This is a genomic window from Amycolatopsis sp. WAC 04169 (assembly GCF_003947535.1).
GTDB lineage: Bacteria > Actinomycetota > Actinomycetes > Mycobacteriales > Pseudonocardiaceae > Amycolatopsis > Amycolatopsis keratiniphila.
In genome coordinates this window covers 1-57,013 of record NZ_QHJI01000013.1, presented here as the reverse complement: position 1 = coordinate 57,013, position 57,013 = coordinate 1, and the positions used below count along the sequence as shown (strand labels likewise).

The following is a 57,013-nucleotide window of genomic DNA, read 5'->3' as shown; positions in this document are numbered from 1 at the left end:
GGATGCCGAAGATCATCGGCAGGCTCAGCAATCCGGCCACCGTCGGCGACTTGCCGAGCGACAGCTGGAAGTACTGCGACAGGAACACCGTCCCGCCGAACATCGCGACACCGACGAGGAAGCTCGCGAGGGTGGTCAGGGTGACCGTGTGGTTGCGGAACAGGGTCAGCGGCAGGATCGGCTCGGCCACCTTCGACTCGACGTAGACCGCGAGGGCGAGGATGACCACGCCCGCGGTCACCAGGCCGACCGTCCACCACGAGCCCCACGCGAACTGGTGCCCGGCCAGCGACGACCAGACCAGCAGCGTCGAGACACCGGCCATGATCAGGAACGCGCCGAGGTAGTCGACCTTGACGTCACGCCGGATCGTCGGCAGGTTCAGCGTGCGCTGCAGCAGCAGGATCGCCGCGATCGCGAACGGGACCCCGAGGAAGAAGCACCAGCGCCAGCCGAGCCACGACGTGTCCACCATGACCCCGCCGATCAGCGGGCCCGCGATGGTCCCGACGGCGAACACGGCACCGAAGATCCCCGAGTACTTCCCGAGTTCACGCGGCGACACGATGGCCGCCATGATCACCTGGGCGAGCGCGGTGAGCCCGCCCGCGCCGATGCCCTGGGCGACCCGGCTGCCGATCAGGAGCTCGATGTTGCCGGCGAACCCGGCGACCAGCGAACCGACCACGAACAACCCGAGCGAGAGCTGGATCAGCAGTTTCTTGTTGTACAGATCGGAAAGCTTGCCCCAGAGCGGCACCGTCGCGGTCATCGCGAGCAGTTCGGTGGTGACCACCCAGGTGTAGGAGGCCTGCGAGCCGCCGAGCTCGGAGACGATACGGGGCAACGCGTTCGCGACCACGGTCGAGGCGAGGATGGCGACGAACATGCCCATCATCAGCCCCGACATCGCTTCGAGGACCTGTTTGCGGCCCATCGAGCCCGCCGGGGCCTCCGGTTCTCGTGGTTCGGTCATGGATACGGACATGGTGGTCCCCCTTCGTGTTCCTGTGGTGCCGGGCGCGTCAGCGCGCGCGGCCGCCGGGCTCGGGGAGCCCGGCGAGAAGCAGTTCGACGGCGTCGTCCAGCAGGTCGAGCGCGGACATCCGGCCGTCGTGCTGGTACCAGAGCATCAGCACGGCGTTGACCGCGCCGCCGAGCACGGACAGCAGCAGCGTCGGGTACAGCTCGGCCTTGGGATCCGCGTCCGTACGGCGGGCGATCGCCTCGATCAGCGGCGCGATGGTGTCGTGGTTCATGGCCACCGCGCGCGAATGCAGGGTGGCGTTCTCCTGGATGGCCTTCATCCGGCCGAGCCACTCTTCGCGGTTCTCGTCGACTTGGGCGAAGTCTTCCTTCAGCGCGTCCACGAAAGCGCGGGGCGTGCTGACTTCCTTCGGCGTGGCAAGGAACTTCTCGATGGTGCGCTGGGTCCGCTCGGCGGTGTCGGCGTACGCGATGACGACAGCGTCCTCTTTGGACGCGAAGTAGTTGAAGAACGTGCGCGGGGAGACCCCCGCCGCCGCGCTGATGTCCTCGACCGTCACCTGGTCCAGGCCGCGTTCGGCGACGAGCCGGACGGCGGTGGTCGCCAGTGCGCGGTGGGTTTCCAGCCGTTTGCGCTCGCGGAGACCTTTGACGGGTTCGGGCATGGGCACCACGATACGCGCAAAGATGCAGATACTGCAAAATTGCAGTTTGTGAACCGTGCCACTGCCGACCGGCGCCGGGCCGGATGGCAGACTGCGGCGGGTGAGCGGAACGGTGCTGGTACTGGGCGGACGCAGCGAGATCGGCCTCGCGGTCGCGGAACGGCTCGCCAAGGGCGGGGCGCGCCGGGTCGTGCTGGCCGCGCGACGGAGCGCGGACCTCGGTGCGGAGTCCGAACGGCTGCTGGCCGCGGGCGCGGAGACCGTCGACGCCGTCGAGTTCGACGCCGACGACCTAGCCGGGCACGGTCCGCTCCTGGAGAAGGTCGTCGCGGAACACGGGCCGCTCGACGTCGTGGTCACCGCTTTCGGGATCCTCGGCGACCAAGCGCGGGCGGAAGCGGACGCCGGGCACGCCGTCGCGATCGTCCACACCGACTATGTGGCACATGTGAGTGTGCTGACGCATGTGGCCAATGTGCTTCGTGAGCAAGGAAACGGCAGCCTCGTGGTCTTCTCCTCGGTCGCCGGGGTGCGGGTCCGGCGGGCGAACTACGTCTACGGATCGGCGAAGGCGGGCCTCGACGGTTTCGCGAGCGGGCTGGCCGACGCCCTGCACGGCACCGGTGTGCGGCTGCTGCTCGTCCGGCCCGGGTTCGTGATCGGCCGGATGACCGAGGGCATGTCTCCGGCGCCGTTCTCCAGCACTCCCGATCAGGTCGCCGACGCGACGGTCGCCGCGCTCCGGAAGGGCCGGGGAACGGTGTGGGTGCCGGGACTCCTGAGGCCTATGTTCGCGGTGATGCGCGTGGTGCCACGCGCGATCTGGCGCCGGATGCCCCGCTAGGGAAGCGCTGCGCGGTCGGTCCGGCACTCGGTGTCGCGACCGGCTGTCTGCTTGATCACGTCGAATGGTCCGAACGGGCTTTAAGACCCGGTTATGACACTTTTCTCAGGTAATTCCCAGCTAACGCGGTGATCCTCGAATACGGGGGATCATTCACGGAAGCGGGGAGAAGGTCGTGCTGCTCACGTCGCGAGGACGGCGGATCGGCGGCCGCGTCGCACTGGGCCTGGTGTCGACGGCCGTACTGGGGGTCACGGGTTTCGCGTGGACCCAGTTGAGCCGTTTGGACGAAGCGATCGTCACCGCCGACGTGATCGCGCCCTCCGCGCAGGTGCCCGACGGCCCGGCGGGCGAACCGCTGAAGGTGGCGCAGAACATCCTGCTCGTCGGAATCGACTCCCGGACCGACACCAACGGGAACCCGTTGCCGCAGAACGTCCTCGACGCGCTGCACGCCGGAAGCGGCGACGACGGCGGCGACACCACCGACACCATGATCGTGGTCCACATCCCGGCGGGCGGCACGGGCGCGACGGCCATCTCCATCCCGCGTGATTCCTATGTGGACATCGCGGGCGGATTCGGGAAGCACAAGATCAATTCGGCGTACAGCCGCGGCAAGAACGCCGCGATGAACACACTGCGCGCCCAGGGGCTGTCCGGTCCGCAGCTCGAGGTCAAGGCCAACGAGGCGGGCGCCAAACTCACGATCCAGACGATCGAGCAGTTCACCGGCCTGTCCATCAACCACTACGCCGCCGTCAACCTCGCCGGGTTCTCCGCGCTGAGCGAAGCCGTCGGCGGTGTCGAGGTCTGCCTCAACAACCCCGTGCAGGACAAGTTCTCCGGTGCGTCGTTCCCGGCGGGCAAGCAGTTGCTTTCGGGCCCGCAGGCGCTGGCCTTCGTGCGGCAGCGGCACGGCCTGCCCAGCGACCTGGACCGCATCGCGCGGCAGCAGGCGTTCCTGTCGAGCATGGCCAAGACCGTCCTCGACGCCGGGACCTTCACCGACCCCACCAGGCTGAGCTCCCTGATCGGCGCGATCCAGGGCTCGGTCGTACTCGACCGCGGCTGGGACGTGCTCAGCTTCGCGCAGCAGCTGCGGGGGATGAGCTCGGGAGCGCTGAAGTTCCAGACGATCCCGGTGCAGAGCCTCTCCCTGCCGACGCCGTCCGACGGCGACGCGGTGAAGGTCGATCCGGCCGAGGTGAAGGCGTTCGTGAAGTCCGCGCTGAACGCGACGACCGTCGCCGCGGTGGGGGACCCGACGGGCGGGATCGGGATCAAGCCGGTGGCGGCCACTTCTTCGCTCGCCGCTCCGCCTTCGTCGTCCGGTGCTTCGACGCCGCCCGCGATGGCCGGCTGCGTGAACTGAGGCTCGACGACCGGGGACGAGTTTGGAGGATCTCGGCTCGGTCGTTCGATCTTGACCGGACCGTTGGCGATGGACTGTGTGGCTTTTGGGGCGTTGGATGACCTGAAATCCACACAGTCGTGCGTGATCGGTCCGGTCACGGTGGGTCGGCGGTCAGGGATGGATGAGGATGGCTTTGGGGCGTGATGGACTGTGTGGCTTTTGGGACGTCAGATGTCCCGAAACCCACACAGTCACCGACTGCGGGCATGGCGAGGGGCCCGTCGCCGGGTGGCTAACGGGCTCCTCGGGGGTTCAGACGTGATGCAGGGTGTTGCGCCGGGGTTTTCGGAGCGGGTCCCGGTATTGGGGTGGGATGAACTCCGGTAACCCATCGGCGGCCACCCGTACTTCCCAGTCGCCGTGGTGAATCAGCCGATGATGGAAACCGCAGAGCAGCACGAGATTTCGGAGATCGGTCGGTCCGCCGTCTGCCCAGTGCTCAATATGATGAGCGTGGCAATTCTTCGGCCTCCGATGACATCCGGGGAACGCGCAGCCACCGTCGCGGATGTTGAGTGCCCGTCTTTGGCCTGGGGTGACGAACCGTCGTAGTCGTCCTAGGTCGAGGGGTTCCCCGGCGGAGCTCATCACGACTGGCAACATCAAGCAGTCGCAGGCGGCGAGTCGGGCCTCGCGGGCGGTCATCGTGCCGACGAAGTCGAGGCAGGCGGTGCCGAGACCGGATTTGAGTTCCTCGAGTCCGATGGTGACGTGCACCAAGGTCCGGTAGCCGCTGGTGCCGGGCTGGTCCGGGCAGGCGATGGCCAGGTCGAGGAGTTCGGCCCAGGCGTCTCCCATGCGTTCGCACTTCATCCGTAGATCCGCTTGCCCGAACTCGTCGACGGGGCGTGGTTGGGCGTGTGCTTCCAGGGCGGCGGCGGTGCGGGCGCCGGTCTCGTCGTCGAGGAGGCCGGTGAGTTTCCAGAAGCCGTCTTTGCGGCGTTCCAGCGTGATCTCGCGACGTGGTTCCTTGGGCTCTGGATCCTTCGGCTCGTTGCCGTCGGGGTTGAGCCAACCCATCAGTTTCGTCTCGGCGTTGGAGAGTTGCCGGGGTCCGGCGTTCGGGGCAAGCTCGGCCAGGATCTTCTCCGCACTGGCCCGATCTTCAGCGGAGGTGTCGGCAGGGAGCCGTTTCAAAATGTCCAGGATCTGATCGATCCGCTCATCCCCGACCAACCCCTGAGCAGCGACCGCCGCAGTGGCAGGAGCGACAGGCGGAACCTCCGTGCCATCCAAGGCCCGCGTGGGATTCAAGGCGAGAGCCCGCTTCACCACCGCGCCCGCCTCGCCGCGCGACAACCCCGCCATCTCCGCGAACCAGCTAGCCGTACTTCCATGCCCATACAAGTCTTTGACGCCACGATCCTCGATCTCCGCCAGAAACCGCCCCAAACAAGCGGTCGCCACCCTGATCACCTGCAACGACTGCTGCACGCCATGCGCAAGCTCCAGCTTGCCAGCGCGCCACAACTCCTGCGGCAACTCGGGGAGGAAGGTCTCGGACACCCGTCAATAATACCGCATTTCATCGAACACATGTTCGTAATTTTAAGCAACAAATGAAATGCGCGAACAACACTGAAGGGTGATTGGTCGCAGAACGGCGACTACCCTGAAGCAGCAGCCGGCCAAGATTCTTTTGAACCGCATCGCGCCACCGTCCGTGTCCCTGGAGCCGGGGAAGTCACGGACACGGGATGGTGTGATGAAGCGCTGGACGATTCTGGTGAGCCTTTCCCTCTGCCTCGCCGGGTGTGCCGCGACCGTAGGGGGAGCGGCACAACCGGTGGATCCGACCCGCGTCGCGGGGCTCGAGATCACCGACGGCCCCAGTGGTCTCAAACCCGGCGTGCTCGACGCCGGTCTCCCGGTCGTCGGCGGTGACGGCGGCGAGATCGACCGGCTCGCGGCCAACGCCGTCGCCGACGTCCAGCGGTATTGGCGCGAGCATCTGCCCGCGACCTTCAAACGCGACTTCCGGCCGCTGGCCACCCTCGTCTCCTACGACTCGGGTGGCCGCGCCCGCGAGGTGTGCGGCACCTCGACCGCCGGGCTGGTGAACGCCTTCTACTGCTCGGTGGAAGACGTCGTCGCTTGGGACCGCGGCGAGTTGTTGCCGATGCTCAACGATTCCCTCGGCCCGGCCGCGGTGATGACCGTGCTCGCCCACGAGATCGGCCACGCCGTCCAGTTCCGGCTGGGCCTGCCGGGCACGGCGCCGTCGATCGTCAAGGAGCAGCAGGCCGACTGCTACACCGGGGCGTACCTCCGCTGGGTCGCCGAGGGCAGGTCGCCCATGTTCCAGGTCTCCACCGGCCGCGGGCTCAACGAGGTGCTCACCGCCCTGTTCCGGATCCGGGATTCGGCGGGGGTCGCCTTCGACGACGACGGGGCGCACGGCAACGCGTTCGACCGGGTTTCCGCGTTCCAGTTCGGCTTCACCGACGGGCCCGCCCGGTGCGCGAAGATCGACGAGCGGGAAATCGAGGGCCGGAGCACACAAGGCGGATTCGGTTCCGCGGCGGCGAACGTCCGCCTCGACGACCGGCAGGCCTTGGCCGACCTCACCACCAGCCTGCGGCAGGCCTTCCGGCTCGCCGCCACCCCGCCGACGCTCACCACCGGAGCGGCCTGCGGCGTGACGGCGGAGGACGCGCTCGCGTCGTACTGCTCGGAGTCCAACCAGATCAACCTCGACCTCGACGGTCTCGTCCGTATCGGGACCCCGCCGCGCAGGGGGCGGCAGGGCGGCATCGGTGACTTCGCCGCGTTCGCCGAGGTCGCGTCGCGCTACACGCTCGCGGTCCAGCAGGAAGGCGGGTTCCGGCTCGACGGTCCGGTGGCCGCGCAGCGCACCGCGTGCCTCACCGGCTTCTGGGCGTCGACCCTCACAGACGGCGGTGCGCTCACGTTGTCGCCGGGCGACCTCGACGAGGCGATCGCCGAGATGCTGACCCGGAACAGCCTGATCGCCGCGGATGTCCGGGGCCGGACGCTTCCGGCGGGTTTCGCGAGAGTCGCCGCCTTCCGTGACGGTTTCTCCTCCGGCGCCCAGGACATCTGCGGCAAGAAGTACCGGTAGCTTCGCGAGGCTTACACGAAGGCGCTCTGGCCGGTGATCGCCTTCCCGACGATCAGCGTGTTCATCTCCCGCGTGCCTTCGAACGAGTAGATCGCCTCGGCGTCGGTGAAGAACCGCATGATGTCGTTGTCCAGCACGATCCCGTTGCCGCCGAAGATCTCACGGCCCCAGGCGACGACCTCCCGCATCCGCGAGGTCACGAACGCCTTGGCCAGCGACGAGTGCTCGTCCTTGAAGATCCCGGCGTCCTGCAGCCGCGCCAGTTGCACCAGCATGCCCCACGACGCGGTGATGTTGCCGAGGCTCTTCACCAGCAGGTCCTGCACCAGCTGGAACCGCGCGATCGGACGGCCGAACTGCTCGCGTTCCTTGGCGTAGTCCAGCGCGAGTTCGTAGGCGCCGATCATCACGCCCAGCGCCTGCCAGGCCACCCCGCCCCGCGTCGCGCGCAGGATCTCGGCGACGTCGCGGAAGGAGTCGATGCCCTGCAACCGGTTCGCCTCCGGCACCCGGACGTCGGTCAGCGTGATCTCGGCGTTCTCCACGATCCGGAAGGCGAATTTGTTCTCGATCTTGACCGGCACGAATCCCGGCGAATCCTTCTCGACCACGAAACCCTTGACGTGGTTGTCTTCCTCGTCCCGGGCCCACACGACGACCAGATCGGCGAAGGTCGCGTTGCCGATCCATTTCTTGGCGCCGTTGAGGATCCAGGTGTCGCCCTCGCGTCGCGCCGTGGTGCGCATGCCACCCGCGACGTCGGAACCGCCGAGCGGCTCGGTCATCGCGAAGGCGCCGATCTTGTCCATCGCGGCCATCGACGGGAGCCAGCGATCGCGCTGCTCCTGGTCACCCCCGGAGTAGATGCTGTACATCGCGAGTCCGTTGTGGACACCGAAGAACGTCGCCACCGATGGGTCCGTGCGGGTCATCTCCATCGCCATCATGCCGCTGAGCAGGTGGCTGGTGGCCGGAAGGTGCTCGCCGTAGCCCTCGTAAGGCAGCCCGGCGAGGCCGAGTTCGCGGAACTTGCCGACGAGTTCGTGCGGGAACTCGCCCTTGGCCCAGTACTCGTTCACCAGCGGCTTGACCTCGGTGCGCATGAAGTCGCGCGTCTTGAGCAGCAGCTTGCGCTCCTCCTCGGGCAACAGGTCCTCGTAGGCGTAGAAGTCGGCGGTCATTTCAGTTCTCCTCCCTGGCGGCACTGTCCAAAGCGGACAGCACGGCGAGCTGCTTGCGGTCGCGCGTCTCGGCGAGTTCCGAGTACGTGGAGGAGCCGTAAGCGGATTCCACGGCTTCGATGAGCCGTTCCTGGTGTTCGGGGTCTTGCGAGGGCTGCCCGAGGCCCGCCCACATCTTCTTCATCGACTTGCCGATGTGCTCGGCCATGTGCCGGTAGCCGCCGGGGCCGCCGCCCAGATGCGAGCCGAGGAACGGCCCGACGGTCGACCAGCGGATACCGAGCGAGTTCGTCATCACCGCGTCCAGTTCGGACGGGGACACGACACCCTGTTCCACCAGGTAGATCGCCTCGCGGCTCAGCGCGTTCTGCAGCCGGTTGCCGACGAAGCCGGGGATCTCCTTGCGTTCCACCACCGGAGTGCGGCCGACGAAGCGGTAGAACTCCACGGCCCTCTCGACCGACTCGGCACTGGTGCGCTCACCGGGTACGACCTCGACCAGCGGGATCAGGTGCGGTGGGTTGAACGGGTGTCCGATGAGGACTCGCGACGCGTCGTCCAGCTCCGCCGCGAACGCCGTCGAGGGGATCGCGGAAGACGAGCTGAGCAACAGCGCGTGAGACGGTGCTTCGCGGACCAACGTCGCGAACAGGTCCTTTTTGAACTCGACGTTCTCGGGTCCGTTCTCCTGCACCACATCCGCGTTGCGGACGGCCTCCGCGACGTCGGCGGCGAGGTGGACGCGAGGGGCGAGGTCCGTGGCGGTCCGGCCGAGATGCGGGGCGAACGCCTCCAGCGCCTTCGCGACGGCCTCGGCGAGGTCCGGCCGCGGGTCCGAGACGTGGACCTCCATGTCGTGCGCGGCGAACAACGCCGTCCACGACAGGCCGATGGTGCCCGCGCCGATCACGGCGGCGGTGCGGAAAGTCATGACCGTGCTCCCTTCAAGTAGTCGAAGACCGGCTTGACCGGGGCGAGCGTCAGGTCGGTGAGGATGTGGCTCGCGGAGACGACCTCCAGCACCGGGAGATCGGCGAGCGGGGCCAGCACGTGCTGGAACAGTTGCAGCCGCGCCGGCCCGGTCCAGGCCTCCTTGACCACCACGTCGGTGATCTCGGTGCGGACCAGCTCGAACACCCGGGGCGAACCGTCGTAGTCCGGGATGGTCTTGAGCATGAACGTCGGCACGGTGATCTGCGCTTCGGCCTCGGCCACGTCCAGCCGGTGGTGCTTGTAGCCCATGGTCGCGGTGGCGACGCGCTGGCTGCCGTAGTCGAGGGTGCCGACGAGCGCGCCGTTCTCGGCGAACAGCTTCGGCGAGCCGATGGTCTTCGGGTACGCGCTGATCTCGCGGCCGGACGCGGTGGCCGGGAAGTTGTCGAGGTACATCGCGTGCAGATACTCGCCACGTTCGCCCTCGAAGCTCACCGGGATCGCTTGCCCGGACTCGGTATACGGCCCGTAACCGCTGACGTCGCCCATCTTCATCACTTCGAACCGCACCAGCGGCTCGCCGATCTCCAGCGGCTCCGGCACGACGGCACGCAGGGCATCGGCGTCGGTGCGGTAGACGATGTTCAGGTACTCGCGGTTCGTGAACCGGGGCACCACCGGTGCGTACGCGGGGTTCGCGAGCGGGGTGGTGACGTGCCGGAGAACGTCTTGCTGCTTCATCTCACTCTCCAGTCCACTGTGGAGCGCGGCGCTCGGCGAAGGCCTGCATGCCTTCGCGGACGTCGGCCGACTTCATCAGCGCCGGAAGCTCCGAACGCTGGGAGGCAAACGCTTGCGCGTCGGGGACGCCGTCCGCCGCGCGGACGATCTTCTTGACCAGTGCCAGCGCGAGGGGAGCGTTCGCGGCGATCCGCTCGGCCAGTTGCAGCGCGACCGCGGCGGCCTCACCGCTCGGGACGACCCGGTTCACCAGGCCCAGACTTCCGGCGCGTGCCGCGTCGATCGGTTCGCCGGTGAGCAGGAACTCCATCGCCAGGTGATGCGGGATCCGCTTCGGCAGCCGGATCACTCCGCCGCCGGCGGCGATCAGCCCGCGCTTCACTTCCGGCAGGCCGAACTTCGCGTCCTCGGCGGCGACGATCAGGTCGCAGCCCAGCGCCAGTTCGAATCCGCCGCCCATCGCCCAGCCTTCGACGGCCGCGATCAGGGGCTTCGACAGTTCGGTTTCGGTCAGCCCGCCGAACCCGCGGCCGGGGATCTCGGGCGATTCGCCCTTCAGCGCCGCCTTGAGGTCCATCCCGGCGCTGAACGAGCCGTCCGCGCCGGTCAGGACTCCGGCGCGCAGCGCGGGATCGGCTTCCAGCAGGTCGAGTGCTTCGGCCAGACCGGCCGCGACGGCGGCGTTCACCGCGTTGCGCGCCCGCGGCCGGTCGATCGTGATCAGCAGCGTGCCGCCGACCCGTTCCGTGCGTACTTCTTTGGTGCTCATGGTTCTTCCTCAGCGGGTGATGGCGAGTTCACGCAGGACCTCTTCGGTGTCCTGGCCGGGCAGGGGAGCCAGGCGCCGGACCGAACCGGGGGTCGCGGAGAACTTCACCGGGATGCCGATGGTGCGGATCGAGCCCTCGCTCGGGTGCTCGACGACGTCGAGCAGGTGGCCGTCGCGGACGTACTCGTCGTCCTGCGCGTGGTCGAGTTCGAGGACGGGCGCCATCGGGATGCTGTGCTTCGCGCAGACCTCGGTCCATTCCGCGGTGGTCAGCGCCGGGGCGCATTCGGCGATCATCGCGGCCAGCGCCTCGTGGTCGGCGCCGTCGATCGCGTCGCCGTTGACCCGTGGGTCCTCGGCCAGCTCCGGCCGCCCGGCGGCGTGGAAGAAGTCGCGGAAGTTCTGCGGGTTGTACGGGATCACGCAGGCCATGCCGTCCTTGGTGTGCACCGCCTGGTGCCCGGGGTTCATCGACGGGCCGAAACCGGTCGGCCCCTCGGCCGGCTCGAAGACGTGCCCGGCGAGATGCTCGACGAGGTTGAACGCGATCAGCGTGTCCGTCATCGGGATCTCGACCCGCTGGCCCTCGCCGGTCCGGTCGCGGTGCACCAAGGCGGCGAGCACGGTGTAGGCGATGGTCAGGGAGGAGACCTTGTCGCCGATGATCGTCGGCAGGTAGACCGGCTTGCCCAGGGCGCGGTTCGCGACGTCGACCAGGCCGGAAGAGGCCTGCACCGTCTCGTCGTAGGCCGCGTGACCCGCGCGGTCGGAGTCGCCGCGGAAACCCTGCGCGTGGGCGTAGACCAGGCCGGGGTTGCGCGCGGCGAGGTCGGCGTAGTTCATGCCGAGCCTGCTCAGCGCGCCGGGGCGCATGTTGGTGATGAGCACGTCGGCGGTGTCGATCAGCTTGAGCGCCTGCTCGCGTTCCTCTTCGTCCTTGAGGTTGAGGGCGACGCTGCGCTTGTTGCGGTTCACGTTGAGGTTGAGCGCGGTCATGCCCGGCGTCGTACGGAACTTGCCCACTCGCACGGTATCGGCGGGGGACTCGATCTTGATCACGTCGGCGCCCAGGTCGCCGAGGATCTGTGCGGCGTACGGGCCCATGACGACCGTCGAGAGGTCGATCACGCGAACGCCGTCCAGTGGTCCGGTGGCGGTGTGAGTCATTTTGCTTCCCTTCGCCGTTGTTCGCTCTACCACCGAAGTTAGGCGCGAATTGCGGCAAAGGGAATGATCAAGAAAAGCGGAATGGTATGACCGCCGTGGTCATACCATTCTTCAGGTCGAAAGCGGTTCGGCGAAGATCTCGCGTACTCCCGCCACCAGTTCGGCGAGGTCGCCCTCCTCGCCGCGATCACGCCGCCAGACCAGGGCGGTCTCCAGCTGGGGGCGGAAATCGGCGAACGGCAGGATGGTCGCGCCGTCGACCAGGAACAGATGCATCGGGCTCGCCGGATCGAGCATCGTGATCGAGAACGACGAACCGTTCGCCACCAATTCGGAAATGCCCGAATATTCGGTTCCGCCGACCTTGAGCCGTTTCTTGATGCCCGCTTTCGACAGGGTGTGGTCCATATCGTCCGAATAGGCCGGAATGCTCTCCGACGCCGACGGGATATAGGACAGATCACGCAATTCGGCGAGGTCCACCGTTTCCCGGCCGGCGAACCGGGCGGCCGGGACCACCGCGCCGAGCCGCTCCACCTGCACCGGGACGATCTCCAGCGCGGGATCGGTCACCGGCATCCGGACCAGCGACAACGCCAGCTTGCCTTCGTGCACCGCGGCGACCAGATCGGGGGTCGTCCCGGGCCAGCGCTTGAGTTCGAAGCGGTCGTGACAGCGTTCTTCGAGCCGTTTGACCCGCTCACGCAGGGCCGGGTGCACGCCGGCGGGGATGCCGACGAACACGGTGCTCCGGCGCGGTTTCACCGCCTCCTGCAGCCGCCAGGGGATCGCGTTGACCTGTTCGAGGACGTCCCGCGCGATGGGCAGCAGCGCGGAGCCCGCCGCGGTGAGCGTGACGTGGTGCGTGCTGCGGTCGAACAGCTTGTGGCCCAGTTCGTGTTCGAGGTCCTTGATGCGCTGGCTCAGCGGGGAGGCGGCCATGTGCAGTTTGCGGGCCGCCTGGGAGAAGTTCAGTTCCTCGGCGACGGCCACGAAATACCGCAGGTGCAACATCTCCACGTGATCACCCTAACCGGAGCGCCACCGTGAACGCGGCTCCGCCTTCCGGCGCCGGGCCGGCCGTCAGCGTGCCGCCCATGCGGGTGACCAGGCCGTGCGCCAGCGCGAGCCCGATACCCGAGCCGACCGGGCGGCGGTCGCGGTAGCGCCGGTTCAGCACCCCGCGTTCGAACGCGACCGGGTAGTCCTCCGGCGCCAGGCCGGGCCCGCCGTCGCGCACCGCCAGCCGGGCTTGGCCGTCGGTCGCGACCAGCGAGAACACGATCGGCGCGCCCGCCGGGGTCACGCGCAGGGCGTTCTCGGCCAGTCCGTCGACGACCTGGCGGAGCCGCCGCGGATCGGCGATCACCGGCACCTCGCCCGGCGGCCGCTCGACCACCAGCGTGACGTCCTGCCGGGCGCATCGCAGCCGCCAGACGTCCGCGCATTCGTCGACCAGCGCGGCGAGATCGAGCCGTGCCGGGTCGAGGCGGAACTCGTCCGCGCCGAGCCGGGCCAGCTCCAGCAGATCGCTGACCAGGCGTTCCAGCCGTTCCGCCTCGCGATGGATGGTCTGCCCGGCGCGGCGTGCGTCCTCGCCTTCGGCCACGCCGTCCCCGATCGCCTCGGCGAATCCGGTGACGGCGGTCAGCGGCGTCCGCAGTTCGTGCGACACCGAAAGCAGGAACTCGCGCTGCCGCGCCTCGCTGTACTGCAGGGCGTCGGCCAGTTCGTTGACCGATTTCGCCACGTCCGCGACCTCGGACGGGCCTTCCACCGGAACGCGCAGGTCACGACGCCCGGAGCGCATCCCGCTCGCCACGGACGCGACCCGGCGCAGCGGCCGCGACAGCATCCGGCTCAGCACCAGTCCCGCGATCGCGGCGACCGCCAGCCCGGCGCCGAGCGCGAGCACGGTGTTGCGCACCAGCGTCCGGCCGCGTGCCTCGCCGATCTCCGTCGCCTGGACGAGCGCGAACGCGGCCCCCTTGGTGCCCACGGTGCGGACTTCGACGAGGTACTGCTCGCCCTCCACCGACACCGTGCCCGAGCGGGTGAATCCCGTTCGCGCGGCGGCGATCGCCGCCGTCGTCCCCGCGCCGCCGAGTGTCCCGTTCGGACGGCGGACGACGACGTCGATCCCTTGCCCGCGCACGACTTCGGCGACCTTGCCGACGGAGAGCCGGTTCCCGATTCCGGTCTCGTCGAGCTGGCTCGCGACCACGTCGGCCTGCGCCGAAAGCGACTGCCGGAGCACGTCGGTGCCGGTGGTGCGGATGAGCCGGGCCGCGACCAGCCCGGCGACCACCACCGCGACCGCGGCGATCGCGAGGCACACCACGGTGATCCGCAGCGCGAGCGACGTCCGGTTCATCCGGCGTCCGCCGCGTAACCGATGCCGCGGACCGTCCTGATCGGACTGTGCTCGCCCAGTTTCCCGCGCAGCTGGGCGATGTGGACGTCGACGGTCCGCGTGCCCGCCGAAGCCGCGTACCCCCAGACGGAACTGAGCAGCTGCTCGCGGCTGAACACCTGGCCGGGCCGTCGCGCCAGATGGGTCAGCAGATCGAACTCGGTCGACGTCAGCGCGATCTCGGTGCCGCCGGCCCAGACACGCCGCTGGGTGACGTCGACCCGGACGCCGCCCGCGGTGTAGGTCTCGGCGGGCGACGGCGCCCCGGCGGCCCGGCGCAGCACGGTCCGGACCCGCGCGGAGAGCTCACGCGGGCTGAACGGTTTCGTCAGGTAGTCGTCCGCGCCGATCTCCAGGCCCAGCAAGCGGTCCAGTTCGTCGTCGCGCGCGGTCACGAACAGCACGGGCGTCCAGTCGCCGTCCGCGCGCAGGGTCCGGCAGATCTCGATACCGTCCATTCCGGACAGTCCGATGTCGAGCACGATCGCGACCGGGCGCATCCGCCGGATCGTGGCCAGTGCCGCGCCGCCGTCCGCCTCCACGTGCACGCCGAACCCGTCCCGCCGCAGGTACAGCGAGGCGAGTTCGGCGATCGCGGGGTCGTCCTCGACGACCAGCACCAGCCCGCGTCCCGGTTGTGTCGTCACCGGCCGATCCTGTCACGGGGCCGGGTCGCCGGCCATGTCCTGCTCGATCGAGTCGAGGGTGTGCTGGACGTCGCTCAGCTCGCCCGGCGCCGGGCTCGACGCGGGCTCGTCGTCGCCGCACGCGGCCGTGCCGAACAACGCGAGCGCGGTCAAGCCCGCGGCCAGGAGGCGTTTCACTTGCCCGCCTTGCAGTGCGCGGCGGCGAACGCGTCGAGCTTCTGCTTCGCCGCGGTGAGTTCGGGAAGCCGTCCGCTGCGCTTGTCGGCGCGCTTCTGGAGCCTGTCGGCGGTGTCGTTGTGGCCCTTCTTGCGCTGGCCCTCGGCCCGGGCCTTGAGGTTCGCGACCGAACCGCGGACCTCGGGACCACCGTTGATGCGTTCGGTGAGCTTCGTGGTGCGCTGGGTGAGCTTGGGCAGCCATTCGGCGCACAGTGTCTGGGACTCTTCGGGGCTCAGGGTGATCGGTGCCTGGGCCGAGGCGGCGGGGGCGAGCGCGACGAGGCCGGCGGCGGTGAGGCAGACGGCGATGGTGTGTTTCAGCATGCGAAGAGCGTGGCGCGGCCGGATACGAGGAATGTGGGGGAAATGTTCGGGTTTTGTAAGCGATACTCGGACGATGGGGCTCAAAAGCTTGACCGCCACCGTCGTGGCGACGCTGCTGTTCACCGCCGCACCCGCCGTCGCGTCACCCGCGTTCGTCCTGCGTGACGGCGTCAGCGAGCCGGTGTTCTCCTACGAGAAGGCCATCCGGGAGACCGCCTGGGTGGAGACCGGCCAGGACCTCGACCGCGACGGGCAGGTCGACCGCGTCGCCGCCGACATCATCCGCCCGGCGGAACCGGCCGCGCGCGGGCAGCGCGTCCCGGTGATCATGGACGTCAGCCCGTACTTCGAAAAGGTCGGGCGCGGCAACGAGCGCCAGTCGAAGACGTACCTTCCCGACGGCACGCCGTCGCAATTCCCGCTCTTCTACGACAACTACTTCGTCCCGCGCGGATACGCGGTGGTGCTGGTCGACGTCGGCGGCACCAATCGCTCGTCCGGCTGCTTCGACGACGTCGCGTCCGGCAACGGCGTCGTGAACTGGCTCAACGGGCGCGCTCAGGCCTTCCGCACGCCGTTCGGGCCCGAGCGGATCCGCGCGGGCTGGGCGAACGGGTCGGTCGGCGCGATCGGGAAGTCGCAGGACGGAGCGACCGCGATCGGCATGGCGGCGTCCGGGATCGAGGGGTTGAAGACGATCGTGCCGATCGCGGGGGTCAGTTCGTACTACGAGGTCCACAACTCCCACGGCGCCTACTTCGGCTGGGCGGGCGGGCCCGGGTTCTACAACGAGCGCGCCGAGAAGCTGTGCCGTCCGTTCGAGGAGGACAACGCGCGGCGCGCGGGGACGGACGGGAACTTCAACGAGTACTGGCGTGGGCTCGACTACGTCGCGAAGACCGGCAAGGTGCGCGCGAGCGTTTTCGCGTCCATGGGCTTCCACGATCTCAACGTCAACCCGATCCAGTTCGGGCCGTGGTGGGAGGCGCTGAACGCCCACGGTGTGCCGCGCAAGGCGTGGCTGCACCAGGCGGCACACGTCGATCCGTTCGACCTCGACCGGTCACTGTTCGTGCGGACGCTGCACCGCTGGTTCGACCGCTGGCTGCTCGGCGTCCGCAACGGCGTCGAGACCGAACCCGCGATCCGCGTCGAGCACACGCCGGACCGCTGGACCGACGAACGCCGCTGGCCGCCTGTCACGGGGACGCGCGTGGTGTGGCCATCGGTGTCGGGCGGGCTGGGGAATCGCCCGTCGCTGGGCACGGCTTCGGTGATCGACGACCCGGCGCGCGGGGCGTCGCGGTGGGTGGAGAACCCGTCGCAGCCCAGCCCGGATCGGCTCGTCTTCGCCGGTGAACCCGTGCGGGCGGACACGCGCGTGGCCGGGACCGCCACCGTGACGGTGACCGCCCGCTCGGACAAACCGAGCGCGCGGCTCGGCGCGGTGCTGGTCGACTACGGGCCCGCCACCGTGCGGAACACGACGTGGCCGGCGCTCGGCACGAAGGACCTGACGACCCGCTCGTGCTGGGGCGCGGGCACCGCCGCGGACACCGGCTGTTTCGTCGACACCGTCGCCGATCTGACCACTGTGGACAAACGGATCGTCGCGACCGGCTGGGCGGACCTCGGCCACCACCGGTCACTGTGGCGGGGTGAGCCGCTCGTGCCGGGCAAGGCGTACACGATGACGTTCCGGCTGAGCAGCCTCGACCACGTCGTCCCGGCGGGGCACCGGCTGGCGCTCGTCCTGGGCGGGACCGATGGGGACATGTTCGACCCGGCGCTGCCCGCGCTCGGCTCCCGGGTGACGTTCGAGCTGGGCGGGACTTCGCTCTCGGTGCCCGTCGCCCGCATTTAGTCCTCTGAATGCGAGAGACAAGGAGAACGTATGGCGAAGATCCAGCGCATTTCCGTCCACGGCCACACGAGCGCGAGCCCCGAAGACGTCTACGCGCTCCTCGTGGACCGCGAGCATTGGCCCGACTGGTCGCCCATGGGCGCGTTCCGGCTGCTCGACAAAGTGGACGACAACGGTCTCGGCGCCGTCGGCGTCTTCAGCACCAACGGCGTCAACAGCTGCGAAGAGGTCATCGCGCTCGAACCCGGCAAACGCTTCGGCTACTCGCTGAAGAAGGGGCTCCCGGTGCGGGACTACCGCGCCTACGTCGACCTCACGCCCGAGCGCGGCGGCACCGCGATCCACTGGCATTCCACGTTCACCGCCAAGATCCCGGGCACCGGCTGGTTCTATCGCCGCTTCCTCGGCCACTTCATCGGGCGCATGGTCGGGAGCCTCGTGGCGCGCGCCTCGCGCGGCGCACCATAAAGTAGGCGCATGGCAGCCCCACGACGCACGCAGGAGGAACGCAGCGCCGCGATGCGCGTCAGGCTGCTCGACGCCACGATCGACTGTCTCGTCGAGTACGGCTACGCGGGCACCACGACCACCCGTGTCGCGGACCGCGCCGGGGTGACCCGCGGCGCGCAGGTGCACCACTTCCCGACCAAGACCGACCTCGTCACCTCGGCGATCCGGCATCTAGCGGCCAAGCGCACCGAGGTCGCGATGGCGGAGATCGACCGGCTCAAGGCCTCGGCCGACCCGGTCGGGGACGCGTTGCAGCTGCTGTGGGAGATGCACCAGGGGCCGGTCTTCTCGGCGACCGTCGAGCTGTGGGTGGCGTCGCGGACCGACGCGGAACTGCGCGCCCAGATGGCGGTGGTCGAGCCGATCGCGACGAGCAGCCTGGTCGAGTTCGGCAAGGCCCTGCTGCCGGACCATTCGGCGCATCCGGAGTTCCTGCACGCGGTGTACACGGCGATGGACGTCGTCCGCGGCATCCTCATCGCCAGCTGGGCGACCCGCGACCAGACCGAACTGGAGGCGCGCTGGGAGCGCGGCCGCCGTCATCTGATCCTGCTGTTCGAGGCGTTGATGCAGCCCGCTCCCTCCCGCTAGGCGTGTTACTCTCCCCGGGAAAGTGAGGAGGTCACGTGCTCGGAAACCCGTACGACCCCGACTGCCCGACCCGCGCGCTGCTCGACCGCATCGGCGATCAGTGGACCGTGCTGATCGTCGGCGTGCTCGGCGACGGCCCGCTCCGGTTCACCGAGATCGGCAAACGCGTGCGCGGCATCTCGCAGAAGGTCCTCACCCAGACGCTGCGCAGCCTCGTCCGCGACGGGATCCTGACGCGCACGGCGTACCCGGAGATCCCTCCGCACGTGGAGTACGAGCTGACCGCGCTCGGCCGCAACCTCGCCGAACCGCTCGAGATGCTCGACAAATGGGCCCGTGTCCACATGGGCGAAGTGCTCGACGCGCGCAAGAACTACGACGGTCAGCTCACCGCCTGACCGAACAGCCGGTCGAGGTGGTAGTCCACTGTGGACAGCGCCTCCTCCGGGGTGCGGTGCTTCATCACGATGTTGGTGCCCTGGGAATCGGCGAGCGCCCAGAGGATCGCGGACTCGTGCATCGGGTCGGCCGATTTGTCGACATCGCCCGCCTCCTGGCTCTGGCGGATCAGGAGGGCGAACAGCTCGAACAGCTGGGGCACGCCGTCGGTGAACGCGGCCGCGAAGGACGGGTCGGAGATCGCGCGGATGAAGAACGCGACGCCCATCAGCCAGTCGCCGCGGCGGCGCTCGTCGAGCGGCAGGATCTCGATCATGATCGCGCGGATGATGGCCTTGGGCGTCGACGGCAGTTCGCCGGCCTCCAGCTGGGCCTTGATGCGCTCTTCGTACACCTGCGAGCGGCGTTCGACGGCGAACAGCAGCATTTCGTCCTTGGTCTTGAAATAGTGCTGCACCAAGCCCATCGACATGCCCGCTTCGGCGGCGACGTGCCGGAGGCTGACTCCTTCGAGGCCTCGCGTGGCCGTCAGCCGCGTCAGCGCCTCGGCGATCTCCGCGCGCCGCGCCGCGTGATCCACCTGCTTCGGCACCCTCACCATCCGTTCCGCTGTTTGCAATGCGATCGCATTGCCACTACTGTCCCACGCTATTACGATGCGATCGCATTGTAAACGAACTCGGGGGTGAACTCGGTGGAAGCCGAACGGGGGAAGGTGCGGCTGCGGCCGCCGCGGAACGCGCTGGATCAGCGGGTCGTCGGCTGGTGGCGGCTGCAGGGAACGCTTTTCTGGGGCGCGCCGGTGCTGGTGCTGGTGGTGCTCGGCCTGCTCATCGCGCCCGCGCGGTTCTGGCTGCTGACGCCGGCGGTGGTGTTCGCGGTGCTGGGCCTCGTCTGGGTGATCGCGATGCCGCTGTGGTGGTTCAAGGTGCATCGCTGGGAGGTCACGGAGACGGCGGTGTACGCGCGCTCCGGGTTCTTCTGGCAGGAGTGGCGCGTCGCGCCGATGTCACGGATCCAGACCGTGGACACCCTGCGCGGGCCGCTGCAGCAGGTGTTCAAGCTCGCGACCGTCACGGTCACCACGGCGTCGGCGCGGGGTGCGGTCAAGATCCGCGGGCTCGACCACGAACTGGCCGCGAGCCTGGCGGAGCAACTCACCGAAACGACGCAGGCGACGCCGGGGGACGCGACATGACCTCGGGCGAGTTCGAGGGCTGGAGCACACTCGACAAGCGGACGCTCGCCGTCACCGCGGTGATGATGACCGGCGCGGCCGTCGGTGCCGCGATCCCGACCACGCTCGCGATCGTGGGCGGTGGCGCGAGCTTCTGGGTCGCGCTCGCCTGGGTCGTCGCCGGCGCGGTGGTGCTCGTCGGCGGCGGCGTGCTGGCGGAACTGTTCTACTGGAAGGGTGTGCGGTACCGGGTCACGCCGGACCGGCTGGAGACGGCGTTCACCCTGGTGTTCCGCTCGCGAAAATCCCTTCAGCGGGAACGGATCCGCAACGTCGACCTGACGGCCAACCCGCTGCACCGGCTGTTCGGCGTCGCGGTGGTGACCATCGGCACCGGTTCGCACGAGTCGGGCGGGCAGGGCCGGATCAAGCTCAACCCCGTCTCACGCGCCGAGGCCGAACGGCTGCGCGCGGATCTGTTGCGCCGCGCCGAAATCGAGGAGACCGACGACGACGCGCCGCTCGCCGAACTCGACCGGAGCTGGATCCGCTACGCGCCGATGTCGTTCGTCACGCCGACACTGGGCCTCGCGGCGGGCGGTGGCCTGATGCAGGTCTCGGAATGGGCGGGCCTGCAGAAGGGCCTGATCGACTGGGTGATCGGCCTGTTCCGCGGGATCCCGCTGGTGGTGGCGATCCTGATCCTGCTGGCGATCGCGATGCTCGTCGGCCTGATCGGCGCGCTGGGCCTGTGGATCGAGATGTGGTGGAACTACCGGCTCGACCGCGAAGCCGGCGGCACGCTGCGGGTGCGCCGCGGGCTGTTCACCACGCGCTCGATCTCGATCGAGGAACGCCGGATGCGCGGCATCGACCTCGTCGAACCGCTCGGGAACCGGATCTCGGGCGCGGCGCGGGTCGACGCGATCGCCACCGGAATGCGGCAGAGCGCCGACAAGGACAAGACCGACTACCACACGCTGCTGCCGGCCGCGCCGGTCGCGACGGCCAACCGCGTCGCGGCGGCGGTGCTGCGCGAACCGGTCTCGCCGACCGAAGCCGTCCGGCTCACCGGGCATCCGCGCGCCGCGCGGGGCCGGCTGCTGCGCTGGTGGATCGGCTCGGTGGTGGTCCTGCTGGCGATCTTCGCGCTGCTCGGCTTCCTGCTGACCGACGTCCTGCTGGTGATCGGCGCCGCGCTCGGCGTGGTGCTGTTGCCCGCGTCGGTGCTGCTGGCGCTGGACGCCTATCGCAATCTCGGGCACGGGATCACCGGGCGGTACCTCGTCGGGCGGCACGGGACCGTGCGGCGGAGCACGTTCGCCCTGGAGCGCGACGGCGTGATCGGCTGGACGGTGAAACAGTCGATCTTCCAGCGGCGCAAGGGTTTGCTGACCGTCGTGGCGACCACGGCCGCGGGGGCCGGGGCGTACTCGGTGTACGACGCGGGGGAGGAGCAGGGGCTGCTGTTCGCGGAGGAGTCGGTGCCGGAGCTGCTGACGCCCTTCCTCGAACGGGCCTGACGCTTCGGCCGTCACCGAAGCGTCCACTGGCTACCGTCGTGTCATGACCGCATTCGCCGCATTGCACGTCCCCGGTTCCCCGTTGCTCCTGCCGAACGTCTGGGAGTTCGGCACCGCCGCCTTCCTGGCCGCGCAAGGCTTCCCGGCGCTCGGCACGACCAGCCTCGGGGTCTCGGCCGCCGAGGGCGAGCCGGACGGTGCCCCTTCCTCGAAGGACGCCACCGTCCGGCTGGCGCGGCGGCTCACCGGGCTCGACACGCTGATCAGCGTCGACCTAGCCGACGGGTTCAGTGAAGACCCGGGCGAGGTCGGCGCGCTGGCGGCGGAGCTCGCCGAAGCCGGTGTCGCGGGCATCAATCTCGAAGACGCCCTCGGCGACCCCGTGCGGCACGCGGCCAAGATCGCGGCCGCGAAGGACCGTGCCCCCGGTCTGTTCGTCAACGCCCGCACGGACACGCATTGGCTGGGAGCGCCCGACATCGGCGCCGCGATCGACCGCTCTCTGTCCTATGTGGACGCGGGAGCCGACGGCGTGTTCGTGCCGGGGCTCGCCGAAGCCGCGGGCGTCGAGAAGCTGGTGAAGGCGGTTGGGGTGCCGGTGAACCTGCTGTTCCTGCCCGGCAAGGTCACCGTCGCGGGGCTCGCCGGGCTCGGCGTCGCCCGGATCAGCCTCGGGTCGCTGCCGTACCGGATGGCGCTGGCCGCCACGCTGCGCACGGTGGAGGCGGTGCGCGACGGCGGGGAACTCCCGCTGACCCCGCCGTCCTACGCCGACGTCGCGGCCCTGCTGCCGGAATCTCATTAACCTCGGGGGCATGCAGACCTTCGGAGCCGAATTCGCCGTCCCGCCCGGATATCTGAACACCCCCAGCATCGGAATCCCGCCCTCGCACGTGGCCGACGCGGTGGCGGAGGCGGTCGAGCGGTGGCGGCGCGGCGAGGCCCGGCCTGCCGACTTCGACGAGCCCGTCGCGCGGACCAGGGCGGGCTTCGGGGCGCTGATCGGCGTTCCCGCGGAGCGCGTCGCGATCGGGGCGTCCGTGTCGCAGTTGATCGCCAACGTGGCCGCCGGGCTGCCCGACGGCGCCAGCGTCCTGGTCGCCGCGAACGACTTCACGAGCGTCACCTTCCCGTTCGCCGCCCAGGCGTATCGCGGGGTGAAGGTCACCGAAGTCCCGCTGGCCGACCTGACCGAGCGCGTCGAAGGACACGACCTCGTCGCGGTCAGCGTCGTCCAGTCGGCGGACGGCGCCCAGGTCGACCTCGCCGCGCTCCGCGCCGCGGCCGAGGCGGCGGGCGCGGCGGTCCTGCTCGACGCCACCCAGGCCGCCGGGTGGCGGCCGCTGGACCTCGGCTGGGCCGACTGGGTGGTCGCCGCGGGCTACAAATGGCTGCTCGCGCCGCGCGGAGCGGCGTGGCTGGCCGCGCATCCGCGGGTGCTGGAGCGGGCCGTGCCGGTCGCCGCGAACTGGTACGCGGGCGAAGAACGCTGGCAGACCGTCTACGGGCTCCCGCTGCGCCTGGCGGAGGGCGCCCGGTCGCTCGACCTGTCCCCGGCGTGGCTCGCGTTCGTCGGCGCCGCCGCCTCGCTCGACTACCTCGCGTCGTTGGATCTGGAGGCCGTCCGAGCGCACTGCGTGGGCCTCGCCGACTCACTCCTCGAAGCGGTCGGCTCACCCGGTCAGGGGAGTGCGATCGTCTCGCTCGACGCCGACGCCCGCCGGGTGGCGGAAGCGGGCATCGTGGCCGGTACCCGGGCCGGGCGGCAGCGATTCGGCTTCCATCTCTACAACACGGCTGACGACGTCGAACGGGTGATAAGCACGTTCAGGTGAACCGCCGGACTGGCGTGAACTACCGTATGTTCCCGTGGTTGGTGCGCAATTTACCCCGGGAGCGACGGAAACGACCCGGCTTCAGCCGGTGCGACCGGCAGGGCCGGGCGGACCGCCGTCCGCGCCGAAGCCGCCGAGGGACACCAAGGCACTGGCGCTCAAAGGCGGCGCGCTGGTCGCCATCGCGGTCGTCTCGGCGCTGCTCTGGTGGCTGATCCGGCACGAGCCGGAGCCGACGCCGGTCGCGGACACGCCGTCGAAGAGCGGCCAATTCCAGTTCACGCTGGTCGAAGGGCCGCAGGTCACCACCGACTGCGCGAGCAAGGCCTACGGCGACACCAAGAAGTTCTTCACCGACACGCCGTGCACGCGCCTGTCGCGGGCGCTGTACACGACGGAGACCGGTGGCAAGAAGGCGCTGGTGTCGGTCGTCCTGGTCACCATGCCCGGCGAGGTCACCGCGACCCAGCTCAAGACGCTGACCGACAAGGACGGCACGGGCAACGTGTCCGACCTGGTGCGCGACGGGACCTTCAAGGCGCAGGGGGCGCCGAAGATCTCGGGGCAGGACGCGGCCTACGACTCCCACGTCAGCGGTGCCGAGGTGGCCATCGTGCTGGCGGGCTTCTACGACAAGCAGAAGGACAAGCCGGTGCTGGAGCGGATCGCGACCGACGCGCTGCGGCTCTCGGGTGACCTGCGCCGCTGACCGGAATCCCCGCCTCCGGATGCTAGGAAAGGACCGTTCCTTGCAAATTTTGCAAGGAACGGTCCTTTCCTAGCGTTTGAAGGGACGCGAAGAAGCCTCAGACCGACTGGCCCGGCATCGCGATCGCCACCGGCTTCGCGCCGAACTCCGCCCGCCAAGCCGTCCCCCGCCGCGCCGACCCGATCAGCGCGTTCAGCGCGGTCGTCCGCAAGGCCGCGTCGTCGGTCCGGTCGACCACGCCGAGCCAGGCCGCCGACGCGTCCGACTCGGCGGTCGCCACCAGTTCCATCGCCGAGTTCGCCTCGGTCACCGGCCTCGGCGGCACGTACGCGGCCTCCGGTCCGGTGGGCGCCTGGCCCGCCGCGGAAAGCATCCGTTCGCAGACGTCCCGTCGTTTGACGTGTTCGGCCGTACCCCGCGACACCGCGCCGCTGAACGCCGCCGGCAGGTACGCGCTGACCAGCCCGTACACCCAGATCGCCGCGTGTTCGGCGGCCAGTGCCTGCTGGACGGCCTCCGCCGCCTCCCCGCTGAGCTGGACCCCGGCGGGCACCTCGACGGCCCCGGCTTCGTCGCCGCGGCCCAGCTTTTCCGAACTTTGCTGCAGCGCCGCGCAGCCCGCCGCCACCGAGGCGACCATCCCGGCGCGATAGCGGGGCAGTGTCGGCACGAGGCCCTCGGCCTGTTTACGGGCCACGGCAAGTCGTTCTTTGAGGCCGTCCAGCGACGACGGCGGCGGAGTCGCCGCCGGGCCCGGCTGATCCGGCTTCGGCCGGTTGAGCCGGTCCACCTCGGTCTTGAGCGCCGCCGCGTGCGCGGCCCGCGCGGTGGCGACCGCTTCGCCCTCGGCGCCCAGCGCCTTCGCTCCGGCCGCGTCGGTCACCGCCGCGCGCAGCAACGGGCCCAGCGGGTCGGGGCTTTCGTCGAAGCCCGGGGAGCAGGCGGACGCCAGCGGCACGGCCAGCGCGGCCAGCGCCCCCATCCGCAGGAAAGTGCGACGGCTCGGCTCTGTCGATCTTCCGGTCACGCCGCCCCATCCTGCCAGTACCCCGTGCGGGGCCGCCGCTCGCGCGTCACGCGGGGGTGACCGGATAAGCTGGTCCACTACCGAACCCGGATCCACGCCGCCGGGTCGCCCACAGCCGAACAGGAGCGCTCCACCGTGCCCAACGACCTCGCCAGCAGGCTGGAGCCCATCGTGGCCGAAGCCGTCAAGGCCGCGGGTTTCGACCTCGATTCCTTCGAGGTCCAGCAGGCAGGCCGCCGTCAGCTGGTCAAGGTCGTCGTCGACGGGGACGACGGCGTCGGGCTGGACGAGGTGGCGGGCGTCAGCCGCGCGGTCTCCGCCGCGCTCGACGAGAACGAGCACGTGATCGCGAGCGCGTACACGCTCGAAGTCACCTCGCCGGGTCTCGACCGGCCGCTGACCGTGCGGCGGCACTGGCGGCGCGCGAAGTTCCGTCTCGTCAAGGTCACCCCGGCCGAAGGCGCGGCGTTCATCGGCCGGGTCGGGCACGCGGGGGAGAAGTCCGCGCGCGTGCTCGTGGACGGCGAGATCCGGGACGTCCCGTACGCCTCGGTGGCCAAGGCGGTCATCGAGATCGAGTTCAAGCAACCACCTGCCGAGGACCTGAAACTGTTGGAAACCGATGCGTCGGCCCTGAACGCCGCCACCACGGAGCCGAAGGAGGAGCCGAAGTGAACGTCGACATCGCCGCGCTGCGCGCGATCGAACGGGACAAGGACATCCCCTTCGAGACGGTGATCGAAGCGATCGAAACCGCGCTGCTCACCGCGTACAAGCACACCGAGGGCCACCAGCCGCACGCCAGGATCGACATCGATCGCAAGAGCGGGCTGGTCCGCGTCCTCGCGCACACCCTCACCCCGGACGGCCAGACCGACGAGGAATGGGACGACACCCCCGAAGGCTTCGGGCGGATCGCCGCGACCACCGCGCGGCAGGTCATCCTGCAGCGCCTGCGCGACGCGGAGCACGAGAAGACCTTCGGCGAGTTCTCCGCCAAGGAGAACGAGCTCGTCGCCGGCGTGGTGCAGCGCGACGCCCGCGCCAACGCCCGCGGCATGGTCGTCATCCAGGTCGGCGACATCGAAGGCGTGCTGCCCGCGATCGAGCAGGTGCCCGGCGAGACCTACGAGCACGGCGACCGGATCAAGGCCTACGTCGTCACCGTCTCGCGTGGCAACCGCGGCCCGCAGATCACGCTGTCGCGTTCGCACCCGAAGCTGGTGCACAAGCTGTTCGCCCTCGAGGTCCCCGAGATCGCCGACGGCACGGTCGAGATCGCCGCCGTCGCGCGGGAACCGGGACACCGGACCAAGATCGCGGTCCGCTCGACGGTGCCCGGCGTCAACGCCAAGGGCGCCTGCATCGGCCCGGTCGGCGCGCGCGTGCGCAACGTGATGAGCGAGCTGGCCGGCGAGAAGATCGACATCATCGACTACTCCGACGACCCGGCGAAGTTCGTCGGGAATGCGCTGTCGCCCGCGAAGGTTGTGTCGGTGAAGGTCGTCGACGAGCGGGCCAAGACCGCTCGCGTCGTCGTCCCGGACTTCCAGCTTTCGCTCGCGATCGGCAAGGAGGGGCAGAACGCCCGGCTCGCCGCGCGGCTCACCGGCTGGCGGATCGACATCCGCAGCGACGCCGCTCCCGAGCAGGGTGACGAAGCACACGCCGGGCAGGCGCGGCCCGCCGCGGCAACCGGTTCGGCTGAGTGAAGGTCGAAGCGCTAGACTTACGAGTGGTTCAGAGTCCGCCGCCGGGAACCGACCCCCAGCATGACCGGGAAACCCCGGTTCGCACTTGTGTCGGTTGCCGTAAGCGGGCCTTGATCGGCGAGTTGCTGCGAGTGGTCGCGGCGGACGGTCGGTTGGTCGTCGACGAACGTCGGCGGCTGCCGGGCCGGGGTGCCTGGTTGCACCCCGTGCCGGACTGTCTGGCCAAGGCCGAGCGGCGCAGGGCGTTCCCCCGAGCACTCCGTGTTCCCGGGTCGCTCGACGCCCAGGGTGTCCACGAACGCCTGGAGCGGCACGCCGAAGGCTAAAGGGCGCCGGGACATCCCCGGTGCCGGATGGAATCAGGAAGCAGGTCGACCCGTCATGAGTCAGCCGTGAAGCTGAATCAATGAACGCGCGACAATAGGACGAGGTCTGCGGGTCTGCCGCCGGCCTCCCCAGATGAGGAGAGCTGTGCCAGGCAAGGCCCGAGTACATGAGCTCGCGAAAGAGCTCGGCATCACCAGCAAGGAAGTTCTCGCCAAGTTGAAGGAACAGGGCGAGTTCGTGAAGTCCGCGTCGTCCACCGTCGAGGCGCCGGTCGCCCGCCGTCTCCGTGACGCGTACCCGTCCAAGGACGGCAAGAAGAAGCCGGTTCCCACCCCCGGCCCGCGCCCTTCGCCCGCGCCTCCCGCGAAGCCCGCTGCCCCGGCTCCGGCCGCGAAGCCCGCTCAGCCCGCGCCCGCGGCGAAGTCCGAGGCCCCGGCCGCCCCCGCGTCACCCGCTCCGGCGGCGTCCGCACCGTCGGCCCCGGCCCAGCAGCCGTCCCGTCCCACCCCGGGCGCCCGCCCGGGTCCGCGCCCCGGCCCCCGGCCGCCGGCGCCCAAGGAAGAGGTCGCTCCGGCGGCGAAGGCCGCTCCGGCCGAGCCGAAGAAGGAGACCCCGGCAGCCCCGGCCACCCCGCCGTCGTCCCAGACGCCGTCGCAGGGTTCGGTCGTGCCGCCGAAGCCGCAGGGCCCCAAGCCCGGCGGTCCGAAGCCCGGCCCGCGCACCCCGCGCGTCGGCAACAACCCGTTCGGTGTGGGTTCCGGTGCCCCGGCCCCGCGTCCGTCCGGCCCCCGTCCCGGTGGCGGCCAGCAGGGCGGCGACAACCGCCCGCCGCGTCCCGGTGGCGGTCAGGGCGGCGGCGACCGTCCGGCTCCCCGTCCCGGTGGCGGCGCGCCCGGTGGTAACCGGCCGAGCCCGGGCAACATGCCCCCGCGCCCGAACCCCGGCATGATGCCGGGCCGCCCGGCCCGTCCGGCCGGTGGTCCCGGTGGCGGTCGCGGTGGTCCCGGTGGTGGAGCCCGTGGTGGCCCCGGCGGCGGCGCCCGTGGCGGTCCCGGTGGCGGCGGCGGAGGTTTCCGCGGCGGTCCCGGTGGCGGCGGCGGTGGCGGCTTCCGTCCCGGTGGCGGTGGCGGCGGTTTCCGTCCCGGTGGCGGCGGTCCCGGTGGGGGCGGCGCCCCGGCCGGTGGCGGCGGCTTCCGCGGTGGCGGTGGCGGTCGTGGCGGCCCCGGTGGCCGTGGCGGTACCGCGGGTGCCTTCGGGCGTCCCGGTGGTCCCTCGCGCAAGGGTCGCAAGTCGAAGCGGCAGAAGCGCCAGGAGTACATGGACAACATGCAGGCGCCCAGCGTCGGCGGTGTCCGTCTGCCCAAGGGGCAGGGCGAGACGATCCGCTTGCCGCGTGGTGCCTCGCTGACCGACTTCGCCGAGAAGATCGACGCCAACCCGGCTTCGCTGGTGCAGGTGCTCTTCCACCTCGGCGAGATGGTCACGGCGACGCAGTCGGTGTCCGACGACATCCTGGAACTGCTCGGCGGCGAAATGAACTACAACGTTCAGGTCGTCAGTCCCGAGGAAGAGGACCGGGAGCTGCTCGAGACCTTCGACATCACCTACGGCGAAGACGCGGGTGAGGAAGAGGATCTGCAGGTCCGCCCGCCGGTCGTGACCATCATGGGTCACGTCGACCACGGTAAGACCCGCCTGCTCGACACGATCCGCAAGACGAAGGTGCGCGAAGGTGAAGCCGGTGGCATCACCCAGCACATCGGCGCCTACCAGATCGAGACCGAGCTCGAAGGCACCCCGCGCCTGATCACCTTCATCGACACCCCGGGTCACGAGGCGTTCACCGCCATGCGTGCCCGTGGTGCCAACTCGACCGACATCGCGGTGATCGTGGTGGCGGCCGACGACGGTGTGATGCCGCAGACGGTCGAGGCGATCAACCACGCGCAGGCCGCCAAGGCGCCGATCGTGGTCGCGATCAACAAGATCGACAAGGAAGGCGCGAACCCGGACAAGATCCGGCAGCAGCTGACCGAGTACGGCCTGGTCGCCGAGGAGTACGGCGGCGACACGATGTTCGTCGAGATCTCCGCGCGGCAGAACATCAACATCGACGGCCTGCTCGAGGCGATCCTGCTGACCGCCGACGCCGCGCTGGACCTCCGGGCCAACCCGGACATGGAGGCCCAGGGTGTCGCGATCGAGGCCCACCTCGACCGCGGCCGCGGTCCGGTGGCCACGGTGCTGGTCCAGCGAGGCACGCTGCGCGTCGGTGACTCGGTCGTGGCGGGTGACGCCTACGGCCGCGTCCGCCGGATGGTCGACGAGCACAACGTCGACGTCACCGAGGCGTACCCGTCGCGTCCCGTCCAGGTCATCGGGTTCACCTCGGTGCCGGGCGCGGGCGACACCTTCCTGGTGGTCGACGAGGACCGCGTCGCCCGGCAGATCGCCGAGCGCCGCTCCGCCCGGACGCGCAACGCCCTCAACGCGTCGCGTCGCAAGCGGGTCAGCCTCGAGGACCTCGACTCCGCCTTGAAGGAGACGAACAGCCTCAACCTGATCATCAAGGGTGACAACTCCGGTACCGTCGAGGCGCTCGAAGCCTCGCTGGTGCAGCTCGAGGTCGGCGACGACGTCGAACTCAACGTCGTGCACCGCGGTGTCGGTGGCGTCACCGAGTCCGACATCGACCTGGCGACCGCGTCCGACGCGATCGTCCTGGGCTTCAACGTCCGTGCGCAGGGCAAGGCGACCGAGCGGGCCACCCGCGAAGGCGTCGACGTCCGGTACTACACGGTCATCTACCAGGCGATCGAGGAGATCGAGCAGGCTCTGAAGGGCATGCTCAAGCCGGAGTACGAAGAGGTGGAGCTCGGCAAGGCCGAGGTCCGCGAGGTCTTCAAGTCCTCGAAGATCGGCACCATCGCCGGTTGCCTCGTCACCTCGGGCGAGATCCGCCGCAACGCGCGGGCCCGCCTGCTCCGCGACGCGACCGTGGTCGCCGAGAACCTGCCGATCAGCTCGCTGCGGCGGTTCAAGGACGACGTGGTCGAGGTTCGCGACGGTTACGAGTGTGGTCTGACGTTGGGGTCGTACAGCGACCTCAAGGTCGGCGACATCATCGAGACCTACGAGCAGCGCGAAAAGCCGCGTGCGTAAGTGACAAAGCGGCGCTCCTCCGCATCTGGGCGGGGGAGCGCCGCTTCACCTTCGAAACAACCCAGAACCCCACATGTTCGTAGGAGCTCTTGAGCTCGACATCCTGCTGGGCGACGTCCACTCGCTCAAGCAGAAGCGATCCGTGATCAAGCCGGTGCTGGCCGAGGTGCGCAGGCGTTTCGACGTCTCCGTCGCCGAAGCGGGCCATCAAGACCTGCACCGGCGCGCGCTGATCGGTGTGGCCGTGGTCGCGGCGAGTGGCGAGCACGTTCGTGACGTGCTCGACTCGTGTGAGCGCCTCGTGGCCGGGAGGCCGGAGTTCGAACTGCTCTCCAGCCATCGCCGGCTGCTCGGCCCGGACGACTGACGAAGACCTTTCGAGGAGACGAATTCCCATGGCCGACCCCGCTCGGGCTCGTAAGCTCGCCAAGCGGATCTCACAGATCGTCGCGCACGCGATCGAGCACGACATCAAGGATCCGCGGCTCAACTACGTGACGATCACCGACACGAAGATCACGGCGGACCTGCACGACGCCACGGTCTACTACACGGTGCTCGGCGAGAACCTGGAGTCCACGCCCGACCACGCCGGTGCCGCGGCGGCGCTCGAATCCGCCCGCGGTGTGCTGCGCACGAAGGTCGGGCAGGGCACCGGAGTCCGCTACACTCCGACGCTGGCCTTCGTGGCCGACAGTATTCCTGAGGACGCCAAGCGCATCGAGGACCTTCTCGCGAAGGCGCGGGAAGCCGATGCGGAGGTCGCCCGGCGGGCCACTGGGGCGCAGCACGCCGGCGAAGCCGACCCGTACAAGCCGCCGCGGGAAGAGGCCGAAGACGATGAGTTCGCCGACGAGGAGACCCGTCGCTGAGCGACCGGACCACGCCGTGAGCCGGCGTGGTCTCCTGCTGGGGGCCGCGGCTCTCGGCGGGTCGGCGCTGCTTTCCGCTTGCGGCGCCGAGAAACCGCCTCTGGTGGGGCCGCCGCCGGTGGCCCCACCGAGCACGCCGACGCCGCTCACCGAAGCGGTCACGGTGCAGAAGATGCGGTCGGCGGCGCGGAACCGCGACGTCAACCTCGTCATCATCGCGCCGGACGGCGTGTCCCGGGTCGGGATGCCGGTCTGCGTCGCCCTGCACGGCCGCGGCGCGGACGCCCGGACCTTCCTGAACCTGGGTGTGCAGGACGCGCTGAACCGGGCCGTCGCGGCCGGGCTGCCCGGCTTCGCGGTGGCCGCCGTCGACGGGGACAACTACTGGGTGGACGTCGGCAAGGCCGACGACCCGCAGCGGATGCTGTCCGACGAACTGCCCGGCTGGCTCGCCCAGCGGCAGCTGCGGCCGCCGTCGGCGATGTTCGGGATCTCGATGGGCGGGTTCGGCGCGCTGCGCTACGCCCGTGACCACAAGGACCTCAAGGCTGTCGCCGTCGCCAGCGCGGCACTGTTCGTGAGCTGGCCCGATGCCAAGTCCCGCAAGGTGTTCGCGGATCGCGCGCAGTGGGAGTCGCACGAGCCGTTGCTGCACACCGGCGACCTGTCCGCCGCGGCGACGGGGGTGTGGTGCGGGAATTCGGATCCCTTCGCCCGCGCCGACCGCAAACTCATCAAGGCGCTGGACCCCGCCGTCGCGAAGATGACCCCGGGCGCGCACAACGACGACTACTGGCGCGAGATCATGCCCGACGTGCTGAAGTTCGTGGGGGACCGCATCGCCTGACTCTCCCGCATTTCGTCCTCTGAATGCGGTAGTTGGCATCGCGCACCACCGCATTCAGAGGACGAAATGCGGGAGGAGGGGGATCAGGCGGGTTTCGCGGCGACGATCAGGTCCCGCACGATCGCCTGGTCCACCCGGTGGGCGAAGTCGGCGTACGGGCCGTCCTCACGGACCTCCAGGCCCGCCTTGTCCAGGATCGCGGCGAGTTCCTCGCGCGGCGCGACGTTGGTGTTCCACGAGATGCCGAGCGCCCCGCCCGGGCGCAGCACCCGCGTCCACACCGGGACGGCGGCCGCGAGCAGATCGCGTGGGCTGCGCGCGAGCGACGCGTCCTGGGTGCGGTGGCTGCCGTGCTGCACGCCGTAAGGGGCGTCGGTGACGATGAGGTCCACCGAGTTCGGCCGCAACAGCTCGTCGGTGGTGAGCGTGTCGCAGTTGAGGTAGCTCAGCCGGCGCACCTCGCCCGCCTTGTACCGCTCCTTGGTGATCCCGAAACCGATGTCGAGCCGCCTGCCGAGCCGGACCTTGTTGCGGCGCACCTGACCGGATTCGGCGCTGTGCTTGATCCGCTTCTGCTTCAGCCAGGTCTTGATGAACATCTCGTAGGAGTCGAAGTCCTTGCCGTCGACGTCGAGGCCGGTGGCGTCGAAGCCGTACATCATCGCCTGGTTCAGCGTGGTGCCGCGGCCGCAGAGCGGGTCGAGCAGGTGCAGCGGCCTGTCCAGCATCGCGGCCGGGTCCGCCATCGACAGGAGGGTGACGTTGACGAGGAGTTTGGTGAACAGCTCGTTCGTCTTGCCCGGGTACTTCTGGATGGTCAGCAGATCCGAGTCGAAGTTCGCGAGCGGGCTGATCGTCACCGGCTTCAGGACGCCGTCACCGAGTTCGAACAGCGCGTACAGCGCCGAAAGGTTCGAAAGGAGCGCGAGATCGCGTTCGCTCAGCGGGGCGGGCGTGGTGAAGGTGAGGTAGCCGACGCCGCCGAGTTCCGTCTCGCCGATCTCGGAGACCTCGGTCTCCAAAGCGGACAGACCGAACACCGCCAGCTCCGCGCGCAGCAGCGCCGGGGTGGAGTCGGTGTAGACCCGGTTGGCGGACGGGTAGACCAGGATCGCGTACTCGGACATCCGGTAGAGCGTAGCTTGACTGATTGTGACAGCCACTCCAGTGCCGAACCTGAAGGAAGCCGCCGCCCTCCTAGCGCGCGCCACCGACGTGACCCTGCTCGGCCATGTCCGCCCGGACGCCGACGCGCTCGGCAGCGCACTGGCGCTGGCCCGGGCACTGCAGCTGCGCGGCGCCGAGGTCCGCGTCTCGGTCGGCGAGCCCGAAGAGATGCCCGAAACCCTGCGAAGCCTGGACGTCGGCGGGCTCTACGTCCCCGCGAGCGAGCTGCCGGAAAGCGAAGGGCTGCTGGTCGCGCTCGACACGCCCACCCCCGGCAGGCTCGGGAAACTCGCACCGCGGGTGGACGCCGTCCGCGCGGCGGGCGGCGACGTCCTGGTGATCGATCACCACGCGTCCAACGTCTTCTACGGCACGCACCACGTCGTCGACGACACCGCCGAAGCCACCGCGGTCCTCGTCTTCGCGTTGCTGGAGGAACTCGGCACCGAGATCGACGAGCCGATCGCGCGCTGCCTGTACGCGGGGCTGGTCACCGACACGAGCGGGTTCCGCCGGGCCCGGCCCTCCACCCATCAGATGGCCGCGAAGCTGCTTGAAGCCGGGGTTGACCCGGACAAGGTGGTCCGCGAGATCGTCGACGACCACCCGTTCGCGTGGCTGCCGATGCTTTCGGACGTCCTCGCGGGGGCCCGGCTCGAGCCGGACGAGGCTCGCGGCTTCGGCCTCGCGCACGCGGTCGTGACGCTCGACGCCGCGCGGTCCGTCCGTGCCGAAGAGGTCGAAGCGGTCGTCGACGTCGTCCGCTCCGTGCGCGAGGCCGGGGTCGCCGTGGTGCTCAAGGAAGCCGCGCCGATCGGGCCGCGCCGACGGTGGACGGTCTCGCTCCGTTCGGCGGGCGGTGTCGACGTCTCGGCCGCGGCCGGCGAGCTGGGCGGCGGAGGACATCGCCAGGCGGCCGGGTGCACCGCCGAGGGCACGGCCGACGAGGTGCTCGGCAAGATCCGGGAGGCCCTGTCGAGGGCGCCGCTGCTCTGACGAACGGTGTCATCGTAATTTCATCGGCGGTTCCTAACGTGAGCCACGATGAACGAACGAAACCCCCTCCGCCGCCGGATCCTGGTCACGCTGGGCGTGATCGCGCTGTTCCGGCTGGGCCAGAGCCTGCCCACGCCCCAGACGAGCCGCCTGCCCCTGAGTGATCATGCGTGGCGCTGGATCCTCGACCTCCTCACCGGCGGTCGCCTGGCCACGGTGTTCGGGTTCGGTGTCCTTCCCTGCCTGGTCGCCCCGTTCGTCCTGCGAGCGCTGATCGTCCTGATCCCGCGACTGGCGGCGCTCCGGGCGGAAGGTGAAGCCGGAGCCCGGGTGCTGACGCGGTACCGGCGACGGATCGTCGTCGTGCTCGGCCTGCTCGGTGCCGTCGGCTTGGTCGTGTCCCGAGGACAGGACGTCCTGGACGGAGCCGTCACGGTGGCGTGCCTGACCGCGGGCACCGCGGTGGTACTGCGGCTGACCGAGCTGATCACCGAGCGGGGTTTCGGCCACGGGGTCCGGATCCTGCTGCTCGCGCAGGTCCTGGCGGTGCTGCCACCGGAGTTCCTGCGCATGTATGAAAGGAAGGGCTGGGCCGCCGTCGTGGTCACGGCCGTGGTGACGCTGTCGGTCACCGTGATCACGATCGTCGTCGCGCAGGGGCAGCGCCGCGTCCCGGTGCAGTACGCCAAGCGGATGATCGGCAGGCGCGCTTTCGGCGGCACCCCGTCCTACATCCCCCTTCGCTTCGCCCAAGCGAACAGCCCGGCCGTGCTCGCCGCGGTGCTGCTGTCGGTGCTGGTGTTCCTCTCGGGCCTGGAGGATGCCTGGTGGATCGCGGTCTACTTCGTCCTCGTCTGCCTCTTCGCCTTCGCCAGGGCGGCCGTGGCGCAGAACATGGACAAGGTGGCGGACGAGCTGGTGCGGGCGGGCGGTTTCGTCCCCGGGATCCGGCCGGGGAACTGGACCGCCGAGTACCTCGACTACGTGAACCGCCGGATCATCGCCTTCGGAGCGTTCGGCTTGGGCGTGGTCGCGCTGATCCCGGTCGCCGGTCTGGCCCTGCTCGGCGCCACCCCGGCGACGCTGTTCGTCGCCGGGGTGACCCTGCAGGTGGTGCTCGTCTTCCTGGTCAGTGTCTCGCTCGACACCACGCGGCAGATCGAGTCGCTGCGCCGGCAACGACGCTACGAACCGTTCCTCCGCTGACCGGGACCGTTTCAGAAGTGCGGGAGCCACCCGCCGCCGAGGGCGTCGGCGGCGCCGAACTTGTTGCCGCCCTTGCCGTTCCACAGGTAAAGGGTGCCGGTGTTCTTGTCGATGGCACCGATGTCGCTGTGGCCGTCCTTGTCGACATCACCGAGGGACATCAGGGTGGCGTGGTAGTTGCCCCAGCCGCTTCCGATGGCGTCGGCGGCGCCGAATTTGTTGCTTCCCTTGCCGTTCCAGATGTAGAGGGTGTTGCCGTCGCGCACCGCGGCCAGATCGGTCTTCCCGTCATTGTCGAAGTCCCCCGCGACGGGCGCGGTGAAGGGTTCCCAGCCGCCACCGACGGAGTCGGCGGGGGTGAAGTGATTACCGCCCTTGCCGTTCCAGATGTACAAGGTCCCGTCCTTGACGGCCGACAGATCGCTGATGCCGTCATTGTTGAAATCTCCGGCGACGGGTGCGGTGAAGGGTTCCCACCCACTGCCCACGGCGTCGGCGGCGCCGAACTTGTTGCCGCCCTTGCCGTTCCAGACGTAGAGCGTGCCGTTCTTGACGGCGGCGAGGTCGGTCTTGCCGTCCTTGTTGAAGTCACCGGCGGCGGGCCGGGTGAAGCCGTCCCAGCCGCCACCGACGGCGTCCGCCGCGCCGAAGTTGTTGCTTCCCTTGCCGTTCCAGATCGTCAGCGTGCCCGTGCCGGTCGCGTAGATGTCTCCGACGCCGTTCCCGTCGAAGTCACCGCCGTCCGCGGTCGACCGCTGCCACAGCGCGCTGACGATCTTCTGCGCGTCACCGGCCTCGGTCTGGTAGCGGTCCGGATACGCCGAGACCTGCACCGCCTGGCACACCTCCCCGATCGGCGCCGAGCTCCAGGACCCGTTCGGGTACACGCGCACCATCTTGTCGAGGAAGGCGTTGGTGGCCCAGACGGGGTTGAGCCGGTTCGTCGCGCTGCCCCAGGACGCGCGCTGCTGGAACAGGCCGAGGCTGTCGTGATCGACCTCCTCGCTGATGTTCTGGAGACTGGTCTCCACGATCACCGTGGCGATGGCGATGGCCGCGGCTCTCTGGCTCAGCCCGCGATCGCGGACGGCTTCGACGACCATGCGGGCGCACGACATCCGGTACGCGGTCAGGTATCCCCGCATCTTCGCGGTCAGGGTGCCGTTCAGCTGCGTGGCCAGGGCGGTGTCCCCGCTGGTCGTACCCGAGCGGTCGCACGGGGCGGTCGCGTAGGCGGCGGTCACCAAGCCGGCCGGTTCTTCTTCGGCGTGCGCGACGGGGGACAGGGCGGTGATCGCGAAGACGGTCAGGGCTGCCGTGGTCACCCGGCGGGTGAAGTTCTTCGACACTGGTCGACCCTCCAAGGTCGTGGTGGGGACGGAACCGATCAGAAGTGGGGGAGCCAGCCGCCGCCGAGGGCGTCGGCCAGGCCGAACTTGTTGCCGCCCTTGCCGTTCCACAGGTAGAGGGTGCCGGTGTTCTTGTCGACGGCGGCGATGTCGGAGTGGCCGTCCTTGTTGACGTCGCCGAGGGACATCAGCGTGGCGTGGTAGTCACCCCAGCCACTGCCGATGGCGTCGGCGGCACCGAATTTGTTGCTTCCCTTCCCGTTCCAGATGTGGAGGGTGTTGCCGTCGCGGACGGCCGCCAGATCGGTTTTCCCGTCGTTGTTAAAGTCACCGGCGATGGGTGCGGTGAAGGGTTCCCAGCCGCCACCGACGGAGTCGGCGGGAGTGAAGTGATTACCGCCCTTGCCGTTCCAGATGTAGAGCGTGCCGTCCTTGACCGCGGAGAGGTCGCTGATGCCGTCGTTGTTGAAGTCGCCCGCGACGGGTGCGGTGAAGGGTTCCCATCCGCTTCCGACGGCGTCGGCGGCGCCGAACTTGTTGCCGCCCTTGCCGTTCCAGACGTACAACGTGCCGTTCTTCACGGCGGCGAGGTCGGTCTTGCCGTCCTTGTTGAAGTCACCGGCCGCGGGCCGGGTGAAGCCGTCCCAGCCGCCGCCCACGGGATCCGCGGTGCCGAAGTTGTTGTTGCCCTTGCCGTTCCAGATCGTCAGGGTGCCGGTTCCGGTGGCGTAGATGTCGCCCGCCCCGTTGCCGTCGAAGTCCCCGCCGTCGAGGGACTTCTCGATGACCTTGTCGTAGCGGATGCCGCGGTAGGTGGTCATCTCCGACCAGGAGTTGGTGTTGTGGTTGGTCTTCTGGCCGTAGGTGTTCTCCGAGTAGACCCAGGCGCCCGCCGAGTGGTCCTTGGGGTCGACCCACTTTTCGAACAGCTCGATGTGACCGTTCTTGAGCAGGGCGTCACCGGGCAGCAGATCGTGCAGGCTGCCCAGCCAGGACTTGTGCGAATAGGACTCGAAGTCGCCGGTGTTGAGGTCCCAGCCGTCGGACTTCTTGGGCAGGTGCCAGGCCATCGCGACGAGGCCGGAGCAGTCCGGGCGGTACTTCCCGCCGGTGCCGTCGGAGATCGCGTCCGCCTGGTCCTGGCTGTACCAGGTGTCACCCCGGTCGTACCAGTACTTGGCACGGGCGATGATCTCGGCGCGGGTGATCGCGCCGCCCACCGTGGACGCCGCGCTCGCCTCGTTCCGCGTGCCGAACGTGAGCAAGCCTGCGACGACTGTCACGAGGGCCATGAGGGCGGCGGCGAACCGGACCGCTCTGGGAGAACCGGAGCTGTTCATGACGACCTTTCCTGAGCATGATGTGGAGTGGACGACACAGAGGCTGCGGGAGGCCGCTGTAGCCCCGCTTCAACGCGGGCTACAGCGAGGCGGTGCGCTGTAGGTGGATCCGCTTCTGGGGAGGGACGGATGAGGTTTTCTCTGCTCGGGCCGATGGAGGTGGCGGGCCCGTCGGGGCCGATCGCGCTCCCGGGGGTCAAACCGCGCACGCTGCTCGCGGCGCTGCTGCTGGGCTACGGCCGGACGGTGCCCGCCGAACGGCTGATCGGCGTGGTCTGGGGCGAGGAGCCGCCCACGACCGCCCGCGCGGTGGTGCAGACGTATGTCGCGACGCTGCGCCGTGCGTTCGACGCGGCGGGGTTGCCGCAGGTCATCGTGTCCGATCGGAACGGCTACCGCGCCGACGTCGCCGAGGACGCCCTCGACGTGCGGATGTTCGAGCGGCTGGTGGAACGGGGACGGCAGGCCGCGCAGGGCGGTGACCACACCGAGGCGGCGGACCTCTTCCGCTCCGGACTCGCCCTGTGGCGGGGCCCCGCGCTCGGCGGGATCGGCGAGTCGTTCCTGCGTGCCGAAGCGAGCCGGCTGGACGAGCTGCGGCTGACCGTCGTCGAGGAGCGCGTCGACGCGGATCTGGCGGCGGGACAAGGCCCGCGGCTGCTCGCGGAACTCACCGAACTGGTCGCCCTGCATCCCACGCGGGAACGGTTGCGCGGCGGCCTCATGGTCGCGCTGTACCGGTCCGGACGGCAGGCCGAAGCGCTGGACGTGTACGAACGCGGCCGGAAGGTGCTGGCCGACGAGCTGGGTATCGATCCCGGCCCGGAGCTGCGCCAGGTGCACGAGTCGATCCTGCGGTCCGACGCCGCGCTGCTCCCGGCCGTCACCTCCCGCACCCCGCGGCAGCTGCCGTCGCCGCCACCCGATTTCACCGGCCGCGCGCCCGAGCTCGCGGCGCTGCGCGCGACCCTGGTGCGGCCCGGCGAGATGCCGGTCGCGGTCGTGTCCGGCGCGGGCGGCGTCGGCAAGTCCACTTTGGTGCACCGGATCGCGCACGAGATCGCCGAGCACTTCCCCGGCGGGCAGCTGCATCTGGAACTCCACGGCTCCACCGGCAGCCCCGCGACCGCCGAAGAAGTGCTCGGCCGCGTCCTGCGCGACTTCGATCCCGCGACGACGCCGCCCGGCTCGCTCGACGAACGCGTCGCCCGCTACCGGACGGTGCTCGACGGCACCCGCATGCTCGTCGTGCTCGACGACGCCGCGAACGAGGCGCAGGTCCGCCCGTTGCTGCCCGGCGGGCCGGGGTGCGCGGTGATCGTCACTTCGCGCAACCGGCTTCCGGCACTGGCGGGTGCGACCTTCTGTGAACTGGGAGTGCTGCCCGCGGACGCCGCGCTCGACCTGCTCACCCGCATCGTCGGGGCCGAGCGGGCGAGCACCGAGCCCGCTTCGGCCGCCGAGATCACCGAGCTGTGCGGGCAGTTGCCGCTCGCGATCCGCGTCGCCGGCGCGCGGCTGGTGTCCCGGCGGCAGTGGTCGCTGTCCCGGCTGGCGAACCGCCTCGCCCAGGAGCAGCGCCGCCTCGACGAGCTGGTGGTCGGCGACCAGGAGGTGCGGGCCAGCATCAACCTGAGCTACACGCTCCTGCCCAAGGCGGCGCGGACCGCGTTGCGACGGCTGGGATCGCTCGGTCTCGCGCATTTCCCCGCGTGGGTCGCCGCGGCGGCGCTGGAGTCCGATCCGGACGACGCGGAGCAGGTGCTCGAAGACCTCGTCGACGTGTCGCTGCTCGAAGTCGACGGCGTGGATCCCTTGGGGCTCATGCGTTACCGGCTGCACGACCTCGTCCGCCTGTTCGCGCTGGAACGTGCCGTCGAGGAGGAGTCCGCCGCGGACCGGGCCGCCACCGTCGAGCGGGTGCTCGGTGGCTGGATCTGGCTGGTGGAACGGATCAACGAGACCCTGCCGCCGGTCGTGCCGTCGATCCAGGGCACCTCCCGGCTGGGCCGTCCGGTCGGGGAGGAGATCGCCCGGCGGGTCGTGGCCAGGCCGTACGAATGGTTCCGCGCCGAGGAGGAGGCGATGACCACCGCCGTCGAGCTGGCGGCGGCACTGGACCTGGTCGACATCGCGGTCGGGCTCTCGTCGGCCTTGTGCGGCACCGCGTTCGGCGGGCACAACCGGGTGCTCGACGATTCGCTCGGCTCCTGGCGCCGCACCCACGACGCGGCGCTCACCGCCGCCCGCCGCACCGAAAACGCCTTGGGCGAGGCGACTCTGCTGGCGGGGCTAGGGCAGTTGTACTACGAGCACGACGATTTCCCCCGGTCCCGCGCGCATCTGAGCCAGGCGCTGTCGATGTTCCGCGCCGCCGGTGACGTCCGCGGCGAGGCCGCCACCCTCGCCGCGCTCGGCGCCGCCTGCCGTGAGCAGGGCTACCTGCCCGAGGCGGTGCATTTCCTGGACCGGGCCGGGCGGATGTGGTCCGGGCTGGACGATCCGGGGGCGATGGGCCACGTCCACCGGCTGGCCGGCACGGTACGGCTGGAGCTGGGCGAATACCCGGGAGCACTGACCGCGCTGACCGAGGCGCGGGCGTCGTTCGCGGCGGCCGGGTCCCGGCGCGGTGAAGGGCTGACCCTGCGCAGCCTCTCGCTGTATCACCGGGCCCGCGGCGAGTGGGCCGAGGCCGAAGAGTGCGCACGTGCCGCGCTCGCCGTGTTCGAGGGCACCGAGGACCGGATGCTGGCCGCGTACTCCGAACGCGCGCTGGCCAAGGCGTTGCTGCGGCGCGGGGATTCGGTCGCTGCGCGGCGGCTGGCGGAGAACGCGCTGGAGGTCTGCCGTGAACTCGGCGACGCCTTCGGCCACGCGTGCACCCTCCGCGTCGTCGGGGAGGTGCATCTCGCGGAAGGCCGGTTGTACCAGGCGAAGGACTGTCTGGAGGACTCGCTCCGGCGGTGGACCGACCTGCGCGCCGAACTGTTCCGGGCGCGGACCCTGCGCACGCTCGCGGAGGTCCACGACGCGCTCGGCGACGTGCGGGCCGGGGAGCGGATGACCGCGGAGGCGTGCGAGATCTTCCGGACCTACGGTGCCCGCGAGTATCGGGAACTCTCCGCTGTAACCGGGCGGGGTCGTGAGTGATTCGGGTCGTTCTAAAGTGGTGTGCCACTAGAGTCTGGACTGGCGATGCGGACAGGCCTGATCCCGAGTGTCCACAAGGGACATATCGCGTCGATCGGGCATCCGATTGATGCCTTTATGTCCGTTTCTGGACGGGGTCGTGAGTGTTAATGAGGGTTAGAACCACCCAAATCACTCACGACCCCTGCGCAAAGTGGCTAAATCGGGCATTTTGCCTCTGAATTTGTCCCTTGTGGACAGTCATGGGCGCGCCAGGTCTCTGTGGTGAGCATGCTCTCGCCACCAACTCCATCACGCCATGTTTGACTTACCCCTCTAGCCCTCTTTGTCACTCACGGCCCCTCGCAAAGTACCCAAATCGGGCGCCTTCGCTGTAACCGGGTTACAGCGTTCCTGAAGGACGCTCGTGGACAGTGGGGCCCATGTCTTCGTTCGTGTCGTTGTCGGATCCCCGCATCGCCGCCGTGCCCGTCCGGGAGTGCGGGGAACCCCTGGTGGATCTGCGGGAAACCGGTGCCATCCGGATCGACCCCAGGCTCGCCGACGATCGGGGTGCCTTCGCGCACGTGCGGCTCAGCGTCGCCGACCGGCTCGTCGCGGCGCAATGCCAGCTCCCGCGCGGGCTCCGGCTGCTCGTCGTCGAAGGCTTCCGGCCGAGGGAGGTGCAGGAGCGGTACTTCGAGGACAGCATGGCCAGGATCGCGCGCGCCAACCCGGAGTGGTCGTCCGCACAGGTGGCCGCCGAAGCCGCCACCTACGTGTCACCGCCGGAGGTCGCGCCGCATGTCGCCGGGGGAGCGGTGGACCTCACGTTGTGCACCGTCGACGGCGTCGAACTGCCGATGGGGACCGACGTGAACGCGACGCCGCCGGAGTACGGGACGGAATGCTTCACCGAATCCGCGCTGATCGGTCCGGAAGCGCGTGCCAACCGGGAGACGCTCATCGACGCGATGACCGCGACCGGATTCGTCAACTACCCGAGCGAATGGTGGCACTGGTCGTACGGGGACCGGTACTGGGCGTTCGCCACCGGGGTGAAGCACGCCCGCTTCGGCCCGGCGGGTTTCCCGGCGACTGGGACTGTCGTACCAGACGTCTAGTCTGCGGTGGTGCCTGAAGCTTCCGAACCCGACGAGCGCGTCCCGCCGAAACGCGTCCTCGGCCTCGCCGTGCCCGCGCTCGGCGTCCTCGCCGCCGAACCGCTGTACGTCCTGGTGGACACGGCCGTCGTCGGGCATCTCGGCGCGCTGCCGCTGGCGGGCCTCGCCGTCGGCGGTGTCGTGCTGTCGCAGGTTTCGAGCCAGCTGACGTTCCTGTCGTACGGCACCACGTCGCGGACGGCGCGGCTGCACGGCGCGGGCCGCCGGGGTGACGCCGTGCGCGAAGGTGTCCAGGCGACGTGGCTGGCGGTGATCGTCGGGCTGGTGGTGATCGTCGCCGGGCAGCTGCTGGCCGCCCCGATCGCCCGCGTCCTGTCCGGGGACGCCGCGATCACCGACGCCGCCGTCTCCTGGCTGCGGATCGCGCTGTTCGGCACGCCGTTCATCCTGATCACGATGGCGGGCAACGGCTGGATGCGCGGCGTGCAGGACTCCGCGAAACCGTTGCGCTATGTGCTGGCGGGCAACGGGATCTCGGCCGTGCTGTGCCCGGTGCTGGTGTACGGCGCGGACTGGGGGCTGGAAGGTTCGGCGATCGCGAACGTCGTCGCGCAGGTGATCTCGGCGTCGCTGTTCATCGCGGCCCTGGTGCGGGAGCGGGTCCCGCTGCGCCCGGAGCCGAAGGTGATGCGCGCCCAGCTCGGTCTCGGCCGGGATCTGGTGCTGCGCAGTCTCGCCTTCCAGGCGTGCTTCGTGTCCGCCGCCGCGGTCGCCGCGCGGACGTCGACCGAGGCCGTCGGCGCGCACCAGGTCGTGCTGCAGCTCTGGACGTTCCTCGCGTTGGTGCTGGACTCGCTCGCCATCGCCGCGCAGTCGCTCGTGGGCGCCGCGCTCGGCGCCGGGGCGAGCAAACGGGCACGCGGCGTGTCGAACCAGATCACCGCCTACGGCCTGGTGTTCGGGTGCTTCCTCGGCGTCGTGTTCGCGTCGGTGGCCGGCGTGCTGCCGCGAGTGTTCACTTCGGACGCGGCCGTCCTCGGCCAGATCCCGCACGCCTGGTGGTTCTTCGTCGCGCTGCAACCGATCGCCGGGGTGGTGTTCGCGCTCGACGGCGTCCTGCTCGGCGCGGGCGACGCCGCCTTCCTGCGCAACGCGACCCTGCTGAGCGCGGCGGTGGGGTTCCTGCCGCTGATCTGGCTTTCGCTCGCCTTCGGCTGGGGGCTGGCCGGGATCTGGACCGGGCTCTCGCTGTTCATGCTGCTGCGGCTGGCGACCCTGCTGGTGCGGTGGCGCTCGGGCCGGTGGGCCGTGGAAGGCGCCGTCCGCGTTTAGTCCTCTGGATGCGGTCCTTGCGCGTGCAACTACCGCATTCAGAGGACGAAACGCGGTGGTGGCGGCCGGCGCTGTGGCGAAAAGCACCCGGGTAACGGCTATGTTTCACCGTTGCTTAGGAGCTACAACTATATGAGGCGGCAGTGCGGGCGTCTTCCCGTCCGAAACCGTTCCGAGGAGGAGACACCGTGACAGGCCGAGCCACCCGCCGGTCCTGGTTCATCTGGTTCGCCGCCGTCACCGTCTATCTCCTCGCCGTCTTCCACCGCACCTCGTTCGGCGTCGCCGGGCTCCAGGCCGCCGACCGGTTCGGGGTCGGCGCGGCCGCGCTCGGCACGTTCACCGTCCTGCAGGTCGGCGTCTACGCCGCGATGCAGATCCCCACCGGCGTCCTCGTCGACCGCTACGGCCCGCGCCGCGTGCTCACCGCCGCCGTGTTCTTCCTCGGCCTCGGCCAGATCCTGCTCGCGGTCGCCGATTCCTACCCGCTCGGCCTGATCGCCCGCGCCGTCGTCGGCTTCGGCGACGCCCTGACCTTCGTGAGCATCATGCGGCTGATCGCCGCGCATTTCCCCGGCCGCCAGTACGCCCTGCTCGCCGCGCTGACCGGGGCCATCGGGTACGTCGGCAACCTCGCCGCGACGGTCCCGCTCGGCCTGCTGCTCGACGGCCCCGGCTGGACCCCGACGTTCCTCGCCGTCGGCCTGGTGACCGCGCTGTACGCCGCCGTCGTCGCCCTTCGCGTCAAGGACTCCCCGCCCGGCCGGCCGGCGCCCGTACGCGAACGGGTGCACCCGAAGCTGCTGGGCCGCCAGGTCGCCGACGCGTGGCGCACCCCGGGCACCCGCCTGGGGTTCTGGGTCCACTTCAGCACGATGTTCGCGCCCAACGTGCTGACCATGCTCTGGGGTGTCCCGTTCCTCGTGCAGGGGCAGGGATATCCGAAGGCCACCGCGAGTTCGCTGCTGATCGTGTTCGTGTTCGGCTCGATGCTCGGCGGGCCGCTGATCGGCGGGCTGATCGGGCGGCGCCCGTCGCTGCGGATGCCGCTCGTCGGCGGGTACATCGGCGGCGCCGCGGTGATGTGGGCGATCCTGCTCGGCTGGGGCGGGACGATCCCGGTCGCGGTCCTGGTCCCCGTGTTCGCCTTCCTCTCCCTCGGCGGCCCGGCGTCGATGATCGGTTTCGCGCTGGCACGGGACTACAACCCGCTCGCGCGCGTCGGTACCGCGACCGGCGTGGTGAACGTCGGCGGATTCGTGGCCACGACGATCTCGGCGCTCGCGGTCGGCGTGCTGCTGGAGTGGACGGGCGGCACGTTCCGCCTGGCGCTGCTGTCGGTGATCGCGGTGCTCGCGTTCGGCACCTTCCGGATGCTCGTGTGGTGGCGGCGCACCCGCGCTCTGCTGTTCGAGGCGGAGGCCCGCGGCGAGGCGATCCCGGTGCAGATCCGGCGCCGCCGCTGGGACGCCGAAGCGCCGCTGCCCGTCTCGTCCTAGGCGAAGGCCCGAAAGATAGGGTTCGGCCCGTGTCGCGCCCCAATCAGGCTCCTGCCAAGAAACGTCCAGCCCCGCCGCCCGGTCTCGTCATCGTCGACAAACCGTCCGGGATGACTTCCCACGACGTCGTCGCCAGGGCGCGTCGTTTCATGGGCACCCGCAAGGTCGGGCACGCCGGCACCCTCGACCCGATGGCCACCGGTGTCCTCGTGCTCGGCATCGAACGCGCGACGAAACTCCTCGGCCACTTGGCCCTGGACCGCAAGACCTATCTCGCGACCCTCTCCTTGGGACTGTCCACCACGACCGACGACGCCGAGGGCGAGCCGATCGCCGAAGCCGCCCCGGACGTCGTCGAGAAGATCACCGACGAAGCGATCGCCGCCGGGATCGCCGCGCTGACCGGGGACATCCAGCAGGTGCCGAGCGCGGTCAGCGCGGTCAAGATCGACGGCAAACGCGCGTACGCCCGTGTCCGGGCGGGCGAAGAGGTCGTGATCCCGCCGCGTCCGGTCACCGTGCACCGGTTCGATCTGCTCGCCACCCGCCGCGAGGCCGGCCGGATCGAACTCGACGCGATAGTCGAATGTTCGTCGGGGACCTACGTCCGGGCGCTGGCCCGCGACCTCGGCGCCGGGCTCGGGGCCGGTGGACATCTGCTCGCGTTGCGGCGCACCACGGTCGGCCCGTTCACCCTCGCCAAGGCCCGCACCCTCGACCAGCTCGAAGACAAGCCGGAGCTGTCGCTGGACCTCGACGCCGCCGTCGCCGCCGCGTTCCCGCGCCGCGATCTGGACGCCCGCACGGCGCAGGCGGTCCGATATGGACAGAGGGTGCCCGCGGCCGGGATCAAGGGCACCTACGGGATGTTCGGGCCGGACGGTCGCGTGCTCGCCCTCGCGGCGGACGAAGGCGAACTGGCCCGGTCGGTCGTCGTGTTGCTGCCCGCCTAGGCTGGTGCGCGGAGCGGGCCTGAGGAGACGGGGCTAGAAGTGCAGCGTTGGCGTGGTTTGGGTGACCTCCCCGGGAGCTGGGGACGGTGCGTGGTGACGATCGGCGTCTTCGACGGCGTGCACCGCGGTCATCAGGAGCTGATCTCGAGGACGGTCCGCGCCGCCGCCGAACGCGGCGTGCCGAGCGTGGTGCTGACCTTCGACCCGCATCCGTCGGAGGTGATCCGGCCGGGCAGCCATCCCGCGCAGCTGACCACGTTGCGCCGCAAGGCGGAACTGGTCGAGGGCCTGGGGGCGGACGTCTTCTGCGTGCTGCCGTTCACCCTGGAGCTGTCGCGGCTGACGGCGCACGAGTTCGTGCACGAGGTGCTGGTGGACAAACTGCACGCGGCCGCGGTGATCGTGGGAGAGAACTTCACCTTCGGCGCGAAGGCGGCCGGTGACGTCGGCCTGCTCCGCACGCTGGGGAAGCGGTTCGGTTTCGTGGCGCAGGGCGCGGAACTGCAGGGCCTGCTCGCGCAGGAGCAGGCGGACAACGACATCACGTTCTCTTCGACCTACGTCCGTTCGTGCATCGACGCCGGGGACGTCGTGGCGGCGTCCGAGGCGCTCGGCAGGCCGCATCGGCTGGAGGGCATCGTCGTCCGGGGCGACGGCCGGGGGCACGACCTCGGCTACCCGACGGCGAACCTGTCGACGCCGCGTTTCGCCGCGGTGCCCGCCGATGGTGTCTACAGCGCCTGGTTCACCCGTTCGTCGGATTCCGGCAGCCGGCTGCGCGCCGCCGTGTCCGTCGGGACCAACCCGACCTTCTCCGGGCGGGAACGCACCGTCGAGGCCTTCGTCCTCGACATCGACGAGGATTTCTACGGACAGCACGTCGCACTCGATTTCGTCGCCAAGCTGCGGGATCAGGTCCGTTTCCCGACTTCGGAGGGTCTGGTGAAACAGATCGACGAGGACGTCGCGCGGACCAGGGAACTGCTCGGCGAGCAGGACTGACCGGACCCGGCCCCGGCCGGACGAGTATCGACAAACATGCCCGCCAGGGTGCGTTCCGGTGGCAAGATGTCACGGACCGCGCGCGTGGCGTTCGATGGGGTTAGGGGAGCGGACCAGGTGGAGGACCACAAGATCGTCCAGCGGAACATCGCGCTGCAGAAGGAGTGGTACGGGGAGCCGCTCGGCGATCGGGTGCGGAGACTGGTCGTCGCCTTCGACATCTCCCAGGCCTTCCTCGCCGAGGTGCTCGGCATCAGCGCGCCCATGCTCAGCCAGGTGATGAGCGGGCGCCGCGCGAAGATCGGGAACCCGGTCGTCCTCGCCAAGATGATCATGCTGGAGCGCAAGGTGCTCGTCCCCGCGGTCGCCGCGGGGGACCGCAAGGCCATGCAGGAGGCGCTGGAGGACGTCCGCGACTCGCGGCCGACGGTGGGCCGGGACAGCATCCCGGTCGGCGCCGTCGCCGACGACCAGGGTGTGCTCGCGGCGCTGCGGGACATCGGCGAGGACGAAGACCTCACCGAGGCCGCGAAGCTGCTCGACGACGATTTCCCGTCGCTGGCGGATCTGCTGCGCCGGGCGGCCAAGAACGGTTCGTGACACTCTTCAGCGCGCTGATCCCGCCGGATCGCGTCCTCGACCAGGTCGCCGCCGCACTGGGCACTCCCGGCGGCGAGGGTTTCCGCTGGTCGCCGCGGAAGGACTGGCACATCACCCTCGGTTTCTACGGCGCGGACGACCCGGCCGGACGAGGCGATTGGCTCGCCGGACGGCTGGCGGGCGCGGGCCCGCTCGACCTCCGCCTGGAAAAGGCCGCGACATTCCCCGGGGTGCTGTGGTTGAGTGTGTCCGGAACCGGGCTCCACGAGCTGGCCCTGCGGGCCGGCGCGGAGAGCGAGGGCAGGCCGTATGTGGCCCACCTGACACTGGCCCGCTTCCCCCGCGACCGGCCGGACGCCGCGAGCGCGTGGGAGGAGCGGCTGGCCGGGTTCACCAGTGAGACTTGGACGGCGACCGAGGCCGTTCTGATGAGCAGTGACCGTGAGCAGGGCGTCTCGCGCTACCGGGTGATCCGGTCGTACGCGTTGAACCACGCCCGCGACTGAAGCCGCTGATCACGAGGCTGGTAACCTCGATGATTGGGTCCGGCTGCAGTCCGTGGCGGCCGTGACCGTCTCACCCGGCGTGAAGCATCGTCCGGGCCGCACGGCACAGAGTATCTAGGAGCACCACTGTGGCTTTGTCCACCGAAGAAAAGAAGTCGATCCTTGCCGAGTACGGCGTGCACGACTCGGACACCGGATCCCCGGAGGCCCAGGTCGCGCTGCTGACCAAGCGCATCGTCGGCCTCACCGAGCACCTCAAGGCTCACAAGCACGACCACCACTCCCGTCGCGGGCTTCTGCTGCTGGTCGGCCGCCGCCGCCGGCTGCTGAACTACGTGATGAAGGTGGACATCGAGCGTTACCGTGCGCTGATCCAGCGTCTCGGCCTGCGCCGATAGCTTGAACCCGAGGGGGAGTGACCACTGCGGTCGCTCCCCCTCGGTCCAAGTACAGCAACACGCGGCGCGAGCGCGCACGAGGAACCGTCCGCCGGTCCTCGGTAGTGGCTTCCGGGCAACGGCCCGGGGGCTTCGATCGAAGACCGGCCTCACTCCTCGAGCGTCCGCAGGCGAAACAGGTCCCAGGGTGGGAGACTCGCGCCGTTACAGAGGATCAAAAGAGGAGATACACCTTATGACCGACTCCACCGGAGTCACCGTGCACGAAACCGAAGCCGTCATCGACAACGGCCGTTTCGGCACCCGCACCGTCCGCTTCGAGACCGGCCGCCTGGCCCGTCAGGCCGCCGGCGCCGTCGTCGCGTACCTCGACGAAGAGACCATGCTGCTCTCGGCGACCACCGCGTCGAAGCACCCGAAGGACCACTTCGACTTCTTCCCGCTGACCGTGGACGTCGAGGAGCGGATGTACGCCGCCGGACGCATCCCCGGCGCGTTCTTCCGTCGCGAGGGCCGCCCGTCGACCGACGCGATCCTGACCTGCCGCCTGATCGACCGGCCGCTGCGCCCGTCGTTCGCCGACGGTCTCCGCAACGAGATCCAGGTCGTCATCACCGTCCAGAGCCTCAACCCCGAGGACCCGTACGACGTCCTCGCGATCAACGCGGCCTCGGCCTCGACGCAGATCGCCGGCCTGCCGTTCTCGGGCCCGGTCGGCGGCGTCCGCGTCGCGCTGATCGACGGCCAGTGGGTCGCGTTCCCGACCTGGAAGCAGCTGGAAGAGGCCACCTTCAACATGGTGGTCGCCGGCCGCATCGTCGGTGACGACGTCGCCATCATGATGGTCGAGGCCGAGGGCACCGAGCAGACGCTCGACCTGATCGCCGCCGGGGGCAAGGCGCCGGACGAGATCGCCGTCGCCGAGGGCCTCGAGGCCGCGAAGCCGTTCATCAAGGTGCTGTGCGAGGCCCAGCAGCAGCTGGCCGAGCTGGCCGCCAAGCCGACCGGCGAGTTCCCGGTCTTCCTCGCCTACGAGCAGGACGCGTACGACGCCGTCGCCGCCATCGCGACCGACGACCTCGCGAACGCCCTGACCATCGCGGGCAAGCAGGACCGCGACAACGCGACCGACCAGGTCAAGGCCGCGGTGCTGGAGAAGATCGGCCTGGGCGAGGGCGAAGCCTTCCAGGGCCGTGAGAAGGAGATCGGCGCGGCGTTCAAGGCCCTGTCGAAGAAGATCATGCGCAAGCGCGTCCTCACGGACAAGATCCGCATGGACGGCCGCGGCCTGACCGACATCCGCTCGCTCGCCGCCGAGGTCGCCGTGATCCCGCGGGCGCACGGTTCCGCGCTGTTCGAGCGCGGTGAGACCCAGATCCTGGGCGTCACCACGCTGAACATGCTCCGCATGGAGCAGCAGATCGACTCGCTCTCCCCGGAGACCACGAAGCGGTACCTGCACCACTACAACTTCCCGCCGTTCTCCACCGGCGAGACCGGCCGCGTCGGTTCGCCGAAGCGGCGCGAGATCGGCCACGGCATGCTCGCCGAGCGCGCCCTGGTCCCGGTCCTGCCGAAGCGGGACGAGTTCCCGTACGCGATCCGCCAGGTCTCCGAGGCGCTGGGCTCCAACGGCTCCACCTCGATGGGCTCGGTCTGCGCCTCGACCATGGCGCTGCTGAACGCGGGTGTCCCGCTGAAGGCGCCGGTCGCCGGCATCGCCATGGGCCTCATCTCCGACGAGGTCGACGGCGAGACCCGCTACGTCGCGCTGACCGACATCCTGGGCGCCGAAGACGCCATGGGCGACATGGACTTCAAGGTCGCCGGCACCAAGGACATCATCACCGCGCTGCAGCTCGACACGAAGCTCGACGGCATCCCGTCGGAGGTCCTCGCGGCCGCGCTGAAGCAGGCGAAGGACGCTCGCCTCACCATCCTGGAGGTCATCGCCGAGGCGATCGACGGCCCGGACGAGATGAGCCCGTTCGCTCCGCGCGTCACCAGCGTGAAGATCCCGGTGGACAAGATCGGCGAGGTCATCGGCCCGAAGGGCAAGATGATCAACTCGATCACCGAGGAGACCGGCGCCGACATCTCCATCGAGGACGACGGCACGATCTACGTGGGCGCGGCCGACGGCCCGTCGGCGGAGGCGGCGATCGACAAGATCAACGCCATCGCCAACCCGCAGCTGCCCAAGGTCGGCGAGCGCTTCCTCGGCACCGTGGTGAAGACGGCCGCGTTCGGCGCGTTCGTCTCGCTGCTGCCGGGCAAGGACGGCCTGGTGCACATCTCGAAGCTGGGCAACGGCAAGCGGATCGCCAAGGTCGAGGACGTGGTCAACGTGGGCGACAAGCTCCGCGTCGAGATCGCCGACATCGACAACCGCGGCAAGATCAGCCTGATCGTGGTCAAGGAAGACGACGCCGCCGAGAAGCCCGCCGAGGGTGACAAGGCCGAGGCCCCGAAGGCCGACGCGTAGTAGTCCTGGCTAGACCGATGTGAAACGTCAGGAAAGGGTCGTTCAGGACATTTTTCGTCCTGAGCGACCCTTTCCTGACATGTGAGTAAGGAATCCGTTGGCTCGTCAGGTTCCCGGGCACGAACAGCCCGTCGGCAGCACCCGCACGCTGGAGTCCACTTCGGACGGCGCGGTGGTCAAGCGCAGTGTGCTGGCCGGTGGCCTCCGGGTCATCACCGAACACGTTCCCGCGTCCCGTTCGGTGACGGTCGGGCTCTGGGTCGGCGTCGGATCGCGTGACGAGCCGTCGTCGGTCGAGGGCGCGGCCCACTACCTCGAACACCTGCTGTTCAAGGGCACCACGAACCGGGACGCCACCCAGATCGCCGAAGAGATCGACGCGGTCGGCGGCGAGTTCAACGCGTTCACCGCGAAGGAGCACACCTGCTACTACGCGCAGGTGCTCGACGAGGATCTGCCGCTCGCGATGGACCTCGTCACCGACGTCGTGTTCGAGGCGCTGTGCACGGACAAGGACGTCGAGACCGAGCGCAGTGTCGTGCTCGAAGAGATCTCGATGCGCGACGACGACCCCGAGGACCTGCTGCACGAGACGTTCGTCGGCGCGATCCTGGGCAATCACGCGCTCGGCCGTCCGGTGCTCGGCAGTGAGAAGTCCATCGTCGAGATGTCCGCCTCGGCGCTGCGCGGGTTCTACCGGCGCCGCTACACGCTGCCGCGGATGGTGCTCGCGGTCGCCGGGAACATCGAGCACGGCCAGGTGCTTCGCTTGGTGCGCAAGGCTTTGCGGAACCGGCTGACCGGAACGGCGACCCCCGTGCCGCCGCGGGGCGGGCGGGCGCGGATCGCGATGGCGCCGAAGCTCGCGCTGCACACCGACGACACCGAGCAGGCGCACGTGATGCTCGGCCTGCGTTCGCTGTCGCGGCACGACGACCGGCGGTTCGCGCAGTCGGTGCTCAACGCCGCGCTCGGCGGCGGGATGAGCTCGCGCCTGTTCCAGGAGGTGCGCGAGAAGCGCGGCCTGGCGTACCAGGTGTACTCGTCCGTCGCGAGTTACGCCGACGCCGGGCACATGGCCGTGTACGCGGGCTGCCAGCCGGAGAAGCTCGGCGAGGTCGCCGGCGTGATCCGCGAGGTGCTCGAACTCGTCGGCAAGGACGGGCTGAGCGAAGCCGAGGTCGCGCGGGCGAAGGGACAACTGCGGGGCGGGCTCGTGCTCGGCCTCGAAGACACCTCGTCGCGCATGTCGCGCATCGGCAAGAACGAACTGAACTACGGCCGCTATCTCGGCGTCGACGACACGGTGGCGCGGATCGACGCCGTCACCACCGAAGAGGTCTGTGCGCTCGCTCGCACTCTGCTCGCCCGCCCTGGTGGCGTCTCGGCGGCGGCGGTGGTCGGGCCGTACGCTCACGCCGACGACCTTCCGGACGATCTGCACGAGGTGATCGCATCATGACCGCTGGGATTCGCGTCGGCGTGCTGGGCGCACGCGGCCGGATGGGCCAGGAAGTGGTGAACGCCGTCAACGGCGCCGACGACATGGAACTCGTCGCCGCGCTCGACGCCGGTGACGACTTCGCGGCGCTCAAGCAGGCACAGGTCGTCGTCGACTTCACCCATCCCGACGCGGTGATGGACAACCTGGAGTTCCTGACCGGCAACGGGATCCACGCCGTGGTCGGCACCACCGGGTTCAGCGGGGAGCGGCTGGAGAAGCTGCGCTCGTGGCTCGCGGCCGACCCGTCGCTCGGCGTGCTCATCGCGCCGAACTTCGCGCTCGGCGCGGTGCTGGCGATGCGGTTCGCGCAGCAGGCGGCACGGTTCTACAACTCGGCCGAGGTCATCGAACTGCACCACAACCGCAAGGCCGACGCGCCTTCCGGCACCGCCGCGCACACCGCGCGGCTGATCGGCGAGGCCCGCGCGGAAGCCGGTCTCGTTCCCGGTGAAGACGCGACGACGTCCGAAGTGGACGGTGCCCGCGGCGCGCTCGTCGACGACGTCCGCGTGCACTCGGTCCGGCTCCCCGGACTGGTGGCGCACGAGGAGATCCTGTTCGGTGGCGAGGGCGAGACCCTGACCATCCGGCACGACTCGCTGCACCGCACGTCGTTCATGCCGGGCGTACTGCTCGGCGTGCGCTCGGTGCTCACGCGGCCCGGCCTCACGGTCGGTCTCGAGAACATCCTCGACCTGTGAGGGCCCGCAACTTCGCGCTGGTGATGACGGCGGCGCTCGCCGTCTACGTCGTCCTGCTGGCGGGCCGGGCCATCGCGCTGCTGCGTACCGGCGAGACGGTGCCGGTGATCTTCGGCATCGGGGTGCTGCTGCTGCCGATCCTCGGGATCTGGATCATCGTCACCACCTGGCGTTCCGGCGTCCAGATCCAGCGGCTGTCGCGGCGGCTGGACGAGGAAGGCGGCCTGCCCGACGTCTCCGATCTGCCCCGGCGGCCTTCGGGCCGGGTGGACCGCGACGCCGCGGACGCCTGGTTCGACGAACGCCGCGCCGAGGTCGAGGCGGATCAGGAGAACTGGCGCGTCTGGTACCGGCTGGCGTACGCGTACGAGATCGCCGGGGACCGGAAACGGGCCCGCGCGACGATGCGGCGCGCCGTGGAACTCGAAGCCGCCTCCCGCACTTAGAGGACTGAATGCGGGAGGGGGCACTCTCGCGTCGCGCATCCAGAGGACTGAATGCGTGAGGTCAGTAGTGGAACCAGCCCGCGAACAGGGCGGGCGAGGCGGCCAGCAGGCTGAACCGCAGCCAGCGGCCCACGAAACCGGTGGCCAGGAAGGTCACCAGCGGCATCCGCACCAGGCCCGCGAGCACACTCGTGGCCATGTACGGCGGCAGCCCGACGACCGAACTCACGCCGTACGTGCCCGCCATCCAATGCGGATGCCGATGGCACCGCTCACGCAGGGCGTCGAGCCGGGCGCGCATCTTCTTGGTACGCGCCCGCCACCGCTCCCGGCGCGGGGTCGGCGGCCGCTCGCGGTGCAGGCGGTCGTGCAGCGGTTTCGGCAGCTTGATGGTGCCCTTCGCGGCGAGGTAGTAGAGCGTCTTCCCGCCCACCTGACCTGCGGCGACGATGGCGCCGAGCAGTAGCCACGGCATCGACGGCTGGCTCGCGCACAGGCCGATGAGGAACATCTCGATGCTGACCACGGGGAGGATCGCCGAACCGAAGGCGACGCCGAACGACAGGAGCAACCAGCCCACCATCGTTGCCTCCCCGTTATCTTCGTTCTCTCCAAGTTATCAGTTGAAAACCTGGACGCACTGGGGCCAGCCCCCGTTCCCGGCCTCGGGGCCGCACCAGAAGATCACCTGTTCGTCGGCTCGCGGCCACCTGCCGCTGCCATGCTGGAGCCGTGGCCGACGTGCACGACGCGGTCCGCGGCAAGGGTTTCGCGGATCGCTTCGCCGACTTCTGCGCGGCCGTGGTGCGGCGCCTCCCCTTCGGGCTTTCCCGGCTGGTGGCGCCGAGTTTCCTCGGTTTCGCGCTCATCAACGGGTTCACCTTCGCGGTCGACCTGATCCTCCTGACCCTGCTCCGCGGCTGGCTCGGCCTGCCGGTGTGGCTGGCGATCACGCTCGCCTACGCGACGGCGTTCGGGCTGAGCTTCGTGCTGAACCGCAGCATGAACTTCCGCTCGCACGCGCCCGTCGGCAGGCAGGCGGTGCTGTACGTGATCGCGATCGTGATCAACTACGTGGCATTCCTGCTCGGCGTCGGCGCCGGGCTGGCCGCGCTGGGCGTCGACTACCGCCTGTCCCGGCTCATCGCCGGGGCGTGCGAGGGCGTGTTCATGTACTCGGTGATGCGCTGGGTCGTGTTCGCGAAGTCAGGGAGTGAGCTCGAGGTCGAGGCCGCCGGTGAGGCGGACTTCGCGCACGTTCGTGCTTCCGGTGTCGAGGATGCGGACGGTCCCGTCGGGCGACCAGCCCGCGCGGCGGAAGAAGCCCAGTGACGCGTGATCGGTCTGGGCGACCCAGCTGATCCCGCGGGTGGCGCCGTCCTCGCGCAGCCAGGCGGACGCGTTCGCCAGCAGCCGTCCCGCGTGCCCTCGGCGTCCCCAGCGCGGCTCGACCAGCAGCGAGGCGATGAGCGCCGTCGTCGGAGCGTCGTCGGGCAGCGATCCGTCGGCCGTGGCGACCTCGCTCACCGGAGCGCGGCCGGCGACGCAGAAACCGACGGTGAACTCGCCTTCGGTGGCGAGGAGGACCCGCGTGCCCGGGTACTCGATCGTCTCGGTCCAGGTCTTTTCGAGTTCCTCGATGTCGAGCCCGGCGACAGCCGCTTCGCCGAGCAGCTCCGTGTAGGCGCTTCGCCAGGTGTCCCGCTGGATGCGGGCGATCTCGGGGGCGTCGGACACGACTGCTGGGCGGACTTCGGCGGCGGCCATGCTGCGCAGGTTATCGGTGTCGCGGAAAACTGTCGGTGGTGGATGGCACCATTCCGACGATGAGCACTACGACCATCAGTGGTCCGGTCGCGCGCCGGATCGCCCTGGCCGCACAAGGGTTCGCCGACGCGCGTCCCGGTGGAGCGGTGACGAGGAGGCATCTGCAGCGCGTGCTGTCGCGGATCCAGTTGCTGCAACTGGATTCGGTGAACGTCGCGGTCCGCGCGCACTACATGCCGTTGTTCTCCCGGCTCGGCGCGTACGAGCCCGCGCTGGTGGACGACGCGGCCTGGTCCCATTCCGCGCGCAAACCCCGGATGCTGGTCGAGACCTGGGCGCACGAGGCGAGCCTGCTGCCGGTGGCGGACTGGCCGTTGCTGCGCTCCGGGGCGAAACGCATGGGCTGGTGGACGAACTACGCGCGGGTGCTGGACCAGACGCCGCAGCTGGTGGACGACATCCTGACCGTGATCAAGGAACAGGGCCCGATCGGCGCGGGCGGCATCGAGCGCGCCCTGGTGGGCGAGTCGGGCGGGGCGAAGCCGGGTTCGTGGTGGGAGCGGTCGGAGGTCAAGAAGGCCTGCGAGTGGCTCTTCGGCATGGGGCAGCTGACCACCGGCACGCGCCGGTCGTTCGAGCGGTTGTACGACTTGACCGAACGCGTCGTCCCGCCGGAGATCCTGTCGCGGACCGTGAGCCCGGAGGAAGGCGCCCGCGAACTGATCACCCGCGCGGCCGTCGCGCTGGGCATCGGCACCGAGCCGGATCTGCGGGACTACTACCGGCTGGGCCCGGACGTCAGCAAGCGCGCGGTGGCGGAGCTGGTCGAGGAGGGTGTGCTCGAACCGGTGACCGTGGACGGCTGGCCCGCCCCGGCGTACCGGCACGTCGCGGCGAAGGCACCGAGGTCGGTCACCGGCCGGGCCCTGCTGTCGCCGTTCGATCCGCTGATCTGGGAACGCGCCCGCACCGAGCGCATCTTCGACTTCTTCTACCGCATCGAGATCTACGTGCCCGAGCCGAAGCGGATCTACGGGTACTACGTGTTCCCGTTCCTGCTCGACGGCGAACTCGTCGGCCGGGTCGACCTCAAATGCGATCGTGCCGCCGGGGTGCTTCGCGTCCAGGGTGCCTTCGCCGAGCCTGGGGTCGATGTCGTCCGGGTCGCCAGCGAGCTGGCGGGCGAACTGCGGCTGATGGCGGAATGGCAGGGGCTGGACGGGGTCGCGGTGGGGGAGCGGGGCGATCTCGCTCCGGTGCTTTCGCGCCTCGTGCGCTGAGCTTCGCGAACGCTATGAACGGTCCGTTCCTTGCAAAATTTGCAAGGAACGGACCGTTCATAGCGTCGGTGCCGCGCCGCTGGGGCTTGGCTGCCGGTGTATGGGGTGACTATCGAGTCCGTGAAGGACTCCTTGAGGGACCCAGAGTCCCTCAAGGAGTCTCGGAGTCATGGGGTGCTTGCAACACCGTCTGCGGGAAGGGGCGGGGTTGTGCGGGTGTTTCGGTGGTTGCCGCGGTCGGTGCGGGTGGGGTTTTGGGATCAGGTTCGTGCTGGGGTGGCGGCGA

The 57,013-nt window shown here is 69.8% G+C and carries 55 protein-coding genes and 1 pseudogene (1 of these 56 cut by a window edge); 36 read left to right on the top strand and 20 right to left on the bottom strand.

The features are described from left to right. Together DMC61_RS33585 and DMC61_RS33580 are read right to left on the bottom strand one after the other, a co-directional pair. Positions 1–988, bottom strand: the 5' portion of a protein-coding gene (locus tag DMC61_RS33585) for an MDR family MFS transporter (protein WP_370456437.1). It extends 578 nt beyond the left edge of the window; only the first 988 of its 1,566 coding nucleotides appear in the window; its start codon is at positions 986–988; the stop codon falls past the left edge of the window. 37 nt (positions 989–1,025) lie between these two features. Then, on the bottom strand, positions 1,026–1,652 hold the full coding sequence (locus DMC61_RS33580; RefSeq protein WP_125694379.1) for a TetR/AcrR family transcriptional regulator: 627 nt from the start codon (positions 1,650–1,652) through the stop codon (positions 1,026–1,028). A gap of 100 nt (positions 1,653–1,752) precedes the next feature. Here DMC61_RS33580 and DMC61_RS33575 point away from each other — a divergent pair, with 100 nt between their 5' ends. Together DMC61_RS33575 and DMC61_RS33570 are read left to right on the top strand one after the other, a co-directional pair. Continuing rightward, positions 1,753–2,496, top strand: a complete 744-nt coding sequence (locus tag DMC61_RS33575) for an SDR family NAD(P)-dependent oxidoreductase (protein ID WP_125694704.1) — start codon at positions 1,753–1,755, stop codon at positions 2,494–2,496. Between the two features lie 175 nt (positions 2,497–2,671). Further along, the gene (locus DMC61_RS33570; protein ID WP_125694378.1) at positions 2,672–3,871 is read left to right on the top strand and encodes an LCP family protein; all 1,200 of its coding nucleotides are present in this window, start codon (positions 2,672–2,674) and stop codon (positions 3,869–3,871) included. 294 nt (positions 3,872–4,165) lie between these two features. Here the strand turns inward: DMC61_RS33570 and DMC61_RS33565 are convergent, their stop codons facing one another. After that, positions 4,166–5,419 (bottom strand): HNH endonuclease signature motif containing protein, encoded by a 1,254-nt coding sequence (locus DMC61_RS33565; protein WP_125694376.1) that lies wholly within the window; start codon positions 5,417–5,419, stop codon positions 4,166–4,168. A gap of 280 nt (positions 5,420–5,699) precedes the next feature. Here DMC61_RS33565 and DMC61_RS33560 point away from each other — a divergent pair, with 280 nt between their 5' ends. Further along, entirely contained in the window at positions 5,700–6,995 is a 1,296-nt protein-coding gene (locus DMC61_RS33560; protein WP_125694374.1) for a neutral zinc metallopeptidase, read from the top strand. 11 nt (positions 6,996–7,006) lie between these two features. On the opposite strand, the gene DMC61_RS33555 is transcribed toward DMC61_RS33560, so the two are convergent. The 10 genes from DMC61_RS33555 to DMC61_RS33515 form a co-directional block, all read right to left on the bottom strand. Further along, positions 7,007–8,176, bottom strand: coding sequence for an acyl-CoA dehydrogenase family protein (locus DMC61_RS33555; RefSeq protein WP_016332578.1), 1,170 nt, complete (start codon positions 8,174–8,176; stop codon positions 7,007–7,009). Between the two features lies 1 nt (position 8,177). Beyond that, positions 8,178–9,107 carry a 3-hydroxyacyl-CoA dehydrogenase NAD-binding domain-containing protein gene (locus tag DMC61_RS33550; RefSeq protein ID WP_125694372.1) on the bottom strand — a complete coding sequence of 310 codons (930 nt, stop codon included), beginning with the start codon at positions 9,105–9,107 and terminating at the stop codon, positions 8,178–8,180. Then, entirely contained in the window at positions 9,104–9,850 is a 747-nt protein-coding gene (locus DMC61_RS33545; RefSeq protein WP_125694370.1) for an acetoacetate decarboxylase, read from the bottom strand. The genes DMC61_RS33550 and DMC61_RS33545 overlap by 4 nt, the downstream gene beginning before the upstream one ends. Position 9,851: 1 nt before the next feature. Next, positions 9,852–10,619: a crotonase/enoyl-CoA hydratase family protein gene (locus tag DMC61_RS33540; RefSeq protein WP_125694368.1), complete on the bottom strand. Its 768-nt coding sequence runs from the start codon at positions 10,617–10,619 to the stop codon at positions 9,852–9,854. A 9-nt stretch (positions 10,620–10,628) separates the two neighbouring features. After that, a complete protein-coding gene (locus tag DMC61_RS33535; protein ID WP_125694366.1) occupies positions 10,629–11,786 on the bottom strand; it encodes a CaiB/BaiF CoA-transferase family protein in 1,158 nt (385 codons plus the stop codon). A gap of 111 nt (positions 11,787–11,897) precedes the next feature. Then, positions 11,898–12,806, bottom strand: a complete 909-nt coding sequence (locus DMC61_RS33530) for a LysR family transcriptional regulator (protein WP_125694364.1) — start codon at positions 12,804–12,806, stop codon at positions 11,898–11,900. Positions 12,807–12,810: 4 nt separating this feature from the next. Then, positions 12,811–14,160, bottom strand: a complete 1,350-nt coding sequence (locus tag DMC61_RS33525; protein WP_125694362.1) for a HAMP domain-containing sensor histidine kinase — start codon at positions 14,158–14,160, stop codon at positions 12,811–12,813. Then, on the bottom strand, positions 14,157–14,846 hold the full coding sequence (locus tag DMC61_RS33520; protein WP_016332585.1) for a response regulator transcription factor: 690 nt from the start codon (positions 14,844–14,846) through the stop codon (positions 14,157–14,159). The genes DMC61_RS33525 and DMC61_RS33520 overlap by 4 nt, the downstream gene beginning before the upstream one ends. Before the next feature lie 12 nt (positions 14,847–14,858). Further along, positions 14,859–15,023 carry a hypothetical protein gene (locus tag DMC61_RS41510; protein ID WP_167337766.1) on the bottom strand — a complete coding sequence of 55 codons (165 nt, stop codon included), beginning with the start codon at positions 15,021–15,023 and terminating at the stop codon, positions 14,859–14,861. Beyond that, entirely contained in the window at positions 15,020–15,388 is a 369-nt protein-coding gene (locus DMC61_RS33515; protein WP_125694360.1) for a hypothetical protein, read from the bottom strand. Before DMC61_RS33515 ends, DMC61_RS41510 begins: the two co-directional genes overlap by 4 nt. 73 nt (positions 15,389–15,461) lie before the next feature. Between DMC61_RS33515 and DMC61_RS33510 the strand changes: the two genes are divergently transcribed. The 4 genes from DMC61_RS33510 to DMC61_RS33495 are packed head-to-tail and all read left to right on the top strand — an operon-like array spanning position 15,462 to position 18,751. Then, the gene (locus tag DMC61_RS33510; protein WP_125694358.1) at positions 15,462–17,252 is read left to right on the top strand and encodes a CocE/NonD family hydrolase; all 1,791 of its coding nucleotides are present in this window, start codon (positions 15,462–15,464) and stop codon (positions 17,250–17,252) included. A 30-nt stretch (positions 17,253–17,282) separates the two neighbouring features. Beyond that, positions 17,283–17,720 (top strand): SRPBCC family protein, encoded by a 438-nt coding sequence (locus DMC61_RS33505; protein ID WP_125694355.1) that lies wholly within the window; start codon positions 17,283–17,285, stop codon positions 17,718–17,720. A gap of 51 nt (positions 17,721–17,771) precedes the next feature. Next, positions 17,772–18,353 carry a TetR/AcrR family transcriptional regulator gene (locus DMC61_RS33500; RefSeq protein ID WP_016332589.1) on the top strand — a complete coding sequence of 194 codons (582 nt, stop codon included), beginning with the start codon at positions 17,772–17,774 and terminating at the stop codon, positions 18,351–18,353. A 35-nt stretch (positions 18,354–18,388) separates the two neighbouring features. Beyond that, positions 18,389–18,751, top strand: a complete 363-nt coding sequence (locus tag DMC61_RS33495) for a helix-turn-helix domain-containing protein (protein ID WP_016332590.1) — start codon at positions 18,389–18,391, stop codon at positions 18,749–18,751. Here the strand turns inward: DMC61_RS33495 and DMC61_RS33490 are convergent. Then, the gene (locus DMC61_RS33490) at positions 18,736–19,353 is read right to left on the bottom strand and encodes a TetR/AcrR family transcriptional regulator (protein ID WP_125694353.1); all 618 of its coding nucleotides are present in this window, start codon (positions 19,351–19,353) and stop codon (positions 18,736–18,738) included. The two genes, DMC61_RS33495 and DMC61_RS33490, sit on opposite strands and share 16 nt — an antisense overlap. A gap of 84 nt (positions 19,354–19,437) precedes the next feature. Between DMC61_RS33490 and DMC61_RS33485 the strand changes: the two genes are divergently transcribed. The 5 genes from DMC61_RS33485 (at position 19,438) to DMC61_RS33465 (ending at position 23,996) form a co-directional block, all read left to right on the top strand. Continuing rightward, on the top strand, positions 19,438–19,950 hold the full coding sequence (locus DMC61_RS33485) for a PH domain-containing protein (RefSeq protein ID WP_125694351.1): 513 nt from the start codon (positions 19,438–19,440) through the stop codon (positions 19,948–19,950). Next, positions 19,947–21,452, top strand: coding sequence for a PH domain-containing protein (locus DMC61_RS33480; RefSeq protein ID WP_125694349.1), 1,506 nt, complete (start codon positions 19,947–19,949; stop codon positions 21,450–21,452). Before DMC61_RS33485 ends, DMC61_RS33480 begins: the two co-directional genes overlap by 4 nt. Positions 21,453–21,495: 43 nt before the next feature. Further along, on the top strand, positions 21,496–22,257 hold the full coding sequence (locus DMC61_RS33475) for an isocitrate lyase/phosphoenolpyruvate mutase family protein (protein ID WP_125694347.1): 762 nt from the start codon (positions 21,496–21,498) through the stop codon (positions 22,255–22,257). Positions 22,258–22,267: 10 nt separating this feature from the next. Continuing rightward, positions 22,268–23,287 carry an aminotransferase class V-fold PLP-dependent enzyme gene (locus DMC61_RS33470; RefSeq protein ID WP_125694345.1) on the top strand — a complete coding sequence of 340 codons (1,020 nt, stop codon included), beginning with the start codon at positions 22,268–22,270 and terminating at the stop codon, positions 23,285–23,287. Between the two features lie 88 nt (positions 23,288–23,375). Next, complete coding sequence (locus DMC61_RS33465) at positions 23,376–23,996, top strand: hypothetical protein (protein WP_016332596.1); 621 nt, start codon at positions 23,376–23,378, stop codon at positions 23,994–23,996. Between the two features lie 97 nt (positions 23,997–24,093). Here DMC61_RS33465 and DMC61_RS33460 read toward each other — a convergent pair whose 3' ends face one another. Then, a complete protein-coding gene (locus DMC61_RS33460; protein WP_125694343.1) occupies positions 24,094–25,023 on the bottom strand; it encodes a ferritin-like domain-containing protein in 930 nt (309 codons plus the stop codon). Between the two features lie 135 nt (positions 25,024–25,158). Between DMC61_RS33460 and rimP the strand changes: the two genes are divergently transcribed. The 7 genes from rimP (at position 25,159) to DMC61_RS33425 (ending at position 31,943) form a co-directional block, all read left to right on the top strand. Continuing rightward, the gene (gene rimP / locus DMC61_RS33455) at positions 25,159–25,698 is read left to right on the top strand and encodes a ribosome maturation factor RimP (protein ID WP_016332598.1); all 540 of its coding nucleotides are present in this window, start codon (positions 25,159–25,161) and stop codon (positions 25,696–25,698) included. After that, a complete protein-coding gene (gene nusA / locus DMC61_RS33450) occupies positions 25,695–26,735 on the top strand; it encodes a transcription termination factor NusA (protein WP_016332599.1) in 1,041 nt (346 codons plus the stop codon). The genes rimP and nusA overlap by 4 nt, the downstream gene beginning before the upstream one ends. 110 nt (positions 26,736–26,845) lie before the next feature. Next, positions 26,846–27,061 (top strand): YlxR family protein, encoded by a 216-nt coding sequence (locus DMC61_RS33445; RefSeq protein WP_016332600.1) that lies wholly within the window; start codon positions 26,846–26,848, stop codon positions 27,059–27,061. A gap of 145 nt (positions 27,062–27,206) precedes the next feature. Then, positions 27,207–30,224 (top strand): translation initiation factor IF-2, encoded by a 3,018-nt coding sequence (gene infB / locus DMC61_RS33440; RefSeq protein ID WP_125694339.1) that lies wholly within the window; start codon positions 27,207–27,209, stop codon positions 30,222–30,224. A 73-nt stretch (positions 30,225–30,297) separates the two neighbouring features. Continuing rightward, on the top strand, positions 30,298–30,591 hold the full coding sequence (locus DMC61_RS33435) for a DUF503 domain-containing protein (RefSeq protein ID WP_016332602.1): 294 nt from the start codon (positions 30,298–30,300) through the stop codon (positions 30,589–30,591). A 28-nt stretch (positions 30,592–30,619) separates the two neighbouring features. Beyond that, the gene (gene rbfA / locus DMC61_RS33430) at positions 30,620–31,096 is read left to right on the top strand and encodes a 30S ribosome-binding factor RbfA (RefSeq protein ID WP_016332603.1); all 477 of its coding nucleotides are present in this window, start codon (positions 30,620–30,622) and stop codon (positions 31,094–31,096) included. A gap of 16 nt (positions 31,097–31,112) precedes the next feature. Then, positions 31,113–31,943 (top strand): alpha/beta hydrolase family protein, encoded by an 831-nt coding sequence (locus tag DMC61_RS33425; protein WP_125694337.1) that lies wholly within the window; start codon positions 31,113–31,115, stop codon positions 31,941–31,943. A gap of 83 nt (positions 31,944–32,026) precedes the next feature. Here the strand turns inward: DMC61_RS33425 and DMC61_RS33420 are convergent, their stop codons facing one another. Beyond that, positions 32,027–33,070, bottom strand: a complete 1,044-nt coding sequence (locus DMC61_RS33420; RefSeq protein WP_199750156.1) for a TRM11 family methyltransferase — start codon at positions 33,068–33,070, stop codon at positions 32,027–32,029. Positions 33,071–33,110: 40 nt separating this feature from the next. Here DMC61_RS33420 and DMC61_RS33415 point away from each other — a divergent pair, with 40 nt between their 5' ends. Both DMC61_RS33415 and DMC61_RS33410 read left to right on the top strand, forming a co-directional pair. Beyond that, complete coding sequence (locus tag DMC61_RS33415) at positions 33,111–34,106, top strand: bifunctional oligoribonuclease/PAP phosphatase NrnA (protein ID WP_125694702.1); 996 nt, start codon at positions 33,111–33,113, stop codon at positions 34,104–34,106. A gap of 48 nt (positions 34,107–34,154) precedes the next feature. After that, positions 34,155–35,312, top strand: a complete 1,158-nt coding sequence (locus DMC61_RS33410; RefSeq protein WP_125694335.1) for a preprotein translocase subunit SecY — start codon at positions 34,155–34,157, stop codon at positions 35,310–35,312. Between the two features lie 11 nt (positions 35,313–35,323). On the opposite strand, the gene DMC61_RS41255 is transcribed toward DMC61_RS33410, so the two are convergent. Both DMC61_RS41255 and DMC61_RS33400 read right to left on the bottom strand, forming a co-directional pair. Beyond that, a complete protein-coding gene (locus DMC61_RS41255; RefSeq protein ID WP_158634150.1) occupies positions 35,324–36,661 on the bottom strand; it encodes a VCBS repeat-containing protein in 1,338 nt (445 codons plus the stop codon). A 38-nt stretch (positions 36,662–36,699) separates the two neighbouring features. Then, positions 36,700–37,944, bottom strand: a complete 1,245-nt coding sequence (locus DMC61_RS33400; RefSeq protein ID WP_158634149.1) for a VCBS repeat-containing protein — start codon at positions 37,942–37,944, stop codon at positions 36,700–36,702. 186 nt (positions 37,945–38,130) lie between these two features. Between DMC61_RS33400 and DMC61_RS33395 the strand changes: the two genes are divergently transcribed. From DMC61_RS33395 to DMC61_RS33335, 13 genes are all read left to right on the top strand, one after another. Continuing rightward, on the top strand, positions 38,131–41,151 hold the full coding sequence (locus DMC61_RS33395; RefSeq protein WP_125694331.1) for an AfsR/SARP family transcriptional regulator: 3,021 nt from the start codon (positions 38,131–38,133) through the stop codon (positions 41,149–41,151). Positions 41,152–41,573: 422 nt separating this feature from the next. Further along, positions 41,574–42,254 (top strand): M15 family metallopeptidase, encoded by a 681-nt coding sequence (locus DMC61_RS33390; protein WP_125694328.1) that lies wholly within the window; start codon positions 41,574–41,576, stop codon positions 42,252–42,254. A gap of 6 nt (positions 42,255–42,260) precedes the next feature. After that, complete coding sequence (locus tag DMC61_RS33385; protein WP_199750155.1) at positions 42,261–43,586, top strand: MATE family efflux transporter; 1,326 nt, start codon at positions 42,261–42,263, stop codon at positions 43,584–43,586. A gap of 188 nt (positions 43,587–43,774) precedes the next feature. Continuing rightward, a complete protein-coding gene (locus DMC61_RS33380) occupies positions 43,775–45,085 on the top strand; it encodes a nitrate/nitrite transporter (RefSeq protein WP_125694324.1) in 1,311 nt (436 codons plus the stop codon). Between the two features lie 29 nt (positions 45,086–45,114). Then, entirely contained in the window at positions 45,115–46,038 is a 924-nt protein-coding gene (truB, locus tag DMC61_RS33375) for a tRNA pseudouridine(55) synthase TruB (RefSeq protein WP_016332613.1), read from the top strand. Positions 46,039–46,077: 39 nt separating this feature from the next. Then, entirely contained in the window at positions 46,078–47,040 is a 963-nt protein-coding gene (locus tag DMC61_RS33370) for a bifunctional riboflavin kinase/FAD synthetase (protein WP_076153369.1), read from the top strand. 117 nt (positions 47,041–47,157) lie between these two features. Then, positions 47,158–47,640, top strand: coding sequence for a helix-turn-helix transcriptional regulator (locus tag DMC61_RS33365; protein ID WP_125694323.1), 483 nt, complete (start codon positions 47,158–47,160; stop codon positions 47,638–47,640). Further along, a complete protein-coding gene (thpR, locus tag DMC61_RS33360; RefSeq protein ID WP_125694321.1) occupies positions 47,637–48,146 on the top strand; it encodes an RNA 2',3'-cyclic phosphodiesterase in 510 nt (169 codons plus the stop codon). The genes DMC61_RS33365 and thpR overlap by 4 nt, the downstream gene beginning before the upstream one ends. A 128-nt stretch (positions 48,147–48,274) precedes the next feature. Beyond that, on the top strand, positions 48,275–48,544 hold the full coding sequence (gene rpsO / locus DMC61_RS33355) for a 30S ribosomal protein S15 (RefSeq protein ID WP_003084034.1): 270 nt from the start codon (positions 48,275–48,277) through the stop codon (positions 48,542–48,544). A 235-nt stretch (positions 48,545–48,779) separates the two neighbouring features. Beyond that, positions 48,780–51,029, top strand: a complete 2,250-nt coding sequence (locus tag DMC61_RS33350) for a polyribonucleotide nucleotidyltransferase (protein ID WP_125694319.1) — start codon at positions 48,780–48,782, stop codon at positions 51,027–51,029. A 97-nt stretch (positions 51,030–51,126) separates the two neighbouring features. Beyond that, a complete protein-coding gene (locus DMC61_RS33345) occupies positions 51,127–52,491 on the top strand; it encodes a pitrilysin family protein (protein ID WP_016332618.1) in 1,365 nt (454 codons plus the stop codon). Next, positions 52,488–53,234, top strand: coding sequence for a 4-hydroxy-tetrahydrodipicolinate reductase (gene dapB / locus DMC61_RS33340; protein WP_125694317.1), 747 nt, complete (start codon positions 52,488–52,490; stop codon positions 53,232–53,234). The genes DMC61_RS33345 and dapB overlap by 4 nt, the downstream gene beginning before the upstream one ends. Next, on the top strand, positions 53,231–53,680 hold the full coding sequence (locus DMC61_RS33335) for a tetratricopeptide repeat protein (protein WP_016332620.1): 450 nt from the start codon (positions 53,231–53,233) through the stop codon (positions 53,678–53,680). The genes dapB and DMC61_RS33335 overlap by 4 nt, the downstream gene beginning before the upstream one ends. A 61-nt stretch (positions 53,681–53,741) precedes the next feature. On the opposite strand, the gene DMC61_RS33330 is transcribed toward DMC61_RS33335, so the two are convergent. After that, positions 53,742–54,263, bottom strand: a complete 522-nt coding sequence (locus DMC61_RS33330; RefSeq protein WP_016332621.1) for a YqaA family protein — start codon at positions 54,261–54,263, stop codon at positions 53,742–53,744. A 149-nt stretch (positions 54,264–54,412) separates the two neighbouring features. Here DMC61_RS33330 and DMC61_RS41835 point away from each other — a divergent pair. Continuing rightward, positions 54,413–54,820: pseudogene (locus DMC61_RS41835) on the top strand (GtrA family protein); the annotation flags it as partial. A 66-nt stretch (positions 54,821–54,886) separates the two neighbouring features. Here DMC61_RS41835 and DMC61_RS33320 read toward each other — a convergent pair. Further along, positions 54,887–55,447, bottom strand: coding sequence for a GNAT family N-acetyltransferase (locus tag DMC61_RS33320; protein WP_233595043.1), 561 nt, complete (start codon positions 55,445–55,447; stop codon positions 54,887–54,889). A gap of 59 nt (positions 55,448–55,506) precedes the next feature. Here DMC61_RS33320 and DMC61_RS33315 point away from each other — a divergent pair, with 59 nt between their 5' ends. After that, a complete protein-coding gene (locus tag DMC61_RS33315) occupies positions 55,507–56,727 on the top strand; it encodes a winged helix-turn-helix domain-containing protein (protein WP_125694312.1) in 1,221 nt (406 codons plus the stop codon). Positions 56,728–57,013: the final 286 nt, after the last annotated feature.

Excerpts from the sequence above, each read along its gene's own strand:
- dapB (WP_125694317.1), top strand. The coding sequence starts at position 52,488 with ATGACCGCTGGGATTCGCGTCGGCGTGCTGGGCGCACGCGGCCGGATG.
- DMC61_RS33525 (WP_125694362.1), bottom strand. The coding sequence starts at position 14,160 with ATGAACCGGACGTCGCTCGCGCTGCGGATCACCGTGGTGTGCCTCGCG.
- DMC61_RS33470 (WP_125694345.1), top strand. The coding sequence starts at position 22,268 with ATGCAGACCTTCGGAGCCGAATTCGCCGTCCCGCCCGGATATCTGAAC.
- DMC61_RS33535 (WP_125694366.1), bottom strand. The coding sequence starts at position 11,786 with ATGACTCACACCGCCACCGGACCACTGGACGGCGTTCGCGTGATCGAC.
- rbfA (WP_016332603.1), top strand. The coding sequence starts at position 30,620 with ATGGCCGACCCCGCTCGGGCTCGTAAGCTCGCCAAGCGGATCTCACAG.
- DMC61_RS33490 (WP_125694353.1), bottom strand. The coding sequence starts at position 19,353 with ATGGTGAGGGTGCCGAAGCAGGTGGATCACGCGGCGCGGCGCGCGGAG.
- DMC61_RS33545 (WP_125694370.1), bottom strand. The coding sequence starts at position 9,850 with ATGAAGCAGCAAGACGTTCTCCGGCACGTCACCACCCCGCTCGCGAAC.
- DMC61_RS33420 (WP_199750156.1), bottom strand. The coding sequence starts at position 33,070 with ATGTCCGAGTACGCGATCCTGGTCTACCCGTCCGCCAACCGGGTCTAC.
- DMC61_RS33410 (WP_125694335.1), top strand. The coding sequence starts at position 34,155 with ATGAACGAACGAAACCCCCTCCGCCGCCGGATCCTGGTCACGCTGGGC.
- DMC61_RS33350 (WP_125694319.1), top strand. The coding sequence starts at position 48,780 with ATGACCGACTCCACCGGAGTCACCGTGCACGAAACCGAAGCCGTCATC.
- DMC61_RS33580 (WP_125694379.1), bottom strand. The coding sequence starts at position 1,652 with ATGCCCGAACCCGTCAAAGGTCTCCGCGAGCGCAAACGGCTGGAAACC.
- DMC61_RS33550 (WP_125694372.1), bottom strand. The coding sequence starts at position 9,107 with ATGACTTTCCGCACCGCCGCCGTGATCGGCGCGGGCACCATCGGCCTG.
- DMC61_RS33540 (WP_125694368.1), bottom strand. The coding sequence starts at position 10,619 with ATGAGCACCAAAGAAGTACGCACGGAACGGGTCGGCGGCACGCTGCTG.
- DMC61_RS33500 (WP_016332589.1), top strand. The coding sequence starts at position 17,772 with ATGCGCGTCAGGCTGCTCGACGCCACGATCGACTGTCTCGTCGAGTAC.
- DMC61_RS33475 (WP_125694347.1), top strand. The coding sequence starts at position 21,496 with ATGACCGCATTCGCCGCATTGCACGTCCCCGGTTCCCCGTTGCTCCTG.
- DMC61_RS33315 (WP_125694312.1), top strand. The coding sequence starts at position 55,507 with ATGAGCACTACGACCATCAGTGGTCCGGTCGCGCGCCGGATCGCCCTG.
- DMC61_RS33515 (WP_125694360.1), bottom strand. The coding sequence starts at position 15,388 with ATGCTGAAACACACCATCGCCGTCTGCCTCACCGCCGCCGGCCTCGTC.
- DMC61_RS33435 (WP_016332602.1), top strand. The coding sequence starts at position 30,298 with ATGTTCGTAGGAGCTCTTGAGCTCGACATCCTGCTGGGCGACGTCCAC.
- DMC61_RS33555 (WP_016332578.1), bottom strand. The coding sequence starts at position 8,176 with ATGACCGCCGACTTCTACGCCTACGAGGACCTGTTGCCCGAGGAGGAG.
- DMC61_RS33390 (WP_125694328.1), top strand. The coding sequence starts at position 41,574 with ATGTCTTCGTTCGTGTCGTTGTCGGATCCCCGCATCGCCGCCGTGCCC.
- DMC61_RS33510 (WP_125694358.1), top strand. The coding sequence starts at position 15,462 with ATGGGGCTCAAAAGCTTGACCGCCACCGTCGTGGCGACGCTGCTGTTC.
- DMC61_RS33320 (WP_233595043.1), bottom strand. The coding sequence starts at position 55,447 with ATGGCCGCCGCCGAAGTCCGCCCAGCAGTCGTGTCCGACGCCCCCGAG.
- DMC61_RS33395 (WP_125694331.1), top strand. The coding sequence starts at position 38,131 with ATGAGGTTTTCTCTGCTCGGGCCGATGGAGGTGGCGGGCCCGTCGGGG.
- DMC61_RS33330 (WP_016332621.1), bottom strand. The coding sequence starts at position 54,263 with ATGGTGGGCTGGTTGCTCCTGTCGTTCGGCGTCGCCTTCGGTTCGGCG.
- DMC61_RS33480 (WP_125694349.1), top strand. The coding sequence starts at position 19,947 with ATGACCTCGGGCGAGTTCGAGGGCTGGAGCACACTCGACAAGCGGACG.
- DMC61_RS33505 (WP_125694355.1), top strand. The coding sequence starts at position 17,283 with ATGGCGAAGATCCAGCGCATTTCCGTCCACGGCCACACGAGCGCGAGC.